Source organism: uncultured Pseudoteredinibacter sp., from assembly GCF_947502065.1.
Lineage (GTDB): Bacteria > Pseudomonadota > Gammaproteobacteria > Pseudomonadales > Cellvibrionaceae > Pseudoteredinibacter.
Map to the genome: position 1 here is coordinate 1 of NZ_CANMYE010000011.1, position 57671 is coordinate 57671.

Annotated in this window: 48 protein-coding genes (1 of these 48 running past the window's edge); 21 read left to right on the plus strand and 27 right to left on the minus strand. The window is 47.0% G+C overall.

Annotated features, from left to right (window positions below):
- The first annotated feature begins 623 nt into the window (after window positions 1–623).
- From Q1A41_RS18065 to Q1A41_RS18080, 4 genes are all read left to right on the plus strand, one after another.
- Window positions 624–1124, plus strand: a complete 501-nt coding sequence (locus tag Q1A41_RS18065; protein ID WP_299981864.1) for a hypothetical protein — start codon at window positions 624–626, stop codon at window positions 1122–1124.
- Between the two features lie 38 nt (window positions 1125–1162).
- On the plus strand, window positions 1163–1504 hold the full coding sequence (locus tag Q1A41_RS18070) for a ribonuclease E inhibitor RraB (protein ID WP_299981866.1): 342 nt from the start codon (window positions 1163–1165) through the stop codon (window positions 1502–1504).
- Window positions 1505–2056: 552 nt separating this feature from the next.
- Window positions 2057–2518, plus strand: a complete 462-nt coding sequence (locus Q1A41_RS18075; protein WP_299981867.1) for a GNAT family N-acetyltransferase — start codon at window positions 2057–2059, stop codon at window positions 2516–2518.
- 61 nt (window positions 2519–2579) lie between these two features.
- Window positions 2580–3056, plus strand: coding sequence for a hypothetical protein (locus Q1A41_RS18080; protein ID WP_299981870.1), 477 nt, complete (start codon window positions 2580–2582; stop codon window positions 3054–3056).
- A gap of 148 nt (window positions 3057–3204) precedes the next feature.
- Here Q1A41_RS18080 and Q1A41_RS18085 read toward each other — a convergent pair whose 3' ends face one another.
- Window positions 3205–6537, minus strand: a complete 3333-nt coding sequence (locus Q1A41_RS18085) for a TonB-dependent receptor (protein WP_299981872.1) — start codon at window positions 6535–6537, stop codon at window positions 3205–3207.
- A 1468-nt stretch (window positions 6538–8005) separates the two neighbouring features.
- Between Q1A41_RS18085 and Q1A41_RS18090 the strand changes: the two genes are divergently transcribed.
- On the plus strand, window positions 8006–8458 hold the full coding sequence (locus Q1A41_RS18090; protein WP_299981874.1) for an Sbal_3080 family lipoprotein: 453 nt from the start codon (window positions 8006–8008) through the stop codon (window positions 8456–8458).
- A gap of 137 nt (window positions 8459–8595) precedes the next feature.
- On the opposite strand, the gene parC is transcribed toward Q1A41_RS18090, so the two are convergent.
- From parC to Q1A41_RS18105, 3 genes are all read right to left on the minus strand, one after another.
- On the minus strand, window positions 8596–10848 hold the full coding sequence (gene parC / locus Q1A41_RS18095; protein WP_299981876.1) for a DNA topoisomerase IV subunit A: 2253 nt from the start codon (window positions 10846–10848) through the stop codon (window positions 8596–8598).
- Window positions 10849–10946: 98 nt separating this feature from the next.
- The gene (locus Q1A41_RS18100; RefSeq protein WP_299981878.1) at window positions 10947–11660 is read right to left on the minus strand and encodes a DUF3592 domain-containing protein; all 714 of its coding nucleotides are present in this window, start codon (window positions 11658–11660) and stop codon (window positions 10947–10949) included.
- A 4-nt stretch (window positions 11661–11664) separates the two neighbouring features.
- Window positions 11665–14325 carry a CehA/McbA family metallohydrolase gene (locus Q1A41_RS18105; RefSeq protein WP_299981880.1) on the minus strand — a complete coding sequence of 887 codons (2661 nt, stop codon included), beginning with the start codon at window positions 14323–14325 and terminating at the stop codon, window positions 11665–11667.
- Window positions 14326–14670: 345 nt separating this feature from the next.
- Between Q1A41_RS18105 and Q1A41_RS18110 the strand changes: the two genes are divergently transcribed.
- Entirely contained in the window at window positions 14671–16329 is a 1659-nt protein-coding gene (locus Q1A41_RS18110) for an acetolactate synthase large subunit (RefSeq protein WP_299981882.1), read from the plus strand.
- Window positions 16330–16448: 119 nt separating this feature from the next.
- Here Q1A41_RS18110 and Q1A41_RS18115 read toward each other — a convergent pair whose 3' ends face one another.
- The 3 genes from Q1A41_RS18115 to Q1A41_RS18125 are packed head-to-tail and all read right to left on the minus strand — an operon-like array spanning window position 16449 to window position 20546.
- Window positions 16449–17369: an AraC family transcriptional regulator gene (locus Q1A41_RS18115; RefSeq protein ID WP_299981885.1), complete on the minus strand. Its 921-nt coding sequence runs from the start codon at window positions 17367–17369 to the stop codon at window positions 16449–16451.
- The gene (locus Q1A41_RS18120; protein WP_299981888.1) at window positions 17366–18775 is read right to left on the minus strand and encodes a DUF1501 domain-containing protein; all 1410 of its coding nucleotides are present in this window, start codon (window positions 18773–18775) and stop codon (window positions 17366–17368) included. Before Q1A41_RS18120 ends, Q1A41_RS18115 begins: the two co-directional genes overlap by 4 nt.
- Before the next feature lies 1 nt (window position 18776).
- A complete protein-coding gene (locus Q1A41_RS18125; protein ID WP_299981892.1) occupies window positions 18777–20546 on the minus strand; it encodes a DUF1800 family protein in 1770 nt (589 codons plus the stop codon).
- Window positions 20547–20852: 306 nt separating this feature from the next.
- Between Q1A41_RS18125 and Q1A41_RS18130 the strand changes: the two genes are divergently transcribed.
- On the plus strand, window positions 20853–21629 hold the full coding sequence (locus tag Q1A41_RS18130; protein WP_299981895.1) for a hypothetical protein: 777 nt from the start codon (window positions 20853–20855) through the stop codon (window positions 21627–21629).
- Between the two features lie 7 nt (window positions 21630–21636).
- Here the strand turns inward: Q1A41_RS18130 and Q1A41_RS18135 are convergent, their stop codons facing one another.
- The 14 genes from Q1A41_RS18135 to yrfG all read right to left on the minus strand — a co-directional run bounded on the left by Q1A41_RS18135 (window position 21637) and on the right by yrfG (window position 33386).
- The gene (locus Q1A41_RS18135) at window positions 21637–21951 is read right to left on the minus strand and encodes a DUF2007 domain-containing protein (RefSeq protein ID WP_299981897.1); all 315 of its coding nucleotides are present in this window, start codon (window positions 21949–21951) and stop codon (window positions 21637–21639) included.
- 171 nt (window positions 21952–22122) lie between these two features.
- A complete protein-coding gene (locus Q1A41_RS18140; RefSeq protein WP_299981900.1) occupies window positions 22123–22872 on the minus strand; it encodes a PhnD/SsuA/transferrin family substrate-binding protein in 750 nt (249 codons plus the stop codon).
- Window positions 22869–23360, minus strand: a complete 492-nt coding sequence (locus Q1A41_RS18145) for a PAS domain-containing protein (RefSeq protein ID WP_299769973.1) — start codon at window positions 23358–23360, stop codon at window positions 22869–22871. The genes Q1A41_RS18140 and Q1A41_RS18145 overlap by 4 nt, the downstream gene beginning before the upstream one ends.
- 15 nt (window positions 23361–23375) lie before the next feature.
- Window positions 23376–23738, minus strand: a complete 363-nt coding sequence (locus tag Q1A41_RS18150; RefSeq protein ID WP_299769975.1) for a roadblock/LC7 domain-containing protein — start codon at window positions 23736–23738, stop codon at window positions 23376–23378.
- Between the two features lie 29 nt (window positions 23739–23767).
- Window positions 23768–24400: a hypothetical protein gene (locus Q1A41_RS18155; protein WP_299981903.1), complete on the minus strand. Its 633-nt coding sequence runs from the start codon at window positions 24398–24400 to the stop codon at window positions 23768–23770.
- Window positions 24393–24956: an ATP/GTP-binding protein gene (locus Q1A41_RS18160; protein ID WP_299981906.1), complete on the minus strand. Its 564-nt coding sequence runs from the start codon at window positions 24954–24956 to the stop codon at window positions 24393–24395. The genes Q1A41_RS18155 and Q1A41_RS18160 overlap by 8 nt, the downstream gene beginning before the upstream one ends.
- 6 nt (window positions 24957–24962) lie before the next feature.
- Window positions 24963–26234: a hypothetical protein gene (locus tag Q1A41_RS18165; protein ID WP_299981909.1), complete on the minus strand. Its 1272-nt coding sequence runs from the start codon at window positions 26232–26234 to the stop codon at window positions 24963–24965.
- A gap of 3 nt (window positions 26235–26237) precedes the next feature.
- Entirely contained in the window at window positions 26238–27002 is a 765-nt protein-coding gene (locus tag Q1A41_RS18170; RefSeq protein WP_299981912.1) for a hypothetical protein, read from the minus strand.
- Window positions 27003–27461: 459 nt separating this feature from the next.
- Window positions 27462–29021, minus strand: coding sequence for a phosphoenolpyruvate carboxykinase (locus tag Q1A41_RS18175; protein WP_299981914.1), 1560 nt, complete (start codon window positions 29019–29021; stop codon window positions 27462–27464).
- A 313-nt stretch (window positions 29022–29334) separates the two neighbouring features.
- A complete protein-coding gene (gene hslO / locus Q1A41_RS18180) occupies window positions 29335–30234 on the minus strand; it encodes an Hsp33 family molecular chaperone HslO (RefSeq protein ID WP_299981917.1) in 900 nt (299 codons plus the stop codon).
- A 74-nt stretch (window positions 30235–30308) separates the two neighbouring features.
- Window positions 30309–30731, minus strand: coding sequence for a DUF4124 domain-containing protein (locus Q1A41_RS18185; protein ID WP_299981920.1), 423 nt, complete (start codon window positions 30729–30731; stop codon window positions 30309–30311).
- 33 nt (window positions 30732–30764) lie between these two features.
- Window positions 30765–32270: a serine protease gene (locus tag Q1A41_RS18190; RefSeq protein WP_299981923.1), complete on the minus strand. Its 1506-nt coding sequence runs from the start codon at window positions 32268–32270 to the stop codon at window positions 30765–30767.
- Between the two features lie 43 nt (window positions 32271–32313).
- Entirely contained in the window at window positions 32314–32700 is a 387-nt protein-coding gene (locus Q1A41_RS18195; RefSeq protein WP_299981926.1) for a S4 domain-containing protein, read from the minus strand.
- Between the two features lie 8 nt (window positions 32701–32708).
- Window positions 32709–33386, minus strand: a complete 678-nt coding sequence (gene yrfG, locus Q1A41_RS18200; RefSeq protein WP_299981929.1) for a GMP/IMP nucleotidase — start codon at window positions 33384–33386, stop codon at window positions 32709–32711.
- A 96-nt stretch (window positions 33387–33482) separates the two neighbouring features.
- On the opposite strand from yrfG, the gene cysQ reads away from it, so the two are divergent.
- From cysQ to Q1A41_RS18215, 3 genes are all read left to right on the plus strand, one after another.
- On the plus strand, window positions 33483–34346 hold the full coding sequence (gene cysQ, locus Q1A41_RS18205; RefSeq protein WP_299981932.1) for a 3'(2'),5'-bisphosphate nucleotidase CysQ: 864 nt from the start codon (window positions 33483–33485) through the stop codon (window positions 34344–34346).
- A gap of 86 nt (window positions 34347–34432) precedes the next feature.
- Window positions 34433–36319 (plus strand): DUF885 domain-containing protein, encoded by a 1887-nt coding sequence (locus Q1A41_RS18210; protein ID WP_299981935.1) that lies wholly within the window; start codon window positions 34433–34435, stop codon window positions 36317–36319.
- Between the two features lie 223 nt (window positions 36320–36542).
- Complete coding sequence (locus tag Q1A41_RS18215) at window positions 36543–36842, plus strand: hypothetical protein (RefSeq protein WP_299981937.1); 300 nt, start codon at window positions 36543–36545, stop codon at window positions 36840–36842.
- Between the two features lie 82 nt (window positions 36843–36924).
- On the opposite strand, the gene Q1A41_RS18220 is transcribed toward Q1A41_RS18215, so the two are convergent.
- The 3 genes from Q1A41_RS18220 to Q1A41_RS20420 form a co-directional block, all read right to left on the minus strand.
- Window positions 36925–37977, minus strand: a complete 1053-nt coding sequence (locus Q1A41_RS18220; protein WP_299981940.1) for a DUF3137 domain-containing protein — start codon at window positions 37975–37977, stop codon at window positions 36925–36927.
- An 87-nt stretch (window positions 37978–38064) separates the two neighbouring features.
- Entirely contained in the window at window positions 38065–38787 is a 723-nt protein-coding gene (locus tag Q1A41_RS18225) for a CPBP family glutamic-type intramembrane protease (protein ID WP_299981943.1), read from the minus strand.
- Window positions 38788–38981: 194 nt separating this feature from the next.
- Window positions 38982–39722: a glutathione peroxidase gene (locus tag Q1A41_RS20420; RefSeq protein WP_363322469.1), complete on the minus strand. Its 741-nt coding sequence runs from the start codon at window positions 39720–39722 to the stop codon at window positions 38982–38984.
- Between the two features lie 290 nt (window positions 39723–40012).
- On the opposite strand from Q1A41_RS20420, the gene Q1A41_RS18240 reads away from it, so the two are divergent.
- The 3 genes from Q1A41_RS18240 to Q1A41_RS18250 all read left to right on the plus strand — a co-directional run bounded on the left by Q1A41_RS18240 (window position 40013) and on the right by Q1A41_RS18250 (window position 45275).
- The gene (locus Q1A41_RS18240) at window positions 40013–41602 is read left to right on the plus strand and encodes a cation:proton antiporter family protein (RefSeq protein ID WP_299981946.1); all 1590 of its coding nucleotides are present in this window, start codon (window positions 40013–40015) and stop codon (window positions 41600–41602) included.
- Between the two features lie 429 nt (window positions 41603–42031).
- A complete protein-coding gene (locus tag Q1A41_RS18245; protein ID WP_299981949.1) occupies window positions 42032–44098 on the plus strand; it encodes a TonB-dependent siderophore receptor in 2067 nt (688 codons plus the stop codon).
- Between the two features lie 58 nt (window positions 44099–44156).
- The gene (locus Q1A41_RS18250; RefSeq protein ID WP_299981952.1) at window positions 44157–45275 is read left to right on the plus strand and encodes a PepSY-associated TM helix domain-containing protein; all 1119 of its coding nucleotides are present in this window, start codon (window positions 44157–44159) and stop codon (window positions 45273–45275) included.
- A gap of 61 nt (window positions 45276–45336) precedes the next feature.
- Here the strand turns inward: Q1A41_RS18250 and Q1A41_RS18255 are convergent, their stop codons facing one another.
- The gene (locus Q1A41_RS18255; RefSeq protein WP_299981955.1) at window positions 45337–46269 is read right to left on the minus strand and encodes a helix-turn-helix domain-containing protein; all 933 of its coding nucleotides are present in this window, start codon (window positions 46267–46269) and stop codon (window positions 45337–45339) included.
- A 128-nt stretch (window positions 46270–46397) separates the two neighbouring features.
- Window positions 46398–47354, minus strand: a complete 957-nt coding sequence (locus Q1A41_RS18260; RefSeq protein WP_299981958.1) for a helix-turn-helix domain-containing protein — start codon at window positions 47352–47354, stop codon at window positions 46398–46400.
- Window positions 47355–47734: 380 nt separating this feature from the next.
- Here Q1A41_RS18260 and Q1A41_RS18265 point away from each other — a divergent pair, with 380 nt between their 5' ends.
- The 8 genes from Q1A41_RS18265 to Q1A41_RS18300 all read left to right on the plus strand — a co-directional run bounded on the left by Q1A41_RS18265 (window position 47735) and on the right by Q1A41_RS18300 (window position 56626).
- Window positions 47735–48136, plus strand: a complete 402-nt coding sequence (locus Q1A41_RS18265) for a rhodanese-like domain-containing protein (RefSeq protein WP_299981962.1) — start codon at window positions 47735–47737, stop codon at window positions 48134–48136.
- Window positions 48137–48300: 164 nt separating this feature from the next.
- Window positions 48301–49977 (plus strand): phenylacetic acid degradation protein PaaN, encoded by a 1677-nt coding sequence (gene paaN / locus Q1A41_RS18270; protein WP_299981965.1) that lies wholly within the window; start codon window positions 48301–48303, stop codon window positions 49975–49977.
- A 199-nt stretch (window positions 49978–50176) separates the two neighbouring features.
- The gene (locus Q1A41_RS18275) at window positions 50177–51436 is read left to right on the plus strand and encodes a thiolase family protein (RefSeq protein WP_299981968.1); all 1260 of its coding nucleotides are present in this window, start codon (window positions 50177–50179) and stop codon (window positions 51434–51436) included.
- Window positions 51433–52968 (plus strand): AMP-binding protein, encoded by a 1536-nt coding sequence (locus Q1A41_RS18280; protein ID WP_299981971.1) that lies wholly within the window; start codon window positions 51433–51435, stop codon window positions 52966–52968. The genes Q1A41_RS18275 and Q1A41_RS18280 overlap by 4 nt, the downstream gene beginning before the upstream one ends.
- A gap of 13 nt (window positions 52969–52981) precedes the next feature.
- Entirely contained in the window at window positions 52982–53431 is a 450-nt protein-coding gene (locus tag Q1A41_RS18285; protein WP_299981974.1) for a PaaI family thioesterase, read from the plus strand.
- A gap of 11 nt (window positions 53432–53442) precedes the next feature.
- Complete coding sequence (locus Q1A41_RS18290; RefSeq protein WP_299981977.1) at window positions 53443–54354, plus strand: nitronate monooxygenase; 912 nt, start codon at window positions 53443–53445, stop codon at window positions 54352–54354.
- 1 nt (window position 54355) lies between these two features.
- On the plus strand, window positions 54356–55561 hold the full coding sequence (locus Q1A41_RS18295; RefSeq protein WP_299981980.1) for an acetyl-CoA C-acyltransferase: 1206 nt from the start codon (window positions 54356–54358) through the stop codon (window positions 55559–55561).
- A 291-nt stretch (window positions 55562–55852) separates the two neighbouring features.
- Window positions 55853–56626, plus strand: a complete 774-nt coding sequence (locus tag Q1A41_RS18300) for a transporter substrate-binding domain-containing protein (RefSeq protein ID WP_299981983.1) — start codon at window positions 55853–55855, stop codon at window positions 56624–56626.
- A 5-nt stretch (window positions 56627–56631) separates the two neighbouring features.
- Here Q1A41_RS18300 and Q1A41_RS18305 read toward each other — a convergent pair whose 3' ends face one another.
- Window positions 56632–57671, minus strand: the 3' portion of a protein-coding gene (locus tag Q1A41_RS18305; RefSeq protein ID WP_299981986.1) for a methyl-accepting chemotaxis protein. Its footprint extends 580 nt past the window's final position; 1040 of the gene's 1620 nt are visible here — the last part of the coding sequence; the start codon falls outside the window, past its right edge; the stop codon is at window positions 56632–56634.

The window sequence follows — 57671 nt, forward strand, 5'->3', positions numbered from 1 at the left end:
CTTCTCCAAGTTGGTTCGCGCCTCAAGCTTACCGCTTTGGTGGTAAGCTGGAGAAGGCTCAATAAGTATCAAGGCCATTAACTACGCGCCTAAAGGCGCCGGAGAAGGCTCCCCCAATAAAGTGAAGCGTTAGAAACACAAATAATGAATAAACATCGACTAACATTTATAGCCCTAATCGGATTACCTCTTTTGCTATTGGCATGCTCCAATTACTTAGTGGGCTCGCCAGAGGAACAGGTAGCACAGGACATTGAATCGAATACTTATTCATTTTTAACATGGTATGACGGCTGGGGAAGCCATACGGTTTGGGGTGTTGGTAAGGTTGGCGCTTGCTTCACTTGTGGTAGCGTAATGTGTGGTAGTACTAAGGTCGAATTCACAGTTAGCTATGACACTCATACGAGAACTGCCGACAGCGTGTATCCTCAGGAGAAAGAATTTGCAACAACATACAATTCAATGTTGCTTGCGCACTTTAAGCAAACAGGGCAAAGGTGTATTTTTGAACTTATGCCCACAACTGGCAGTTCGGCTTCTATCAAGTAGCTGCGCCGGAAAACTACTCGCTGCGCTTGCATTTTTCCGGTGGGCAAGGCGCTAGCTCTCTAGGAGTAAAGATGAAATTACTAGTTACTGCTATATTTTTGATGTTTTTCTCGGCGGCAGCTTTATCTGCCCCACCAGAAATGTTGAACGTGAAGATTGGTGCAGTGTTTCCAGTTAAAGCTAAAAATCACGAAACTCATAAAAATGGCAGGCCTACAATCCAGTTTCGAGTGCCTAACTCTGGCGTCACAAAAGAGGTGTTCCCTGAATATGAAGTGACGATCCTCAGAGACGGCTATGAGGTCGCGATTATTACGGCGAGAAAGTCTTTTTTTGACATCAAATCCTGTGGCGATTCTCAAACCAAGGCATTGGCTTGGTTAAAAAAAGTTATTCCTAACCCAAAGTTAGATTCTGATGGACATACCTATATAGACTCAAATGTTAACACCTTTGCAACTCTTAGTTGTTCTTATAAGGGTGCAAGTCCTTTTCCAGAGCTACAACTTCAGTTTCGAGGTGTGGCGCAAGATGAAAAACTTAATAAAGCTTGGGCACATGCATTCAAATAGAGCACTAACAAGACCATGCAAGCGCGGCCGGGACAGACATGAAACGAGATTATTCTAAGTTCCCAAACGATGCCTGTGGAGATTCTCTTTGGCGCATGGTTGTTGAAGGTGATGATCTAACCGAAGAAAGGGATTTGGAATTCATAGTGATATTTGAAACTGAAGATGAAGCGATGAAGTTTGGAGAGCACCTTCTCTTCAATCGTCAAAAGGTGTTGCTTTGCGATGATGATTCCGAAGACTACCCATATTTCATAGCCTCCACAGTATCGATGATACCAAGATATGAGACCATTTTAGAGTACGAGAGGTTATTGGAAAAATATGCCTCACCGTTGAATGGTAAGAATGATGGCTGGAGTTGTTATGTCTGCAAGTAAGCTCCCCAAAAGTGGCTGTTATTTGTCCACACCAAAAAACGCACTAGTTGCAGTGATTAAATATGCCAACACCAAACATCTACCGAAAAATTCAGAAGAATCTTGAAAGGTATCGACCGGCATCACTTGTCGGCAGCGTGGTAAGTTATTCAGTATTCGCTTGGTTTCTTATTTCGACCAAAGAAACCATAGAAAACATGTCCGCATCGAGCCTCTACCTAGCTCTAGCAATATGTAGCATAGGCATGATCCTATCGTTATTTAATTTAATGGCAGGGTATCAGCAGAAATCATGGATAGACAACTACCCTATCACTGCTAAGCTAGGCAAACTATTACCCCCAAAGCCCAAACCTTGGAGCGAGGCTATCGCTATAAACTGTTTTGCCCTAGGACTGATAGTACTTATTACAGTATTATTCCTTAACGCATCAGTTTTTTAGGGCGTTTACCCAATAATTTAAAGTTATATGTTACTGTTTACGACAAAATAAAACGCCAAGAGGCTATCACATCATCCACACACAACCCTTGTAACATGTGGAAAATACAATGAACACTGTCAAATACCTAAAATTCGAGGACAGCAGTCCAAAAGATTTGATAAACATTTTGAACGAAGAGTCTTTGCGAAAACACCTTATAGAACACCCCCACTTTGACTCTTACAATATCAATGAATGGATAAGCGGCAAGATCGAGACGAATGCAGCTAAAGGCTGTCGTGTTCGTGTCATATCCATCGATGGTGAAATAGCAGGGTGGTGTGGCATACAAGAAGACGACGAAGGCTTTGAGATTGCCATTGTCATTTCTCAAAAATTCTGGGGTTATGGCATCCGTATTTTTAAAACCATAATGAGCTGGGCTAAGGAACTAGGTCACAAAGAGGTCTTGTTTCACCTTCTAGAAACAAGGCGCAGCTATAAATCCCTAGCCAGAATGGCTAGAAAAATCAGTCACCGCCAATTACTCGGTCGAAATTTCAGCACCTACTACCTTTTAGTGCCTTAAAGCTGCTATCGTTGAACAAACTCATTTTAAGCCTCTACTTGATTTCATTTTAGGTATCACCGTGCGCATTACTACCTTACTTATATTTCTAACCTTAAGCCTCACCCTCAACAAAGCCCTAGCCACCGAACACTTCGAGCTTTACCCAAAGCACTCTGAGCCTGCACACAACCCCAGCCAAGCAGTATCCGACAAGCACTTCGAGATTGCCGATAAATTAATCGCTGATTTTAATCAAAAGCCCAACGGGCTCTATTCGAAGGTGGATGATATTACGATATGGCAATCTTATAGCGGCCAATACAACCGGATGTGGATGGAAACTGCGCTTACGAATGAGGATGTAGAAAAGCAGCTGAAACAAGGCATTTGGAAAGCTGTGCCTATCCCTAAGGTGGCTTATAAAACTATGCACTTGCCGCGCAATATTCCAGCTGAGTTAATGTCTTGCTTTTTGGGTCAGCTGGATGGTAAGCCAACGTATTTGTTTTGGAGCAAAGCCCGCGAGCGTGCGGCGTTTGTGGTAAAGCTGGATTAGGGCTTATATTCTGGATATTAAAAAGGCGAGCCTAAATAGACTCGCCTTCTACTGCTAAGCTCAAACCTAGTAATCAAACCCCCTATTCTATCTATGTGGCACCCCTGCCACTCAGAGAAATTTAATTACTGCAGGCTTCAGCAAAGCATCACATAATCTTATAATTCACACCCAAGAAGAAATAGCGCCCCCTAGGACTGGTCGGGAAGGCGCGATTGGTGATGAACTGCTCTTCATTGGATACGTTGTTTACGCCACCATATACGCGCCATGCATCGTCGATGTTGTAGCTGGCATTTAAATTATGCACCCACACTTCATCCATTAATACGCTTTCACCGTATTGCGAAACCGCGCTTTCAATCTCTAGGAACTTAAGTAGCTGCTCGCCTTGGTAATTGCTTTGCCAGTTCACATCGATATCCGCATAAGACCAGGAAAGATTGATACTGCCGGCAAAGCGCGGGCGGCTGTATTCTTTTAGCTCTGGGTTTTTAAAGCTTGGATCTAGCGGGTTGGTATAGTCATCTAACTTTTCGGTTTCGGTGCCCTGTAGGCGTAGGCCAAAGCTATGCGCACCTAAATCAAAATCGTAGGCGGCGGTAAAATCGATACCTGCGGCCTCTTGGCGTACATAATTGATACTGGTAGAGCGAATAAAGTTTAAACCGCCATGTTGCTGCGAGCCTACGGTACCGTTACGGCTTAGCAGGCCACAAAAACTATCGTTAAGGCCAGCGCCGGTGGCGTAGCAACCATTGACGATATCCTGGGCGCCAACAAGATCGATAGCATCGTCAATTTCGATCTCCCAACGATCGATGGAAAACCTTAGGCCATCTACAAAGCTTGGGGTAAAGACAAAACCGAATGTTGTTGTTTTGGCCGTTTCTTCATCCAGCTCGGCATTACCACCTTCGGTGCCTCCAAAGGATGCCGACAGTGGATCAGAGAACACATAATTACCATCGGCATCAAATACATTAACACTTAAGCCTTGCAAAGCGGCCACACAGTTTGCCTGGGTTTGATCAGCCAGTACAGGATTATCGGCTCTAACCGCGCTAATCTGGCTTGCATCACAAGGATCAGTCGGGCGATAGGTCACTCCGATTTGCGGGCCAAATAGCTCATTAATATTGGGCGCCCTTACGGTTTCTGATACTGTTGCGCGCAGCAATAGATCCTCGATAGGACGATAAGATAAACTCACCCGCCATGAGGTGGCCTCGCCTATGGTGCTGTAATCGCTATAGCGGGTAGCCAGATCCAAATACATATTCTCGATCACCGGAACGGAGGCCTCGATAAAGACATCGGCGGCATCGTAGCTGCCCACCTCATTGCGATTACTAAGATTTGGACGAAATACTAAGTTACTATTTTCTGAGTGATCGGCAATATTCGAGCCCGCAGGAAACGGCGCGTTTGCTGGAATAATACCAAGCTGAAAGTTGTCGAAAGTCGCCTCGGATTTTTCTTCGCGGTACTCTAAGCCAGCAGCAAATGAAACTGGGCCCGCTGGTAATTCAAAAAACGGGCGGCTGCTCGCGGTGATAAAGCCAGAGATTACAAATTGCTCTAACTTAAGCTGATCCCTTGCGGTAGTCGTCACAAAGGCTAGGGCCTCATCAGTAATGCCGGTAGCACCGTTCCAGATATCTAATGGCACACATTGGCCACTGCCAGGGGTGAAGCTGTAGTAGCCAGGATCGTATACTGGGATATTAAACGGTGTGGTTGTTGCCGGTGCCGATGGATCAACATCGGCTCGGCAAGCCGGGGCACCGCTTGCAGGATCTGTCACCGCATCTATCGCTGCAAGAAAACGATCATTGATCAACTGATCATACTGGCGGAACTCGCGATCTACTTGCCCGTAGTTAAGCGATAACTCGTATTGTAAATCTTCGGAGTATTCGCCGCGCAGACCAAAGACAAAACGCGCTGTCTCTCGATCTACCGTTGTTCTGCCTGAGCCAATACCGATTGGATCTAAGGTGATAGATACCCCACCATGCTCTTGAGCGATAGGCACAAGAAAATCTGGCAAGAATGGATTATCTGGCGCGCCTAAAAGTAGATCCCAGAAGCTGGTGGGCTGACCTTCGTTTTCGGTAGATTGCTTAACGTATTTTGCTTCTAGAAACAGCTCTTTGCTGCCACTTAGCTCGTAAGTTGCCAAAATATCCAAAGAGGTTTTATCTTCCGGCCTAAGAATATAGCCGAAGTCTTGTTGAATCGTATTGAAGGAATCGCCACCAAAGCCCTGAAAGCTACTGGCAACTAAACCATCATTAACCGGGCTATAGCTGCCATCGGCACTAACATTCCAGCAGCCACCTAGCGCACCAAAAGCACCATTGCCATCGAGTGAAGAGTTGAAGCCGGTAAAAGAATCTAAGCAATCGGGCCGACCATTATTGTTAAGATCGACAGGAGTTTCGGCATTGAAGCCAGTAAAGCTAAAGGCATTACCCGGTGCCACATAACCATAACCCGATGTAAACGGAAAGGTTCGACCAAGCAGCACAGCTCGCTCTGGGGCTGCGGCGGCATTGGCAATAAAGGCCCGCTCTGCATCACTTAGGCTTGGGTTACTATTAAATTGCTCATTGTACTGGGCAATAAAGCCTGCCTCATCTGGCACCTCGAAGCCGTAATGTAATCGCCCGGTATTTTCATAGTTATAGAAGCGCGCGAAATTCGGCATGGTTGCAGGATCAATATCCCCTTGTTGAAAACGCTTGGCAGGGTTTAGCCAATCTCGACCAGAACCTAATAACGCGCCGTTACTGCGCTCGGATACCCGCAAACCTTCGTCATTTTCCCAGCTGAAGTTAACCGTGATATTGCCGCGATTATCCGCAAAGCTGCTGCCCCATAATGCGTTAAGCATGGTTTGATCAGCATCGCTTTCATGGGAAAGGCCTTGTCGCACATCCAACTCGAAACCTTCAAAGCGATTTTTAAGTATAAAATTAACAACACCCGTAACGGAATCCGCACCATATACAGCCGAAGCACCACCGGTTAACACCTCTACACGCTCAACCAAGCTTGGCGAAATACTGCCAATATCCACTGCGGCCGAACCTTGCACCCCACCGATATGACGCCGGCCATTTACCAACACCAATGTTCTTGTTGCACCAAGCCCCCTAAGATCCAAGACATTGGAGCCATCGATAAAATCGGCATCGTCAGAATCAATAGAGGACTCCGAAGAAGTAGACGACAATAAAGAAGGAACATCGTTAAGAACATCGACCAAAGAATACTGCCCAGAATCACGGATGGCATCACCTGATATGGTTTCCACCGGAGCTGAACTTTCCATATTGGCATCTAGGCTAATCCTTGAGCCTGTGACCGTCACCTCTTCGATTTCTTCGTCTTCTTGGGCAAGAAGATCAGTCGTGTATCCACCTAGCAGTAATGCGAGAAAAAGATAGGGCGATTTAGTAAATTGAGATTTCATTATTGCTCCAAATGGCGACACTCTGTCGGTAAAAATAAACGGCCTCTATTCGGTATAGTTCATATTTATTGACTAAAGCAAATTATTCAGACTAATAGATTGAGTCGCCATGTGAGCGCTAAAAAAACAGTAAATTCTATTTAACATGACAGCGGTGGCTTAATCACAAATTCTGCGCCCTCTTTGTAATCTGTGCTGTATGGAATACTGCCACTCATTTTCTGAACTAAGACGTTTTTGCAAAAACCTTAACTCCAAACCTATTTCGCCCAGCGCACACAAGGTGTGTAAAAGTGGCTCGAATAATTCCCAGGGATTCTCTTCAGCAATGCCGGGCCGCTATCGCTGATTCGAGGCTCGAGATCTTTACTGCAATCCAGACACCAATCGATATGCTGTGTTTGATCTAGCAGTCGATTAAGCATTAAACAGTTGCTTAGTAGTTTATTGAGTAAGCTTTAAAAATCGCTGGGTTATTTTTAAGAACTAACTTTAAAAACCAAAGTTTCAAGGAATGGATTACATAACTGCCGTTTATCTTGCCATTGCCCCCTGGGTTCTCACATAACCTTATCTGGTAGCAGCGACTCGACCGATAGGGTTTTTGACATTTAAATTATTATCAAACCCTGCAAAATAAAAAGGCGAGCCTAAAAGACTCGCCTTTGACGCTAGTATTTTTAACTATCACTGGAATGCAATTAAATATGCTTAACAAGGCACTGCCACTTGGAAGCATTCCAAACTTACCTCTGAGCAGATCGGCACATTTCCAATGTTGGCCAAAAAAATCGAGATAAAGTGCCCAGATTGCTCTACTAAGGCGGACTTTTTGATAAAAAAGCGTATTCAAAAAAATATACCACCAGGGCCCGCGACCAAAAACAATATTCATCGGCATGGTTAACGGCAAGAGAAGCTGCCTTCTTGTGCATTGGTAAAGCAGATTGAAATTGAATGGCCAAGTGATGCCGTTTATATCACTCCGACTTAGGGTAGAGTTTTATGGGCTTGAAATAAACAACATGCTGTTGATATGAGTGACTATCTCGCGTCTAGATCTAGGATTAAGCATAATTATCAGCATGTGACTTCACTCTGTCATATACCCGAGTTATTCAAACTTGCAAAGAACTGCCCCAAATGCGTGTGCGAGCTCTAACATTGTGAAACTTGTGATCTACTACAACCACCACATCAACGTTCAAAAACATTAGATGTGCGACTTAGTTTGTATCTCATCAGCACAGCATAGAGAGTTATATTGGCAGCCTTCTCCATTGAGATACTGTAATTTCAGCAAACAAAAATTAATGCGGATTTTGCATTCGTCATTATTTTGTATGACAACGTGAACTCTCTCTTTTGACACCGTAAAAAACAAGGTAATATTGGCCCTAGATTTTGAAGCCTCAACTAATTAGCTGTATCTGCTAGGATTTACAATATACACAACAAAGGAATAAGTATGTTACGCAAACTGTCTTTATTAGCTTGCATGGGATTAGTATCAGCCTGTTCAATCACTCAAAATATCGAACCCGCAGAAATTTCTCAGGGAGCTGAGCTGTGCATCATCGAAAACCCAGATGTTAGAGAAGGCTTTCTGAAGGAATATAAGTCTGTGCTATCAAGCAGAGGCATTCCTTTTAAAGTCGTAAGTGAGACTTCTGTACCAGAAACGTGCGAATGGACTTCAACTTACGTTGCTCGCTGGACATGGGATCTATCGTTATATATGTCGTACGCGGAGATTAAAATTTTCAACAAAGGGAGCCTTGATGGCGAGGCCATTTATGATTCCACAAGAGGCGGCGCAAATATGAGCAAATTTATTGATGCGGAACCGAAGATTCGTGAGTTAGTAAACCAGCTTTTGCAGTTCAAATCGGCTTCTCTGTTCTACAGAGATTTTGGTTAAAAATTAAAGAAAGTCAGTTGTGCTTTCATTTACTGACTGCTGGGTTTAAGCCTAAACACTAAAAGCACATAATTCACGTAAAAAGGCGAGCCTAAAAGACTCGCCTTTTTACGTTAGACTCGCTGAACAGCAATGCCTTATTCAATCACCTCAACGGAATCCACCTTTTGGAAACCTCTCGGCAATTTATTACCACGGCGGCCGCGTTCGCCTTTGTAATGCTCTAGATCGGCGACTTTCATGCCTAGATGGCGTTTGCCGGAATAGATTTTTAGTTGCTGGCCTTTGCTGATAACCTGCACTGAAATTACAAACTCTTCGCGGGCTTGTACGCGCGCAGAAGGAATATTCATAATTTTATTGCCTTTACCACGAGCTAGTTCTGGCAGCTCGCTTAGCGGGAAGACTAGCATGCGGCCTTCGTTACTGATGGCGACAATTAACTGCTCATCATCACTGGCTTGAATAGGCGTAGCCGATAATACGCGGCCACCTTTTGGCAAAGTGAGTGCGGCTTTACCGGCTTTGTTTTTGGTAAACAAATCGCCCATATTGCCTACAAAGCCATAACCCGCATCGGATGCTAACAAAACTTTTTGCTTTGGATCACCGGTCATGGTGGAAACAAAAGTAGCGCCGCTCGGCGGGTTTAGGCGGCCAGAGATAGGCTCGCCCTGCCCTCGTGCTGATGGCAGAGTATGGGCTTGTAGTGCATAGCTTCGGCCCGTGCTATCAAGCAAGATAACGTTTTGATTGGTTTTACCTTTGCAGGCCACTTTAAATTTGTCGCCGGCTTTGTAGTTCAAAGCAGCTGGATCGATATCGTGACCTTTGGCGGCGCGAATCCAGCCTTTTTCTGAAATCACGATTGTTACCGGATCGCTGCCTAGTAGATCGGTTTCGCTAAAGGCGGCCGCTTCGTCGCGAGCAACGATAGGCGAGCGACGATCATCACCGAATTCTTTAGCAGCCGCTTGCAGCTCTTTTTTCACCAAAGTTTTTAAACGGCGCGCACTGTCTAGAGTTTTATTAAGGTCGTCGCGCTCTTTCTCTAACGCTTCTTGCTCTTCCTTAATTTTCATTTCTTCCAAGCGGGCCAACTGGCGTAACTTGGTATCTAGAATGTATTCGGCTTGGGCTTCTACTAAATTGAAGCGCTCCATTAAGATGGGCTTGGGCTCATCTTCGGTGCGAATAATATGGATAACTTCATCCACATTTAAAAACACAATCATTAAAGCGGCCAAGCGTAGCAAACGCTCTTCCACTTTAGACAGGCGATACTGTAGACGGCGGCGAATGGTTACGGTACGGAAGCTCAACCACTCCGACAAAATCGTCTCGAGAGATTTAACACCCGGGCGGCCATCGATACCGATCATGTTCATATTTACACGATAGGTGCGCTCTAAATCGGTAGAGGCAAAAAGATGGCTCATCATGGCATCGATATCGACGCGGTTTGAGCGCGGCACAATCACTAAGCGGGTTGGATTTTCGTGATCGGATTCATCACGTAAATCTGCCACCATGGGTAACTTTTTAGCCTGCATTTGTGCGGCGATTTGCTCTAGCACTTTGGCGCCACTCACTTGATGCGGCAGTGCGGTTACTACGATATCGCCATCTTGTTGTACCCATACGGCGCGCATGCGCAAGCTGCCACGGCCGGTTTCGTACATTTTTTGCAGATCGGCCTTTGGGGTAATCAGCTCCGCTTCGGTAGGCATATCTGGGCCTTGCACAAATTCGCAAAGCTCGGCGGTGTTGGCGTTGGGGTTTTCCAGCTTGTGGATAGTGGCCTCTACTACCTCGCGCAGATTGTGCGGCGGAATATCGGTTGCCATACCTACGGCGATACCGGTGGTGCCGTTTAGTAGCACATTAGGTACCTGGGCTGGCATTACCGCCGGCTCGTCCATACTGCCATCGAAGTTAGGCACCCAATCAACCGTACCTTGGCCTAGTTCGCTAAGCAGCACTTCTGAATATTTGGTGAGCTTCGATTCGGTGTATCGCATGGCCGCGAAGGATTTCGGGTCATCTTGTGAGCCCCAGTTACCCTGGCCATCAACCAACGGGTAGCGATAACTAAATGGCTGGGCCATTAGCACCATGGCTTCATAAGCGGCCGAATCACCGTGCGGGTGAAACTTACCGATAACATCACCCACGGTACGGGCTGATTTTTTGTACTTAGCGCTGGCCTTTAGGCCCAGCTCGCTCATGGCGTAAACAATTCGGCGCTGCACCGGCTTTAAGCCGTCACCCACATTGGGTAGGGCGCGATCGAGAATTACGTACATGGAGTAATCCAGGTAGGCCTTCTCGGTATATTCCTTTAGGGAGATGCGTTCATCCGCATCTTGAACTCCAACTAAATCTGACATGCCATTTCCTACAGTCTTCTTGGCGTAAAACGGGCTTTGTATCAAATGCCGAGGGCGGCGGCAAATAAGCCTATTAAATCGTGCTAATTTTGATCAATTTATACCCGCTGCTGGGGTAAAAAGCTGGTATCCATAAAATAGACATCAGGCTTTTGCTTGTTTACCAATACAGTGATCAGCTGCTTGGGACTTATGAACCCTGTTGGATCGAAACCCAGGGCATCGCTGCGATAGACATGTAACTGATTACTTTCACGCTCATGCCAGCGGGCGATAATAAAGAACTCCCTTTTGCCATTATCATCAATCTCGGCGGATTCTACGCGCTGGTATTCGGCCATTACCGGCATTCCTTGGCGCATTAAGTGCTCGACATTATGGCGACGGCGCCACACTAAAAATAGCGGGATCACCCCCACCAGTAAAAATATCGAGCCCATCACCGAGATTAAGGTCGGGCCAAACCATAAGCCCATAAAGCTATCGATGCGGGCATCTAAAGGGTTCGCCGGATCGAACAATACCTGCACCTTTTCACCAACACTATAAGCCGGTGGATTGGAACTGGTGCTGCTGATCACATTGTAGCGCTGGCCATCTGCTATAAAGCTGTACTTGGGCGCATAGGTGGTGGAATCGGAGCCGCGATTGGCCACCATCTCTACCACTTCACCTTCAACAGCTTGGGCACGCTCTTTAAAGCTAAAGGTTTTTTGCGCCCAAAGGCCAGCACCCATCAGCATTAAAAAGCCGATCATTGAAAAAACAACGCCGACTATGCCTAGCCCTTTCGAGTTAGATTTATTGGACATACTGCTATAATCCTGGAGCCTGCCACTTGCCATCGTTATCTGCATCTACATAAATTGGGTTAGTAAATGCAAATGGCGGCATAACCGGAACAATATCAGCGAATAAGCCTTTACGATCACCTTCCACTTCTACTGTAACAAAGCTATCTTTATCAAAACTTAATGGCAGCATATTTTCCTGCCCCTTAACGATGGGCATTTGCTGATAGAGCTCACCATTGATATACACCCGCAAGGTGTGCACATCGATCCACTGCGCCGCGTTTACCGTTAAGTTTAATACCGCCTCTTTTGCGGTTAGGGTTTGTCCCATTAAGGCTTGCTTGTCGCCCTGCTTTAAGGCGATATCAATTAATGGGCCCGTGGTGCCGTAAATATTGCCACCTTTAATGCCCGCCACAAAATCGTCTTGATCAAAAGCCTTAACATCATCGTTCTGCATATAGATGAGCGTGCGCGGCTCTAATACCACCTCACCAAAAGCCTGGCCATGGGAATCACTGGTGGCCGTGCCTACCAATTTTATGCCCTGCTTTAAGAACGCAAACCAATCTTTGCGCAGCTGCTCATAGGAATGCAGCCCAGCACCGGTACCATTAATAAGTTCGATGGCATCGAAGTCGATATCGCGCACGCCCGTCTCAGGATCTTTTTCGATCAGGCTGCTATTTTGCTCGGCCGTTAATGGCTGGCTTGGATCATGGCCACGGCCATCTAGCAGGTGCACTAAATAACTTTCGTTATAACGCTGGCTGCCCGGCTCGGCTTTTTCTTCGGGGTTGTAGATTACCCTTGGGTGATTAAGCTGCATGACGGCTTTAGGATCACTCTTTCTTACCGCTGCGATCACATCACGCCAGCGCTTATTTTCATGGGCTGGGGCACCGCTGCGGTACTGGCCAAGCTGAGGCTTTAACGGGAAGGCATTGGCATGACCCAGGGTATGAGGTGCCGCTTCGCTTTGTACTAGGCCGGTAATTTCTGTACCGGTAACTGTCGCTAAACGCTCAGTTAAACCTAACTCGGCAATATCGCGGTTGTAGTCATAAATGGTTTCATGCTCGGTAGCTACCAATACCTCACCACCTTGGGCGATATAGCTTCGAATACGCTGCTCTTGCGGGTAGCTATTATCGAAGCTTGGTGCAGCATGGGTATGTAAATCCGCATGCACGTAATTGGGCGTGCTCACCTCTAAGCTAGGCGTTTGAATCGTTAGCTTATTGTCTTTGCCAGCTTCTACATTTAGCTTGACTGCATGAGCTGAATACTCTGGCCCACGACTGGCAATCACTCGATAGCGGCCGGGCTCTAAGCTCACCGTTTTGGGATCGGATTCCGTACCGGCCAACATAATATCGATAACTTTTTCTTCATGCTTGCCGCTAGCTACAAAACCAAATACCTGACGCGAAAAATCTATCGCCTGACCGTCTTCGGCAAAAAAGCTTAGGCGCATGGTTTGGCCTTGGGGCAGTTGTAGATCCGCACGGGCCGCTAATTCTGGCTTAATAATTTTTTGATCACTAGGCAAGCTTATGGCGCTTTCGGCCAACACTCGATTACGCTCTTGTACGCGCAATAGATACTGGCCTTTAGGGGCGTGCACCGCAGCAATGCCGTTACTATCGCTCATGGCGTGATTGATTACCGCGCCGTCTTCAGCGCGTTGTAAAAATACCGATAAGCCAGGCCCTGGCAACTGCACTTTAATGGCGGGCTCGCTCGCCCAGTATTGATTAAGGATGGAAGCGGCATCGCGGCCCGAGGCCAAGCTGATCTCGTTTTCCACTACCAAGGTTTCGCCCACATCCAAATCGGCAATTTGGGTTTCTAATAATTTAAGCGGATCTAAAAAAGCGCCTTCACTATCGAAGAAAAAGGTATCAGTAAAAGTAAGCGCCGCCGAGTAAGAATCGGTTACGCCCACAAAGCTTGGCATGGGGGTTTTCTGATTATCTTCAGATAGCAGGTAGGCGTTCTTAATATGCTGGCCATATACCATTGGATTCTTGCCAGCATCGGGCAAGCTCAGAACCATATCGACACCTAATAGGCCATCTAAATCATCCAGCAGGCCGCTAGGTAGTGATTTGTGCTGGTAACCCGGTGATGGCCCGGTGCCGTTTAAAGAAGTACTAAAAACTTTATTGCCGCGATTTAAATTCACCACACCAAAGGCTGCAGCATCAGAGCCATCGACTTCTTGTTTGTGGGTGAGCTCGGTAGTGAGCTGCAACTTATCGCCATTGGCTTCGTTAAACTCATAACTAACCTTAAGCTCAAAACCGCCATGTGTTGCCCAACCCAATACGCGGGCGTAGCCGTCGCCCTGCTCGGCTTTCATGGTGTGAAAGACCGGTGAGCTGGTGCCGCTTAGATTGATAGCAAAATACAATTGCCCAAAACCTTCGCCCGCTTTGTCGCAAAAGCCGAAATCGGTAAGGTAGCCACCTGTTGCGGCCAGCTCGCCCTCGTGATCGACATTGGAAACTACCGCACAGACCTGGCCATTACTTAACTGCCAATCGCCCAAGCCGCCCCAGGCCATATCGCCCGAAACACGTATTTGCTTGGCATCGCTGATCTGCTGCGCCTGATACTCCCCCCAACACATAGGTGTTATTAACAGTAATGGCAGTAATTTGCCCAGTCGTGATCTCATGTTTTGTCTCTTGTTCTTGTAGTGTGCTTGTTGTGCTTCTTATTAGTATTTCGCGATCTTTGGCTAAGTTCGCCGATCTTGGTCCAATCCCCTATTGTGACAGCTAGATCGCAGCAACTCTATAGCCAAGGCTGCCTTATAGGGCACGGCCTTATAAGTAGTTTCAGGCGCCAATATTACGGACAGATGAGGGTCAGCGCTATAACAGTCATAAATTTTGGCAAATGTGCAGAACAGCTCACATAGTCTATGCTTGAACAGTAAACAAATCGTCTTAAGCTGAGCCCTAGTAGCAAGATAACTTACTTTTAAGAAGCTCGCTCAATCCAATAGGAGAATCGCGCCATGAAAGCATCAGATCTGATGGTCCAATGCCTGGAAGAAGAAGGAATCGAGTATATCTTTGGTGTTCCCGGTGAAGAGAATGCCGATTTTATGATGTCTTTGGAGAAATCCGAGAAGATCAAATTTATTCTAACCCGGCACGAGCAGGGCGCGGCCTTTATGGCAGAGATCTACGGGCGATTAACCGGTAACCCAGCCGGCTGTTTGGGCACCCTAGGCCCAGGCGCCACCAATTTAATTACCGGCGTAGCGGATTCCAATATGGACCGCGCGCCAATGCTAGTACTTACCGGCCAGGGCGCCTCAACCCGCCTACACAAAGAATCCCATCAGGTAATGGATGTAGTGGGCATGTTTGAGCCCGTGACCAAGTGGGCCACTACCGTATGGCACCCAGAGAATATTCCTGAGATTGTACGTAAGGCGGTACGTCTGGCCCGCACTGAAAAACCGGGCGCCGTGCATATCGAGCTACCCGAAGATATCGCCAAGCTACCCGTCGATAAGGCGCCGCTTACCGTACGCAAGGCTCGCCGCCCAGTGCCTGCCGATAAGATTATGGATCAGGCCTTTGAGCAAATTAAAAACGCCAAGCGCCCCATCATTATTGCGGGTAATGGTTGTATACGCACCCGCGCTTCCAAGCAGTTGCGTCTTTTATGTGAGAAAACCGGCATCGGTGTAGTGAGCACCTTTATGGCCAAAGGCTGTGTGGATATGGATGCCGATTACTGTCTATATACTATTGGCCTCGGCGCCAAAGATATTCCAGCCTGCGCTGTTGATGCGGCCGACCTGGTGATCACTCTAGGTTACGATATGGTGGAATACCATCCAAAACTTTGGAATGGCGATCAAAGCAAAAACATTTTGCATATCGATTTCCTACCGGCTGAAATCGACGAGCACTATCATCCAGAAACTGAAGTAGTGGGCGACTTGGCCCACGCCCTATGGATGCTAAACGAGCGCATTGATGCTCACGGCGGCGACAAGCTCGATTTCGATTTAAGCCAACAAGCTGCTGTACGCCGCGATATGAGCGAAGAGCTTGCTAAACATAAGGACGATGACACCGAAGGTTCGATTCGCCCGCAAAAAGCGCTATGGGATGCTCGCGCGGTAATGGGCCCTAATGATATTGCACTGAGTGATGTGGGCGCCCACAAAATGTGGATTGCTCGTCATTTCCAGTGTAACGAGCCCAACACCTGTTTAATCCCCAATGGCTTCTGCTCTATGGGCTTTGCTTTACCTGGCGCTATTGCGGCCAGCATTGTGCACCCAGATCGCAATATCTTAGCCATCTCGGGTGACGCTGGCTTTATGATGAACATGCAGGAAATGGAAACCGCTCGCCGATTAAATTTAAACCTTACCGTAATGGTATGGGACGATGGCGGCTACGGTTTAATTAAGTGGAAGCAAGAAAACGAATTTGGTAAACACACCGACTTGGATTTCGGCAACCCACACTGGGTACCACTGGCAGAATCTTTTGGCTGGCATGCACAGCGCGTGGATAACTCTCGCGATTTGCAAGGCGCCATTAAAAATGCCTTTGAAACCGATGGCCCAAGCTTAATCGTAATCCCTATTGATTACAGCGAAAATAAAAAGCTTACCGAGCGCTTGGGTGAGCTGACCTGTTCGATATAAGCTTATCAGTTTTATAGCCGCCTAAGGGCTGATAAAACAAGAAGGCCTGCTCATTTTTATGGGCAGGCTTTTTAGTATTCACAGCCTAAATTTCTTTATCACTTAGATTTCCTTATTGGCTAGCTTTCTTTATTGCTCAACACTACGGGCAAGCATATAGTCACCAACATGCCACCCTCCACCGGCTGCTGAACCGCTATCTCATCGCAAAGATAAGCTTCTTGATCTATTGCAAATTCGTTAAGCGATAGATAACGATAAATCGCTTCCCAAACCATTAGGTAACAAGCTTCTGATTCAACCACGACCATTGCCTGCAAGTAACTCCGCTCAGGCACACAGTAGTTCGCCAAATCTTTATCGGCTTCATATCCCCAATAGTAATATACCGAGCTAGGGTCTGTGCAAGCATCCCAGGGCGAAAATACAAAAACCTTATCGCAACTCATCGGCAGATACTCTTTGCAGGCCGTGTAGATTTGAGATACCGATTGAATACTCGCCTCATGCAAGTAGAAGTGGCGCTCAGTTTTTTGCTCAACAGTAATCTTGATGCTGTCCAACAAAGAGTTATCCAGGCTTTCGGGAAAGTCTGGATGAGGTTGCCCGAGCTTTGGCAACAAGGAATGCCAAACATTCGCGCTCTGCTCGCTACACAACTGCCTAACATCGGAGGCACTTAAGCCCAACACTCTACGTAGAGCTTTTGCCAAAGCTTGCGAGGAGGAAAAACCAGATTCTAAAGCCACCTCGGTTACGCTCTTAGCGCTGAGCTGTAATTGACTGAGAGCGTATTGCAATCGAATTCTTCGCTGAAAGCTTCCAGGCCCCTCATTAAAAGCATTTTTAAATACATAATGAAAATGACTTGGTGATACCGCGCACTGCTGGGCCAGCCAGTTCCAGTCGATAGATTCGTTAAAGTTTTCACGAATCAAACGGGTCGCGGTGGCCATACGGCTTTGCCACTGGGGCTTTAAACCACCCAATAGGTGGTTCTCAGCCCCAAGCTGTAGCGGTTTAACGCTTAATGTATTCATAGATTATTTAAAAGGTCTAGGCGCGGCCAATCTTCACCGCTCGAACTATCCGCTGCAAAATTTTTCAGATTAGGGAACAACTTAGGAATGTCACTTTCCTGCACCCCAAACCACATAGACAGCTGGGCGAACAGTACATCGGTAGGCAAAGTCGGTATTAGCACACCGCCACCTACATCAAGCGGGTTTTTATCACCTAGGGAGAGTGCCGGGTAATCTCCCAGCACCTGCCCACCTTTAACGGCATCACCCATTACCATACAGTGACCGCCCCAGCCGTGATCGCTACCATTACCATTTGATGTCAATGTACGACCAAAATCAGAGCCCGTGAAACATAAAACGTTTTCTGACAAGCCAAGCAAGTCTATAGCCTGCTGAAATTCACCCATAGCTTTACTCAACACGCGCAGCATGCGGGCCTGACTATTAAGCAGATCATCGTGATGATCCCAGCCAATATAGCGCAGGAAGTAAGTCTGTTGAGGCAGGCCTAGCTCTTCAGTCGCCGCTATACTCTGTGCGACTTTCGCTAATTGCTTAGAAAGATCGCTATCGCTAAATTCAATAGGTAGGCTAATCTTTTCTACGGCATCTCGATATTTACGGTGCTGAAGCTGCGCCTCGCGGGTAATCGAAAGGTAGCTTTGCTTAAAAGGATCGCCAGCATAAGAAGTATTCAATACCGTTTCAAAACTGCGCAAGATGGCGCGATTTAGATCACTTTCTTCTTCATTAACGACTAAACCGACACTGCCAGAACCCGTAATAGAATAGTGGGTGCTACGGCGGCCGTTTTGCATGATATTGGAACCCGCCAATGAGATATTCATTGGAATCTGATCGGCTTTTTTATCTGGCTGTAAGGCATCTGCAAAATAGCCAAACCAACCTTGCTGTACACGCAGATCGGGCCTTGATGTTTGCCAGTGTTTAAACTGATCAGCGTGGGACAGCAAACCTAACGGCACACGAGCACTGCGATCTAAAAATGCTTGCTTGTTCACAGGCTCGATAAGAGGCGCGATATTGGCCACGAACGATAATTTTTCTTGGCCAAATAATTCTGCCACTTCTGGCATCGAGGGGTGCAAAGCGAATTCTCGCCCTTCTTTATCGGCAAAGCCTTGCAAGGGCAATAAACTGTCTTTTGCAAGTGCAAGATTTGCGCGAGTCTTGGCATACTCACTGTAGTGCTTAGCAGAGTGTGGCACCAACATATTAAAACTGTCATTGCCGCCATCAAGCATAATGCACACGAGAGCACGCTTTTGCTTGTCAATATTTAGCGGTGGAACGCTTTGCGTGCTCACTTTAGGCAGTGAAAAGCTTGGCGCACTGGCCGCGGCCAAACTGGCAGCCATACTGCCCTGAACAAACTTGCGGCGCGTTAGATTCTTTAACATCTTACACCTCCAACACGGTGAATTCTGGTGAAATGGTCAGCATAAAGGCAATCGTCTGCACTACCCATTTGGGGTTGTTACGGTAGGCTTGGAAGGCTCTTTTAATCGCTGGCTTAATTTCTGAATCGGTTCTACCCAAGAGCAACTGACTCATATCATCAATGAGCTGATCATGATTGCGAGGGTTTCTCGCGAGCCTAATTTGCTCGCTAAAATCTAGCCTTAACTTATTAAAGGCATCTGCATTCAGAACATCGGTATTAAACTCCGGTGCATTCTGGATACCATCGCTCTCATTGATGCGTGTACTCACCGCTGGCATGTATTCGCCAAAGAACCAGTAATACATTAAATTCACATAGGCAATAGACGTGGCCGATGTGTGAATCTCAAATTCAGGGGAAACTTCGCCAATCTCTTTTAACATGCCTTGGGGCACAAAGTCGGGCTTATAGAAATTAAAAACCGTAGGCGCCGATACCGGATGCTGCTGTACGGCTTCTTGAATATCATCACCAATCAACCACATATAGCCACTGCGGTTCTGGGCATTAAAAGCACGCAAAATTTGAGTGATGCGCATTAGCGGTGACTTTAATTTTTGCGACTGTAACTTACGCCCGCCTTCTTCGCGCTGCGCAGGATACTCGGTATCATTTACAGCGTTATATAGCGGGTATCGCAACACCTCATGCACAGTGGCTGCCAAATCACCGCGTGGGCCAAACTTATCGGCAACTGCGGCAATATATTCCGCTGATGGATTGGAAGTTACCATTTGCTGAATCAGATGCTTAGCCACAAACGGAGCCGTATTTGGATGTGCCACCAAACGATCAACAACTTGGCGAACTTCTTCCTCGACAGTTTGCCCACCAGGCAGCTTAATAAAACCATCTAGCAGCTCTTTGGGCTTTCTATCGTGATGACTCTCATGGCCAACCATGGGCTCACGCATATTTACAAATGGCACCGTCTTGTAGGTGGTTTCTACGCCATCATTAAAACCCACAGGGTAGCCATTGTAGTCTTTCGACCAATAGCTTGTGGTCCACTCATGCTGATAAGTGCTGGCTGTTAAGCCAGTAAACACCCTAGCCAGCTCTCGAATATCGCGGTTGTGATAGCTAGGAATGCTTTCGCCATTTTCATTCAGCTGCAGGCTACCGTCTTGGTTCAACATAAATAAACCAATCGAAAACAGCTGCATGATTTCACGAGCATAGTTTTCATCGGGGTGAATATTCTTCGCCGGAACCGCCTTCTGATTGTTCATATGGGAGAGATACACGCCCATACATGGGTGCATCGATACCTGATATAAAAGATCGGCATAGCTACCAAAGGCATTGTCGTAAATCAGATCGTAGAAGCTCGCCATACCAATGGAGTCGAGCTCAAGTGAAGAGTTATCGGAAATAACCAAAACTTCACTTAGGGCTTGGGCAACACGCTGACGCAAAAGGTGTTTTTTCTCGCTTAGCGCGTCTTGCCACCACGCCATATGAAAATACCATTTGTAGGGCAAAGCGGGGTTATTACCCTCGCCATTGATGGCTGCCTTACCGTGGGCCTTAAGCAGCTCGCGGCGGAAGTAGCGCCAGATTTTTTTGGTACTGCGCTGAAACTTACCTTTCTTGGGGGCCTTAATACTCAACTGCCATTCCAACCAGGCCTCTGGCCCCATGCTGGCGAGCTGTTCAATCGAGGACTTATTACCCCCCAAGCTGGCCTGCATCATAAATCGGCTGGCTTGATTCACTGTGCCCATAAAGCTTACCTCACTGGCTAATTTGTGTTCTTTCTAATAACTCTTAGCCGCAAAGCTAGCTAAGAGTAGAAATTGTAGAAACACTGTAAACAGCAACGACAAGCTACACGTGTCTGGAATTACGGAAGATCAAGCAGCGGCGCTTTGATACGGACAAGCAGCAAAAGACGTTCAAAAAACATCCAACTGTGAGATATGGCTGAGATCAGCAAGGGAATGGCAGCTTTTCATAAGCAACAATAAAACCATCTGACGCCTAAATTGCTAGACTCGCAGCATCTAAAGTATATATGTATGGAGATACACATGAGTTATCGTTTTCTATTAATTGCATTAATAGGGTCCTGTCAGCTGTTTGACAGCGCCCCTGCAGTTGCTAGCGAGGAGTACTATGGCCTTAGCCTTCAATGGAAACTGGATTCAGACATAAGCTTTTTGCCAGATGCCCTAAAATTAGAGGCCGCTAGATACGAATATCGAGATATAGAATCTAGCCAGCAACTTACTGAAACGCGTCAAATCAACGGTGAACTGACAAGCAATACGGATGTAGTAATCATTAGCGAGAACGATATATCTCGGCTTGGCTTAGGCGGCGGCCTTGCTCCTGGAGACGAAGTCCTTTTCTCTTTTTATGCAGCCGGTGCCAGCGAAGAAACCACTAAAACTACTACCAGTCACTTTAGCAGCGAGCGCTTCAGCTCATATGGCCTAGCCTTTTACATCCCCCTTAACAAGCATTGGAAACAGCCCACTCTTGCATTATTCGGCGGCTACGGTGAGGTGGATATCTATGGGAAGCTCGGGCTGTCATATGACTTTCATCAACAGAGCTTTGGGATACCTGCGAGTCTAGTAGCAAAAGAGCACCTAGAGATCGAAATACAGGACCTTAAGAATTGGCAAGATAAACTATTTGTTGGATTCGGCCATAACAATAAACTAGAGGCTCTAGATACGACAACGGTACAGACCAGTAAAAGTACGCGAGCATTATGTGATGACTCAACTCATAATTACTTTATGGTGCAAGGGGTTAACAATAACAGCAAAAGCTTTAGCTTTTGTTATCCCCAACCGTAGTAGTGAGTTAAGGCGCGGCGTGGCCACACTGCCAGCACAGCTCGAAGCTGGCATCATTTTCCTCGCCGCACTCATGGCAAATCCAAGTCTGCCCATCATCGGCCGCCTGTTGGGCAAGAATAGAATCCACGATGGCTTTGGCCTTAGGGTAGTCACCGGGATTTTTAACCCAAAGCTCTGGCCAGGTTTCAAAATGCGGCACCTCACCACTACCGGCGCCAAGGTGCTCGTTTTTCATAACAGTAGGGATACCTTCAGCCTCGACAAGGTTGCGGATATTATTGAGCACAAAGCCGTTTTCTTGGGTGTGAAGTAGTTTCATTGCAATGCCCTACCATTGAAGCAGCCTAAAGCTGCGGCGAATCACATACACACAGTAACAGGCTATGCCGGCACTGCCAATCCAACCATAGCCTTAAGCCTTTCAATTAGAAGCCTTAAGCTCCTCTGATAGCGCTTCTAGCGATCGCCTTACGCGTTTTTGCTACGGGCTTTAATCACTAACCAGTGTGCTCATCAGATCGATCATAAACTCTACCTCCTCCTGATCAGGAATACGCCAGCCTTTGCTATCAAGATCATCAAGCACTCTTGGGCCATTCTCTTTCTCTGCCATATTCCTAAGCAGCTCTTGCAGAGTATCTTTGTGAGCGATTGCGCGAGGGCTTAGCAAAAAACTATGGGAGATCAATTGAATATGGCTGCGTACCAACGGGCGCAATTGACTTTGAATCAACTTACTCAGCCTGTCATAGGCATCAGCTAAGAAAAAACCCGCTTGGGATTCTTTCTTCATCAAAGACTTAGCAACTAAAGGATAAGAACCAAAGCTCTGTAACTGGCTATTCGCCGAATCGATATTGGCAGGTTCCAACATAATCATGCCAATGGTTCTAACATCAGGATCAGCTGTGGTGGCGATATTAATACCTGGGGCCAGATCTTCAATTTTTTCTACGTTGCTTTCTATCGAAGTGGCAATCACCACCTCATCAGCTTGCTGCGCGGGGCGTGCCAGCGGAATAAATCCTTTATCGCGCACAAGATTGGCGCTGTCGTAGGCGTTGGCATAGATCAGATCGACACTCTCTGCATCGATAGCACTGTGCAACTCTTCATAGCTTTCATAGACATCGAAGTGACTAGCCAGGCCAGTCTGGCGCTGCAGCCAAGTATTAAAGATATGCCAGCCAGCTAGCTTTTCTGGTGGGAAATCTGGGCTTACGGTGAGCTTTAGCTTCATGAATTCACCTCCGCTTTTTTCATTTCTACATACAAGGCCTGCGCTTCATTGACTCTATCGCGTGAGGGTTTACGACGCACAGAGGTGAAACCTTTTATTACACCGGCGCGCTTATTGGGCACCACTGTGGCATAGACCCAATAGTAGCGACCATCTTTGCGCAAGTTTTTAATATAGCCCGCCCACTTTTCACCACCTTGTACGGTGTTCCACATATCTGCAAAAGCGGCCTTGGGGATATCTGGGTGGCGTAGGATGCTATGGGGCTGACCAATTAATTCGGCTTCGCTATAGCCCGACATATCCACGAAGGAATCATTGCAATGGGTAATTACACCTTCAGTGTCAGTACTTGAAACAATTAATTTTCCATCGGGGTAAGGCACTTCTTCATCACAAAGAAAAATGCGACGTTCACTGCCATCATATAGGCGGATGCGTTGCTCAGTGCAATTGGGCGCGACATCATTTGGCTGCATATCATTCATAGCAAAGACCTCTGATTAAAGCAGTTGTGCAATGCTGTCGGCAGCACGCTTCACATCCAAGAAGATTAAGCCTAACTTTGCATGTGGCTTGGCAATAACTGTTACCACCGCCTCACTACCAGCCGCAATCATTAGAACATAGCCGTTATTACCTTTAACCAAAACCTGCTCTAAATCACCACGACCCAGTTCTTTGGCGGTACGATCACCTAGCGAAAGCATGGCAGCACTCATTGCACCTACTCGGTCTTCATCCATGTCAGCCGTTAGTTTTGAGGCCATCATCAAACCATCGGTAGAAACAATACCAGACGCTTCAATGTCAGCCGAAGTACCATTTAGATCACTTAAAATGGAATCAATCATGTCAGATCGCATAAGACATCACCTTTAAAAATTACAAAAAGTTAGGAGTAGCGAATGCTGAGCAAAGTCAGCAGTCGAACAAAATCAGGATGGTTCAAGCGCGGATGCTCACTAATACACAGTGCGAATCGCTCACTGCCGATATAAAGCGGCCAAAAGCCTAGACGGCTACTGCCCAGGCTATCCATTAGGCCCCAGCTGCTTAAATCTAAATTAAGGTTGCCGCTAATTAGGCCGTGATGGCGCTCGTGCAAATTGGCGATATCGGCACTTAAGGCCGCCAACTCGGCGGCTGTTTCATGGGCGTAGCCAGCACTGGCGATATACAAACCTTCGCTATTCGATAAAATAACTTTGCCTTCGCTACTGAGATTCGGAAGGATTTCATTTAAGGCCTGTTCTAAATTTTGAAACTCAATATCGCCGGCTTCTTCGCTACCCTCTAGCCAGCCTAACTGCTGGGCTTGATAGAGCAGATCAAAACACGATTCTGGATTATCCTGCTCGCACCACTGCAACAACTTCGCTTCATCAACTACTTCTCGCGCCGAGTTTTTCAATAGTGCTCGCAGTAAAATTCTCGAAGGATTTTCATCCGGACTTGATACTGCATAGTATGCACCGCTATTGGTCACTCTAGGATAAAGGCCTTCGTGAAGTTCAAATTCAGACATGTTGTTTACTCAACTCTGTATCTAGACTAAATAACAGCGCCTCTAGCAACATGGCGATATCCTCTTTTAGGCGTGCATCGGTTTCAAATATCGGCACTACAGGGCTCAAATCATGTTTTTTCGCCAACGCGGCATAGCGCTCATGGTATTTATTCAAGTTAGGCTCTGCGTTTTGATCTAGTTTGCTCACACCAATGACCAAACCTGTCTTGGCGATAAAGTCCCTGAACTTCGCGATAAAGAAATCTAAATCAGCCAGAGGCTGCTTTGCAGAATTGTTGATCAACAACACCAAGCCAATCCCCCCCTGCGCCAAAATATCCCACATGAAGTCGAAGCGCTCTTGGCCCGGCGTTCCGTATAGATGAATCTTCTGCCCACCATCAAGCTTGATCACACCGTAATCCATCGCCACAGTGGTACTGCTCTTAGTGCTATTGGTCATATCACTGGCGCTTTCATCAGTGCTGACATGCATGACATCACTGACAGCTTTAATAGCCGTTGTTTTACCAGCCGCTACCGGCCCGGTAATAATAATTTTATGATCGATCATATCCGTTTAAATCTGCTCACTTTTATATGACTGAGGCCGCAGGCGATCGAGTAGCTTTAGAAATATTCCACGCCCTTCCCTAGCTGGCTCAGCATTTGACTTAGGGCCGTCGAAACGGGTGATATAGCCCAGGCTTGCAGCTGCGCTATAAAAACTAAATACATAGTAGGCTGGGAGCTTATAGTTCTGAATCAGCTCTAATAGACTAATCGGTCTAGATGCCAAGATCGCAGCAATTTTACTGGCATGCGGAAACAATAAAACACGCGTTAGGTTGGGCCAGCGAGTTAGGCGTAGGTTTTGATTTAGACTCACATCATCCAGTAATCGCCCGCGAGATGCCCAGGCGGAGCTGCGCCACAGAAAATCATCTAAGGATTCTTCGATAAGATAATCAACACCTGCGACATTAGTTTGCCCCAAAGCGCTTAACTCTGTATTGGTTTCCAAAATTGGACTAGATGATATAGAGCGCAGAGTATTGTATTTAATCTTATGCCAGATCTTTCTTTTTATCGCACAAATCGTAAAAGACTCTTTGGCGATAGTAACTTTTACCGGCTGGCCTTCATCTCTGGAGCGGTCAATGGCGGTATTAATAATACCTTGAAGATAATTTTCGCTTTGATAACGGGCCTGCTCTAACTCACCTAGATCATCATTAACCTGACGAGGCAAGCTCTGGCTCTTTCTAAGTCTTAGTGCCGCTCCCGCAGTGTTTTTTGCCTCACCCACTTTTTGAAATTTGGGCGTGGGCTCTTCCGTGGATACGACAGCTGCAACAGAGCCTTTATTAACTTCTGTTTTTTTAGAAACCACACTTTCTTGCAAGTCTGCGTGAAAACGTGACTTCTTCTCTTCAGTATATTTTTGCTCTGGCTCAGTGGCCTGATTGCTTTGGCCAGTGACTTTTTCAACACCGGCCGGACTTCTAGCCTCTGCAAGCTGAACCTTACTCAAGGCCTGCAGCAGGGCATCTTTTTGAACAGGCTTTTTTATACAAAGAGCCTGCCCTGGAGCCGGCCTTTCAAAGCTTATACAAAGAACTTTTAATTCTGGCTGCGTCTCTAATAGCTCTTCGGCGTAATCAAAGCCCTCTCTACTATCAATGTCGACAATATGAATATCGGCTTTATGAAGATCAGAATCAGCGCTTGATGACAGCTCATACTGCCCAATCGTGCGCGACTGAAAAAAGTAGCGCAGGGGCTTGACCTGCCTATCCGAGCAATGATGAATGGCTATTGTTATGGGCTTGTCTATTTTTTTATCACTCATAATTTAATCCACCTTTTTCGTGGTGGCTTGTAGATTTAATTGCTGTCGCCATAGATAGGCGATGGCATCGTGCTCTGGCTGTAGAGCAATAATCTTATTGGCTAGGGACTCTATTTCTGCCTCTGCGGACAGTGCTTGCAACAATTCGATCAATTCTTTGTGCAGCTCGATATCTTTTGCGCCATTCAAGCAAGCTTGCTGTAAAACTTTTTGCGCATCTTCTAGCTCACCACATTCCATGTGACCACGATAAATCAACATCGGATCGGCTTCGCTGTTTTGCTCACGGCGCTGAATTAAAACTCTGCGGCCATAACTGGCTTTGGCAAACAATGAGTACTCGCTAAATGGCAACTTATCTATAGCAGCCACATCGTCTAGGCAGGCCGATAAAGCTAAATAATCGATGCTATCTAGCAATGGCTTGGCACGCTTTAGCATACGCTGGCGAAGCTCTAAGCCATGACGATTTAATATGATAAAAAGATCTTGCAGAGCGCCATAGCATGCCGGCTCATCACGATTTGCTATGCATAGATTGATACGCTGCACATGGCTACGTAGATTTTGCGGAGCCCGGCGCTGCTGCCTTAGGCATCGGCTTAGAAAAACAGGTGTGGTATAAGAAGGCGCCCCTCGATTTACGCTTAGATTTTTAAGCTCATGCAGACCGCTATCATTTTGCTCGGCGAGCAAAGGCAAGTTTTCTCGCTCCGCTTGCGGATCACGCTTACTGATTAATGGCGATGTGGAGTAACGCGAATTCATAGGGTTCTCTGCCACTTAAGCTAAGCAGCTTGTCACGAGAATAATCAGCTAAAGCTCAACAAAGCTTCTAAGCTCCTATAACCAGCAATAAACCGGCCCACATCCTGTTGTTTGATTTTTATCCATTCGAGCAAATTCAGCGTAGATACAGCCGTTGATCAAAATGGCCGTAGATTCTAGTTAGATTACATATCACTCTTTTTGATCAGGATCATGTTTTTAATCCTTATTGATAGGTTTTATCATCTTCGCCCAGTACTTAATAAGCAGAAATGACAAATTGTGGCTTTGTGTGCCGGGGCGGTAGAAAAGTCTTGAAGGAGGCGAAAGCGATCAAGCTGAGGCAGGAGGGCTAATTAATAGCTCGAAGAAGTCAGACCGACCCTTACTAGGCCGCAAAAACAAAAAAGCCAAGCTCCTAAAAGCTTGGCTTTTTAAACAACAAGATTTAAAGCGGGTTTAGCTAGCTTTTGGGCCAGCTGCTTCAATCTCTGCACTTACTTCAAACTTCTGAATGTTCTCAGCGAACAAACCAGCAAGCTTGCTAGCCGAAGCATCGTAAGCGTCTTTATCAGCCCAAGCTTCGCGAGGGTTCAAGTAAGACTTATCAACACCTGGAACTTCTACAGGAATTTCCATGTTCATGATGTCCATGTGCTCGGTGGCAACGCCTTCCAAAGAACCGTTCTGGATAGCGGCAACAACAGCGCGAGTCACAGGGATCGGGAAGCGAGAGCCAGTGCCATTCGCACCACCTGCACCACCAGTCCAACCAGTATTAACTAAGTACACTTTAGAATCGAAATCTTCGATGCGCTTCATTAATAGCTCAGCGTATTCGCGAGCTGGGCGAGGCATAAAAGGAGCACCAAAACAGGTAGAGAATGCTGGGTGAATACCGGCTTCTGCACCTAGCTCAGTAGAACCTACACGAGCCGTGTAACCCGATAGGAAATGGTATGCGGCAGCTTCTTTACTCAAGATAGAAACTGGAGGAATCACACCAGAAACATCACAAGTTAGGAAGATAACATTCTTTGGCTCACCAGCACGGTTTTCTTCAACACGCATTTCAACGTGCTCAAGTGGGTATGAGCAACGACCGTTTTCAGTCAAGCTGGTGTCACAGTAATCAGCAACACGCTTATCATCATGAACAACGTTTTCAACGATGGCACCGAAACGGATAGCATCCCAAATAACTGGCTCGTTTTTCTGGCTTAGATCGATGGTCTTCGCGTAGCAACCACCTTCCATATTAAATACAGCGCCTTTCGCCCAACCGTGCTCGTCATCACCAATCAAGTAACGCTCAGGGTCTGCAGATAGGGTCGTTTTACCAGTACCAGAAAGGCCGAAGAACAAACAAGTATCGCCATCTTTACCAACGTTGGCCGAGCAGTGCATTGGCATTACGTCTTTTTCAGGCAACAAGAAGTTTTGTACAGCGAACATAGACTTCTTCATTTCACCGGCGTACTTAGCGCCAGCTAAAAGAACTTTGCGCTGAGCGAAATTTACGATTACCGCAACTTCAGAGTTGGTGCCATCGCGCTCAGGATCACATGCAAAGTTGGCCGCATGTAGAATGCGCCACTCTTCTTTGCCCTTAGGGTTGTAGTTGTCGGTGCGGATGAACATATTGCGACCGAACAAATTGTGCCAAGCAGTCTCAGTAGTCACTTTAACCGCTAGGTAGTGATCTGGATCTTCAGCCACATGTAGGTGTGATACAAAAGAATCAACGCCGGCCACATGCTCTTCAACGCGATCCCATAGGGCGTCGAACTTATCAGAATCGAAAGGACGGTTTACCGCACCCCAATCGATGCTATCAGCTGTAGAAGGCTCTTCTACTGTGTAGCGGTCAGCGGGTGAACGGCCAGTACGCTCACCGGTTTCGGCAGTAAATGCGCCATTGGCAGCCAGCTTACCTTCACCGCGGGCCAAAGCCTGCTCAATCAGCTCTACTGAGCTTAGATCTGTGTAGACGGTTGGGGAATCGTCAATTTGTGTCATGGATGTGTCCTGTCAGCTATGGGCCTGCACCGCCGCACCTCAGCAAACACCGCCGAAGCACCAGAGGTATAGACATTTTTAATTAAAAATCTGTCTGCCCTGGATTACAAAAATTCAGGGTTCGGTAAATTTGGGGGCGCCATTATGCCAGAAAACCTATTGAGATTCGATCTTATCCTGGTACTTTTTTAGGTAGTATTTTTACAAGCTTTTTTAGACAACATTTTGCGCCAAAAGCCCGCCGGGCCTGCCCTTGCAGCAAGCCCTGCAATACATAGAAACCCCTAATACACGGCTCGGAGTCGAGCGTTAATTAGTGAGCCTGATTGCCCTGCTCAGCGAAGATTTTGTCGACTTGCTGAGGGCCAAATTGATACTTCTTGCCACAGAAATGGCAATCCATAGTGATTAAGTCCTGCTCACTGAGAATCTCAGCAGCTTCGGCTTGCCCGATAGAGATAATGGTACTTACACAACGCTCTTCGGAGCAGCTGCACTGGAAGCGCACCTCTAGGGGGTCAAATAAGCGGACCTCCTCTTCATTGAAGAGACGGTAGAGAATGGTGTGCTGATCCAAGCTAAGCAACTCTTCATCCTTGATGGTTTCCGCCAAAGCCGTAATGGTTTGCCAGTGTTCAGCATTGCTTTGGGCATCGGCCAATTGCTGGGGAAGCTCTTGAATCATCAAGCCTGTCGCCCGCTGCTCATCGGCCGCCAACCAAAAACGCGTACCTAGCTGCTCAGATTGGGCGAAGTAATCTTCTAAACAAGCCGCGAGATTACTCTTTGATAGGGGCACAATACCTTGATAGCGCTCACCTTTATCGGGCTGAATCAAGATGGCCAGCAAGCCATTATTGCCCAATAGCTGGGCTAGGCTGATTTCTTCCAGCGCCTCAATCGCAGCAGCATCATTTACTTGAACAGCCGCACGCAGCCCCTTTTGATAGCTGGCTTCAGCCATAATCATCGGCATCGTACCTTCGCCACGAGCCTGCAAGGTTAGCAAACCTTCAAACTTTAGGGTGCCCGAAAGCAGTGCTACAGCCGCCATAAACTCACCGAGCAAACGCAAAACGGCCTCTGGAACCGCCTCTTCAGCAGCGGCATTATTAGCGCGCACCTGCTGGTAGGCCTCTTCCAAAGTAATAATCTCACCGCGGATATCGGTATTTTCAAAGATAAAGTGCTGAATAATGTCGCTGTTAGCCATGACGCTGTAATCTCAAAATCTAGAATGCCCTATTATGGGGACTAAATTTCCAGCATCAAGGGCTACTAATCAGGCTATTTGCACAGGCGATCAACTCGCGCCTGAGCCTGGGCTTGCATCTTCTTACGATCGGCCTCGGAAGTTTTTTGACCGCCATCGCCATAGCGAAAGTAAGACCGTCCACGTACACGAGATAGATAGCGACGAGCTTGGGAGCAAGCCTGCTGGCGCTGTTTTACTTGGTTCTGCAACTGTTGCTGCTTTTTCTGTTGATCTTGTAGACGTTGCTGGCGAATAACATCAAGCGCCTGCAATTTTTCGTGGCTGCTATCGACATTAGTACTGGGCAGTTTTGCACTGATATCTTCAGCAGATTGCCCTTTCGGTTTAACATCGCTGTAGTGAGTATTACCCTCACTATCTACCCACTTGTAGAGCTGGGCATTGCTTTCAAGCGCAGCCAACGACAAACACAAGGCAACAATAATTCGAAGCATAGTTAATCCCTAAGCACAAAAACAGCAGAGCAATTATTGCTCTGCTGTTTTTGGCTCAAGATCCATTGAAAAAGCCATAGGCACCCGATAACGAGCCAAGATATCGTCCAAGCTAGCTTCAGAGTTCTGCTTATTCAAAACAATTTGATAACCATCGCTATCTGCTAGGGTTAAATACTCTTGCTGATTGCCGCGCACCTGCTCAACAAAGCTGGCAAAGTCTTTAATTGGCTGACCATTGACTGATTCGATAATCCAGTTTTTCCAATCATGAAAACCAAGATTAACATCGGCAGGCAAAACTTTAAGGGCAACGACTAGTTCGGTTTTTTCAGGTGAGCGCCACTGACCGCGAGCACTTAAGAAATCGATAGGTGCCTTGCTGTGCCAGCTACTGCCCCAGCGCTTAATCAAATTCATATTCAGCGGTACAAATACCACGCCACCGTAAATAAAGTAAGAAGGTTGCGCACCAAAGCGTTCAGCCAGCACTAAGCTATAGTTTCTTCTCGAAGGCGCGGCTTTCAATTTGACAGTTTGAGTTTTGCCATCGCGACTGATTTTAAGCTTGATGGTATCGCCAACATGGTGCTGATCTAAAGCATACTTAAAATTGGTGCGCTGATTTTTACGAAACTCGATGGAGCGATCTTCTGCTACGTCATAACCATCAATAGCCAAAATCACATCGCCAGGAAATAACTTGCCTTCAGAGACACTGCCCTCAAATACTTTAACAATCAGAGCACCATTTTGCCCTTCTGTTAGCTTATGGGCGCCGCGCAGAGCCGGGCTTTCTAGGCTCTGAGTGCGCAAACCTAGATTTACAAAACCATTATGCTCCGAATCATCAGCATCTTTTAAAATATGACGAATCACTGATGGTGGCACGAAATAGCCTAGATTTTCTGCACGGGCGCCAGTATTAGCCTGCATTACCACCCCCACAATTTTATCGCCAGCGATAACCGGGCCACCAGAGTTACCCGGGTTGATGGCCGCATCGATTTGGCCGGCCAATAGATAACCGCCAGCGTGGGCATAAAACTGATGCTCAACACGTGATAAGACACCCTGGGTAATACTTAATGTATTACCGCCAAAGGGATAACCAAAAACAGATACTGTTTCTAAAGGCTCAGGTAACTTGCCAACTTTTAATGGTGTAATGCCATCAAAAAAGCTTTCATCTTCCACCTTAAGTATCGCCAAGTCAGCCGCATGAGATACAAAATCAACACGAGCCAAATATTTTTTTGGCTGGCCATTTTTTTGCACCTGAAGATAGCTGGCATCGGCGATCACATGGGCGTTGGTTAAAATTCGCTTGCCCGCAATAACCGCACCAGAACCACTGCTTTGTTGAGAATTGAGTAGGCGCCAAGGCGTAAAATAATCAGGGGGTGTTAAAGTGCTATAAATTTTTATAACCGCGTTTTTTACCTTTTGAGAATCTTTGCTAAGAGCAGCTTGCGCATTAGCGGCAAGGCCCAGCACACAAAAAGAAACGATCACCATTAATACACGGCGAGAAAACATAAGTATCATCCAATTTACCTATTTTAATAATTCGCTTGCTACCCTAAGAATAATCTTGTTCGCGAAAGCGATGAATTTGACGGCGTTGCTTTTTCGTTGGTCGGTTTTCGGGGCTAAGATCTATACCTCGCAGGGCTTTACGCTTAGCGGCTTCTGCTTCACGCTTTGCAATGCTCTCGGCGGTCTCTTGATATAACTGCTGAGCTACTGGCGCCGGCCCTCTTTTATCTGACAAGGCCAAAACCTCTACATCTTTTTCATCCCAGCCCTTACGAATCGTTAGAATTTGCCCAACTAGAATTTCTTTGCTGGCTTTAACCCGCTGCCCATCCGCGTGGATCTTGCCACCGTCGATCGCAGTTTTAGCTAAGCTTCGGGTTTTAAAAAATCGTGCCGCCCAAAGCCATTTATCTACTCGTACTTTTTCCAAAATATCCTCTACAGCTTTGGCATAATTTCATCGAAGTGATCGATAGCTGGATAGGCATCAATACGACGCTCTTGTTGGCTATCGGGCTGATGAATACACAGCAAGTGTTTTATGCCATAGGTCGCCGCCGACTCTAGGATACTCACAGTATCGTCAATAAATAGAGTGCGTTTGGGGTCAAATTGTTCCTGCTCTTGCAAACAATGCCAAAAGGCCTGCTGCTCTTTTGGCTGGCGATACTCATGGGATGAGATCACCACATCCAACCATTGATCAATGGCGGTAATATCCAATTTGAGCGATAAACTCTGTGGGTGCGCATTGGTAATCAACACCAGCTTTTTATTTAAAGCACGCAAACGCTGCAAAAATTCAATGGCATAAGGGCGCATGGCAATACGCTCTTGCACCTCTTCTTTTAGGGCGCGAATATCAAGATCTAGCGCCTCTGACCAATGCTCTAAGCAGTACCATTCCAGCTTGCCACGGTAGGTTTCAAACATACCGTGTAGCTTTTCTTGGGCGGCCTCCATAGTTACACCATGGGTGTCCACATAGCGTCGCGGCAAATGCTGCAGCCAGAAATAATTATCGAAATGCAGATCTAACAAGGTACCATCCATATCCAATAGCACGGTATCGATCTGCTCCCAGTCCACTTGGGCTTGGGGTGAATTAGACGTCATAATTTGTTTTACTCAATATCACAGCGGCAAGGCGCCAGCAGGAATAAGAATCCCTGGGCGCAAGGCGGCTAAGATTAACACAAAATAAGGAAGGCCATGAGCTCCCTCCCCCCCAGTTTGCAGCGAGCAGATCTAAATCAACGACTAGTCGATATCGGCCTCGAAGCCGGCCAAGCGATTTTGGAAATTTACTACCAACAGGGCGAAATTGAGATAAACCACAAAGGTGATGATTCTCCTGTTACCCAAGCTGACCTAGCTGCCCATAAAGTAATTTGTGCCGCTTTGGCTGAATTTAGCCCCGAAATACCGGTTTTATCGGAAGAATCGTCCATGCCCAGCTTTACCGAGCGACAATCCTGGGAATATTACTGGCTAATTGACCCTTTGGACGGCACCAAGGAATTTATCAACAGAAATGACGAATTCACGGTTAATATCGCCCTAATCTATGAAAATAAGCCTATTTTCGGCCTAGTTCACAGCCCAGTTTTAAAACTAAGCTATATCGGCAACCTGCTAGAAGATCGCAGCGAGGCCATTAAATACAGCAACGATGGCAGCACAATTACCGAACAAACGACCATAAGCACTAAAGCGCAGGCCTTGCAGCAGGACTTAATTATCGTGGGTAGCCGCCGACACGGAGCCGCTGAAATTGATGCATTAATAGGCCAATTGGAAAACAGCTTTAGCCAATGCCATTTAGAACCCATGGGTAGCTCTTTAAAACTGTGCTTGATCGCCGAGGGCAAAGCCCAGTTATACCCGCGCCTAGCACCTACCTGCGAGTGGGATACAGCAGCGGCCCACGCTGTAGTTTCAGCAGCAGGCGGCAAGGTACTTAACCCAGAATTTAGCGATTTGCGCTACAACCATAAAGAATCCCTGTTGAACCCAAACTTTTATGTGGTTGGGGATCCAAGCTTGGATTGGGCCGAGTTATTAGATCCTAGTTAGCCTACAAGAATACCGCCGTAATTGAGCCTCATCGAGGCTCGTCCGTTAATTTACTACAAAACACACAAACCACAGCGAGTAGAAGCATGAAACGCACCCCTATCGCCCTAGCCCTAACAGCCGCTATTGCCCTTAGCGCCTGCGGCAACAAAGAAGAAGCCAAAGCCCCATCATCCGCGCCTGCTGCCGCAACAGTAGAACAAGCAGCCGCTGAAGTCGCAGCCCCCAAAGGCCTAGGCAGCCAGCTGAATGAAGCCACTACGGCATTGTTTAAAGCTCGTCCACAGTTTGCGACACAAGTCGGTCTAGACGAAAAGACGGCTGGTGGTGCTTACTTAAGCCGCATGGAAGACTACTCTTTGGAATCTGAAAGTGCGCTTCGCTCTACCATGGCCGCTGCCGCCAAAGCCATTAGCGAATTGAATGTTGCCAATGAAGGCCTAAACCTAGACAACCAGCGTGTTGGTGCAAACCTTTTAAACTACTTCGCTGGCGTTGAAGGCTTCGAGCAAGGTTATATTGATACTTGGATGGGCCACACTCCATTTATCGTTAATCAGATTAATGGCCCCTTAATTGATGGCCCTGCCACTTTGCAAAACGCGCAGCAAATAAAAAGCAAAGAAGATGCTGAACTTTATTTGCAACGCCTAGTAGCCTTTGAAGCCTACATCGACAACATCAACAAAAAACTAATCAGCGATTCTGAAACTGATTGGGTAATGCCAAAAGCTTTGGTTAAAAGTACGCTAAATTTTGTAGACGGCTATAGCGCAATTCCTGCGGCTGAGCACACCTTGGTAACCAGCCTAAAGAGCAAGCTAGATAAAATTGAAGGCTTTGCTGATGAAGACAAACAGGCCGTACTTGCACAGGCCGCCGCCAATGTAGAAAAACACGTTTACCCAGGCTATCGCAAAGTTGCGGAAACTCTACGCAAATATGAAAGCAAAGCGCGTGATGCCTCAGGTATCTGGGCACAACCAAATGGCGATAAATTTTATCTAGCGATGGTGCAGCGTTTAGGCGATACCAGCATGACTCCAGCCGAAGTACATGAAGTTGGCTTGGCGGAAGTCGCTCGCATTACCGCAGAGATGGATGAAATTTTAAAGGCGCAGGGTTATAGCGAAGGTTCTGTTGGTGAGCGCATGATTGGCCTAACCGATGAAGCGCGCTTCCTTTATGAAGATTCCGATGCAGGTCGCCAGGAATTATTGAACGACCTTAATGGCATGATCGAGCACATTAACAAACGCATGCCCGAGCAGTTTGCCACCAAGCCTCCTTATGAGGTAGAAGTTCGCCGCATTCCAGAAGCCGTTGAAGACGGTGAAGCTGGCGGCCGTTACACGGCACCAACTTTAGACGGCAGCGTTCCAGGAATTTACTGGATCAATTTACGCGACATGAAAGCGGTACCTAAGTTTGATCTTCGCACCCTAACTTATCATGAAGCCAACCCAGGCCATCACTGGCAGATTGCATTGAACTTGGCACAAGACAGCTTGCCGCTATTGCGCCGTGTTGCCGCCTACAATGCCTATTCTGAAGGTTGGGCTTTGTACTCCGAGCGTGTAGTTTGGGAAATGGGTGAATATAAAGATGATCCATTTGGTGATCTTGGTCGCTTAAAAGCAGAGATCTTCCGCGCCGTTCGTTTGGTAGTTGATACCGGCATGCACTTTAAAAAGTGGAGCCGTGAAGAAGCTATCGAATATATGATGGCCAATACCGGCATGGGCGAAACCGAAACCACCGCAGAAATTGAGCGCTACATGGCATGGCCAGGTCAGGCTCTTGGTTACAAGCTTGGTATGTTGAAGTTCCTAGAGTTACGTGAGATGGCTCAGGCAGAGTTAGGCGAGAAATTCGACATTAAAGAATTTCACGATGTAGCTTTGCTAAGTGGCGCAATGCCAATGCAGGTTGTTGAGATGAAAGTTAAAGATTGGGTCGCTTCTAAGAAGTAAGCAGCTAAAGGTTGGAAAGGGGTCAGAACCTATGGGTTCTGACCCCAGGTGCCTGCACAATCTTGAATTAATTTGCCTCACTCTAGCGAAGCCCTTTCGCCCCCCTTAAAGCCAGTCGATTTTATTTATTATCTCGGCTCCGATATAGGGGTCAGAACCCACGGGTTCTGACCCCGCTTTCTTTTTGCTATTCTAGAAATGCTAGTCAAACAAGGACGGAGTCATGGGTGAAAAATCATATTTAAAAGCCTATTTAGACCTTGGCGAAAACGGCAAGAAATCATATTATTTCTACCTGCTAAAGACCTGGGCTTGGCATTTTTTAATCTTCTTGGGCTTTGTGGTTTTAGTAAAAACTATAGAGTCTGGATTAGATTCGAACTTCCAAATAAACATAAGCTTAATAGCCGGCATATTTATAGGATCTGCCACACGGGCCAGCATAAGCGCTGAAAGACTGTGTCACCTACTGCCTTTTGTCGATAGAGAGGCGATAAAAGAAAAAGTTAAGCAAACTCCTTAACCCTGACTATTTTGAAAAGTAAGCGGCTAAAGGTTGGAAAGGGGTCAGAACCTATGGGTTCTGACCCCGGTTAGCATTCTGTTTATATTGGCCAAACTTCGAGCGCTAGGGATTCAAATTCATTCATCATCTGAATTTCTTGCAGCAGCTCTGTTAACAATTTCTGCTGATCCAAAGGCTCATTGAGAGCGGGAGCCGACAGAAAGTTTTGCGGGCGGTGGAGTAGTAGCAAAGCGTAATTTTCGTAAAAACTAAATTCTGGTGCAGCTACATCAAGCTTATCTATAAAATCGGCCAGCTTTGCTTGGAACGCTGTACTAATTGTACTTTCAAGATAAGTCTTATCTTCACAGTAAAAATCATACTTCTTTGCCAGCCTGGGCTCATCTAACTTATAGCCAAAAGATTTATCCATCGGCTTTTTCTGAAGCAAAGACAGAAGCTTACCCCAATTGGCTTGCATCACGATGCGTTTGGAAATCCTATTTGGCATAGTTAAACGGCTAATGACGCCCTTAAACACTGGGCTTTCTTTAACGCCATTCTTGTCCCGACGGTATTCTTTGAATTCACACTCTACCAGCTCGCAATACACATCATCATGCCAACGATGCAAGTAATCCTCTTGGCGAGTTAAGCTATCGACATGATCTGGAATGATCCCACTCGACTTCAGCTCAGTAACAGGGATATAGCCATTACGCATATATTCATAGTTTGGAAGGCGGGCTAAAAGCGCTGGTAAGAACTGCTGATCAAAATACTTTCTATAGGGCAAGCTTGCAGAAACCATCCAACAGCCGCCCAACACAAATGCTATAAACATCAAGCTTATAGCACCCAAACCGATAAAGGGAAGGCCTAGAAGAAGCAAAGGTAGCGCAACAAGCAATATGCGCTTGCGCAGCACATACTGCTTACGACAGATCTCCCGCTGAGCTTTCAGCTCCTGCAATTCTTGTTGCGAGGCATCTAGCAGAGACTGAAGATCCGCCTGAGAGATATCGAAATGCAAACTGGGTCTTTTCTTACGGAATACCCCATGAACAATGACATCAGCAAGAACATCGATAAAACTATTTAATCGCCAAGCGTGCTCGGCCTTAGATTTATTATCCTGATAGGGAGACTGCACCACATACACCTAACTCTATAGAAGGTGCAGACTCTATCAACTAATTTACCGAAGTCAAAGAACTGTCACAAAAAGCTGTAAACAGCCTCATACACTTCCAGTTAGAAACTTCTTTTTGCAATAACTATGTAAGGCAATCAATAAAGCCAGCATTATGGCGGCCAACTTAATCCTCTCATCGCTGGGCAAATCGATTATCGGTGCCATCATTCCAATGTTTCCTACGCTATGAAAAGCAGCCATCATCAACCAAGATTGGCTTTCAGAAACAAGATAAGCAAAAAGAACAGCAATAGCTAAAAGTAAAGCTAAGCCTTGCATTTGCTTAATTAACTCAAACTCACCTTGCAAAAACCAAAGATGCCATAGCCACCAAACAATTCCCGTAATCAATCCACGTAGAAATATAGGATTCGACGCTAACGCATCATGAACAAAACCACGCCAACCAATTTCTTCACCAAGCGCATAAAATAAGAAACATAGGGCAACTATCGCCCCCATTAGATTCGCTTGAACACCTAGTTCATTGGGGTAACCCGCAAAGGCCAGGACCGCTACCGGAATCACAGCAGCCAAAATAGCTGCCCATTTAGGCCAGCAGCCAAATAGAGAACTAAGACCTCTAAGTTCTGGCCATAATCGCCATGAGATAAAGGCGGCAATCGCTGGTCCACTCGCAACAAGTAAGACCACCAGTAAGAGTTTTTCAAGAAACGAAAAATCTGGGCCAATGAATTCACGCCCCCAAAAGGAAATACCCGTTGCGATAAGAAGATAACACAGCAGTCCCGCTGCCACTCTGGCCATAAACTTACTCTCTTGTCGAAAATCTGAACGGCTTAGTGTAGTGAGCAAAGCGTTAAATATCTACAAATAGAGTCACAAGTGAACAGAGGGAAATACTTTTGCGTAAGAATTAAAAAAGGTCAGATCCCCATATCAAAACAGGAGGGCAAGCCCTCCTGTTTTGATATGGGGATCTGACCCCGCAGCAATTGTGTTTAAGAGAAGAATTTAACCAAATCGTCATTGCCACCAATGTGCTTACCACCGATAAACACTTGCGGTACGGTGTCACGACCGGTGATGGCACGCACCGCGACGGTACTGGCATCTTTACCTAGCACGATTTCTTCGTAGTTGTAGCCGCGCTCATTCAACAAAGCTTTAGCCGCTACACAATGCGGGCAGCCAGGCTTAGTGAAAACCGTACTGGATTCCGGCAACTGATAATCTGGGGACAAGTACTGCAACATGGTGTCAGCATCAGAAACCTTAAACGGGTCGCCTGGCTCTTGGGGCTCGATAAATTGCTTTTCTACCACGCCGTCTTTAACCAGCATGCTGTAACGCCAAGAGCGATCACCAAAACCTAACTCTTGCTTGCCAACCAACATACCCATACCACGAGTAAAGTCACCGTTGCCATCTGGAATGACAGTAATATTTTCGGCTTCCTGATCAGCCTTCCAAGCATTCATCACAAAGGTATCGTTTACCGACATACAAATGATGTCGTCCACACCCAGCTTATTAAATACTGCGGCCAACTCGTTGTAACGCGGCAAATGCGTAGATGAACAAGTCGGCGTGAAGGCGCCTGGCAAGCTGAACACAATTACTGTTTTACCCGCGAATAACTCATCGCTGTTGATTTGCTTCCAAGCATCACCTTCTCGCACAGGAAAGGTAACCGATGGAACACGTTGACCTTCATGGCTGTTCAATTGAACTTCACTCATAGCTTTATCCTCACAATTTAATACGGCTAGCACCCTGTTGATGCCCCTCAAAACTTGAAACCAGTATAGGACAACAGATATCGATAGATAAAATTAACAATAAAAATCATACTGATAGCTAGTCACTATCATGTGAATATTTAAGCGACAGAGAACGCAATCAAAAGTGTCAGTCCCTATTGGCGCCACGCAAGTTATTCCTAAAACATCTATAAAACAGAGACTTATCTCTAAAATACGCTAAACTACAGTCAGGCCAGATCAACTATTGTCATTTAAGCGAGACCTAAATGCTGGATCCAATCATCATCATTATTGCGCTCTTCGCTGGCCTGAGCTTTAAGCGAATAGGCTTCCCGCCTATGCTGGGCTATCTGCTAGCGGGCTTTATGATCCATGGCTTTGGCTTGGATACTGACTCTGGCACGGTGATTGACACCATGGCCAACGCTGGCGTGACGCTACTGCTGTTCACCATTGGCCTTAAACTCAATATTAAAGACCTTATCGCACCGCAGATTTGGGCCGTCGCCTCTAGCCATATGCTGATCACTACAGTGAGCTTTGGTGCGCTGTTTATGATGCTTGCGCCCTGGATTAGCAAGCTAAGCGGCCTAGATAGCACTGCCATTTGGACAGTGGCCTTTGCGCTATCTTTTTCCAGTACCGTATTCGCCGTTAAAGTGTTTGAGCAACACGGTGAAACCTCCTCGATTCACGCCACCGTTGCTATCGGTATTTTGATTATTCAGGATTTAGCGGCGGTGTTTTTCCTAGCCTTAAGCACAGGAAAATCTCCCGACTGGACAGCACTGTTTTTATTCCTCTTAATTCCTGCTCGCCCATTCTTACACCGCCTATTATCCGGCAGTGGCCACGGCGAGCTATTGGTTTTATTTGGTATCGGTATCGCCTTTGGCGGCGCCAAGCTATTTGAGCTTTGCAACGTTAAAGGTGATTTAGGCGCCCTAATATTTGGCGTCTTGCTCGCTGGCGGCATCAAATCCAACGAGCTTTCCAAGGCCTTAATGAGCTTTAAAGATATTTTCTTGGTGGGTTTCTTCTTAAGCATTGGCCTCAATGGTTTGCCGAATTTCGAAATGTTAGTCTTCGCGGCCGGACTTGCCCTTGTCAGCATATTTAAGCCGCTGCTTTATTATTGGCTCATGACCATCACTCACCTTAGAGCTCGTACCTCGTTTCTATCGTCGATGGCCCTGTTCAATTACAGCGAGTTCGGCTTAATCGTCGCCGCTTTGGCAGCAAGTAATGGTGTTTTGCCACAGGAGTGGGTGGTGACACTCGCTATCGCGGTTGCGCTATCTTTCTTTATCGCCGCACCTATTAACGACAGGGCTCATGCCATATACAACCGCCATCGTCATCTTTTTGCGCGCTACGAGCTGAAAAAACGGCTTCCCCAAGAGCGCGACCATGACTTAGATCACACCGAGGTTTTGGTGCTGGGCATGGGGCGTGTGGGCGTTGGTGCTTATCGTTATTTACGCCAAGCTTATCCGGGCAAAGTCGTAGGTGTTGAAGAAGCTGATAAAAAGTCCGAGCGCCAGTTACGGGAAGGCTATCGAGTAGTCCGCGCCGATGCCAGTGACCAAGACTTTTGGCAGCAAGTAGATTTAGCAAAGATCCGCATAATTCTTGTTAGCCTCGCCAACCATGGCGAGAATATCGAAGTTGTTCAACTTATTAAACGCCTGGGCTACAACGGCCAAATTGCCGTCATCGCTCGTTTCCCGGATGAGATCGGCCAGCTGAAACGCATGGGCTGTGTTACCTACAACCTTTACTACGAAGGCGGCCATGGTTTTGCTGAGCACGTCGTGGAAACTCTGGAAATGATTGAAGACGGACATTCTAGATAGCCCCTCCTCTAAAGGAGCCCCCATAGGGCAGCCGCTTACGGCAAGCATTACTGGAACACAAGCCACTTACGAGTTGGAGTGCTGGACATAACTTCCCTAAATCGAAAGTTGAGTGTAGATGCGGGGTTTTGAAAAATTCAAAAGCATGCCCGTTATAATACGCACCACATCGTGCAAATTTGTCACCACCCCCGCCGCCGAGAGCAGGCGACTTTTAAAGCTCTGAAATAAGCCAAATCATCAATCTAGACGACCTGGTTATCCTCAACAGTTTCAATTAAAGCCCCTAGAGCGAGCCTGCAGCTCGATTATCACGAGCAACAGCTAAGAATAATGAGCCCCATGACCATTGCTATATTAGACTCACACAAATACAATATTAATACTAATCATTATCATTTAGATGCTCACTTATATTAAGGAAACATAATGAAACACTTTGCACGCCATGCACTGGCTGCTGCCGTAGCCATCGCTGCTGCTGCGCCTAGCTGGGCACAATCAGTCAAAAACAATGAATCTCCAATTGAGGAGGTCTACGTGTATGGCGAGCCGGGTAAGACTGACGCGGCCACGAAATTGAACCTGACCGTTATGGAAACCCCCCAGACAGTCACCTCAATATCCGCCGCTCAGATCAAAGATTTTGGTTTGGATAGTCTAAGAGATGTACTTAACTACGCCCCGGGTATCACGGTTGAAGAAGTCGAAACAGACCGCACCTACTTCACCGCTCGCGGCTTTGATGTCGTTAACTTTCAGTACGACGGTGTTGGTATCCCCTTTATTTCGGGTAACGCCAGTGGCCTACAAGATACGGCACTTTATGAAAAAGTAGAGTTGATTAAGGGCGCGGCCGGTTTAGTGACTGGTTTGGCCAACCCTTCGGCGACGGTTAACTATGTGCGTAAACGCCCTACTGATGAATTCCAAGGTTCTACCTCTCTAAGCGTTAGTCGCTGGAGCGGTCGCCGTGCAGAAGTCGATGTATCTTCGCCAATAAGCGATCGAGTAAGTGGCCGTGTTGTAGCTGCCTATGATCAAGGCGAATCGCACCTAGACCGCCATGAAGCTAAAAACACTTTGGGCTACGGCATTCTGCGTTTCGATGTCACCGACAGCAGCCAGTTGCATGCAGGTTACAGCTATAACAACTCGGATTCGGATTCGGTACTTTGGGGCGCCTTACCTTTAGTGAACGCTCTTGGTCAGCAAGTGCACTATGACCGCTCTACCAGTACTGCCCCGGATTGGACTTTCTCCGAAAATACCCAAAAGCAATTTTTTGTTGAGTACAGCCAAGAGCTTAATGAAAACTGGAGCTTCGACGCTCAATTTGTACAAAACACTAGCGAGACCGAATCAGAGCTGTTTTATGTTTTTGGTCAGCCTGATCCAACAACCGGCCTAGGCCTTGCTGGCAGCCCTAGTCGATACCTTCGCGATGAAGATCAAAAGAACGGAGAGCTTTTCTTCACAGGTAATATCGACGCCTTTGGCCAAGAGCATCAAATCGTCATTGGTTACAGTCACTCTGATACCAATATTAAGCAAAAATCTATCAGTTCTGATGGCGGCATTGTTGTGCTTGGTAGTGATTGGGCAGCAGGCAACACTCCCCGCCCGAATTTCACTGTGCATAATCCTGCCACCCAAGTGGGCGATGTTGACTTAAAACAGAAAGCTTTTTATGCAGCCGCACGTATCAACGTTATGGATAATCTTTCGCTGCTATTGGGCGCCAGAAATACCGACTTGGAACAGTCTGGTTTAAGTTATGGCGGCCAATCGAATGCCAGCGCCAAAGAAACTGTGCCCTATTATGGTTTGACGTGGAACATTTTGGATGACTTGGTTTTCTACGCCAGTTATACCGAAGTGTTTAAGCAGCAAACTTGGCTAAACACAGATCTTCTGCCACTTGGCCCTACACTGGGCGAATCTACAGAGTTTGGTTTCAAGAAATCTTTTAACGACGAAAGAGCAACCTTAACCATAGCTCGCTTTAGTTCTGAGCAAAGTAACTTCGGCATGTTCATTGGTCGCAATGCACAGAATGTAGCAACATATCGAGGCGCCACACTTGAGAGTGAAGGTTATGAGATAGAGTTCTCTGGTGAGATTATTGATGGTTTGAATATCGGCGCCGGTTTTACGGTAGTAGACATTGAAGAAGAAGGACAAGATGCTCGTCCATTTATTCCTGAAAAACTACTAAAAGTATCAGCTAGCTATGACATTCCTGCTGTGGAAGGCTTGCGTATTGGCGCTGTCATCAAACATCAAGATGATACTACTACTCCACGTGGCTTCGTTAAGCAAGATGCATACAGCACTATTGATCTTGCCGCCCACTACAAGCTTAATCAGGACATTAGCTTTTCGCTTAACGTGACTAACGCCACAGATAAAACATACCTAAGCAGCTTGTACTGGGATCAAGCTTATTACGGCTCACCGCGTAATATCTCGGCCTCGGTAAACTACAAATTTTAAAAAACACTACAATAATAATGCGCTCTGATTCATCAGGGCGCTTTCGTGAGAAGCCAAGATGCGTAAAAAACTTTTAAAGTATCACAGCTATTTGGCACTGGTTGCATTACTCCCCATTATTATCATCTCAATTACTGGCAGTATTCTTGTCTTCAAAACTGAGATCGATCAATGGCTTATGCCACAAGTGGCCAGCCTAAGTTATAGCCCACAGCAAAGCTCTACGCTTGAGCGAGCCGGCCACAATAACTTACAAGACCATATAGAGAATTCCTTTCCAGGTTTCATTATCGGTTCTTGGGAAATCTTTAACGATGGCATAGAAGCCGACCGCGTTTTCCTAGTAAAAAAGGGTAGCCATGATTGGTACAAAGTCCATTTAGATCCATTTTCTGGGGAAATTCTAGATCAGCCAGCCGTAATGGAAAGTCAACTTACAGACTGGCTGGTAAGCTTACACTACACTTTTTTGTTAAACGGCATCGGCCATGAAGATTCTCAATGGGGAACATTTATCGGTTTAGTCGTCGCGCTAATTTTTACTTTTCTGGGTATCAGTGGCTTAATTATTCACCGTAAATTTTGGCAACAGCTTTTCTTATTACGCCGCGGTCGGTCGATTCGAGTTTTCAGTGGGGACCTTCACCGTCTAATCGGAACCTGGTCATCGCCGGTGTTATTAATTCTTGGAATTACGGGAATTTATTTCAATACCATTGCTTACTACCATGAGGTCTTCGAGCACGGAGATGAGCCCCACTTCGAACCACAAGAAAAGCTATATGGTAATAACGTTGATTTTCAGCAGATCTTGTTCGACAGCCAACAGCAACTGGATCAGTTCACCCCCACCTACTTGCTATACCCGTTTGAGCCCGAAGTGAACATCACGGTATTCGGCTTTCAGCCCAGTAATAACCCTTTTGCCAGCAACTATTCATCCACCGTTACTTACAAAGCGGAAAACGGGGATTTGGTTTTGGCATTTGATGGCCGAAAAGCGAGTGTAACAACTCAGGTTTTTGACAGCTTTCGGGAATTACACTTCGGATCATTTGCCGGGTTAGGAAGTAAAATTGCGTGGAGTTTTTTTGGACTCGCGCCCTTTCTTTTAGCGCTGTCCGGTTTTATTGTTTGGTTAAAGCGTCGCAGGAAGCCCGCTCGAGCCAAAGCTTAAACCTGCCTAATTTTTAAGAAAAAACCACACTGCTAGAAACAGTGTGGCTTTAACTTAAAAACTAAGCCTGATAACCAACATCCTTTGGATCTGGCACTGAAGAACAGCTTCCACAAATCACATCCACGGCCAGCTCGTGACCGCAGGGCTTGTGGATCAACTGGAAAGGCGCATCTTCCATACCACCCAGCCAATCGATCGACCACTGTCGCATCATCATGGTAAACGGGTACAAGGCTTTTCCTTTTTCCGTTAATTGATACTCACTGCGCGGCGGCTTGGTTTGATATTCAATGCGATCAAAGACACCCGCTTCACTTAAGCGCTTCAGACGGTCCGCCAAGATATTGGTTGCGATACCCAATTGGCGACGAAAATCATCATAGCGCTGCAGGCCCATAAAAGCGGCCGCTAGAATTAAACTGGCCCATCGATCACCGATAATGTCGGTGATATGCCCCAGGCTTGCATCTTCTTCAGCGCCACGTCCGCCACGCGAGCGTCGCTGACTGCCAATGGTTTTCAAAGCTTGCAGATCATTTTCTTCGGCATTTTCTAAAACCCGGCGCTCAACGTCCGCAATATGGAGCGCCTGTTTACAATGACGACATACCACCAAAGGTTGCAATTCATGCTCATCGGGCTGACGATGAATTAACTTCGGGGGTAATTGATGTTGATCATTACACCACTGGGATTCCCATTGCCAAATTAACAATGCCCAGGGGTACAAGGCCAAGCCTTTTTTCGTTAGGCGATACTCATGGCGTAGTGGGGTTGTTTGGTAGGGTTTTTTATACAGTACATCCTGAGTTACAAGATTTTCCAATCGCTTGGATAAAGTGCTGCGCGATGCGCCGGTGTGACTGCGAAACTCTTCAAAGCGATGACGCCCTAAAAAAGCATCGCGCAAGATTAAAATGGTCCAGCGATCCCCCAACAGCTCTAAGCTTTTTACTACGGGGTTAATCACAATTAAATTGGCGACGCTCATGCAAGTTTCCTTAGTATTTAAGCCGAAGCTAGGCGCTTTTCGCTCAGCGGCTTTGTGTCTCGTCTTTTACTTCCTGTCCAAGACGAATTGCAAACGGTAAAATTTTAACATTAGTGTAAAGAATTTCATCAATTGCCTTGAAACTGGCGACGATATTCACTGGGTGATAGGCCAAATTGGCCACGAAAGTGGTGGCGCAAGCTCGTTCCGTTGGCAAAACCGGCTTGCTGAGCCAAAGGCTCAATCGCTAAGCCCCCACTTTCCAGCAGACTTTTCGCCCGCTCTAGGCGCTGGGCCAGCAGCCATGCCTTGGGGCTCTGCCCCATAGCTTGGCTGAACTTTCGATCATAACTGCGCCGCGACATATTACTTTGCTGTGCCAAATCCGAGACGCTAATTGGCTCGGCCAAATGCTCTAGCGCCCAATCTAAGCTGCTTGCCAATAGATCAGGGTGGCGACTCACTGGACGATGCACAAACTGGGATTGCCCACCCTGCCTTATCGGGCTACTCACCAAACGCCGAGCCACCGAATTAGCCACCTCATGACCATAGTCCTGGCGAATAATCTCCAAACCAAGATCAAGGGCAGCGGCACTGCCCGCCGAGCAGGCGATTTGCCCATCGTAGCAATACAGGCAGTCCTCACGATAATTTAAGCTTGGAAAGTCAGCCATTAACTGCTGCTGATAACGCCAATGGGTAGTGACTTCTCGCCCTTCCAGCAGCCCCGTTTGCGCTAAAAGGAATGCACCAGAACAAAAACTCCACAACCGGCCACCACGTTCATAGAGCGCACGTAACTCAGCAATCAAAGGCTCACTAGCCTGCTGCTCAACACCCCAATAAGGGATTAATACATCATCAAACCGGCTCAGGCTTTCAAATACCGGCGCCTGCAACTGTAAACCACCAAGTGATGGCATGGCCTCTGCCTGCAAAGCCAACAATTGTGTTTGATACCAACTGTTTAGCTCTGGGCGTGGTAGTAAAAACAGCTCAACCGCGCAGCCCAGCTCAAATAAGGAAACAGGGGCCGGTAGCAAAATGGCGAGACGACGGAAAATAGGCTTTTTATGTAACATTGGCTGATTATTAACGAATAATGACTTTTAGGCCAGCAGTCGTTAAGCAGCAGGCGCTCTAAAATAAACCCTAGAATCAAGCTCTAGGGCACCTCTGAATAAAGGCGTTAGTGCTCAGCGGAGGTCTAAAGCGCCCAGATACTAGGCATGCTTTGCCGCTAATGGCCTTAGTCCTTAGCAAAAAGCATTACGACGTAGATGGGTGCTTTAGGCTCCGCCCTGCGGGGCCTTCAGACAAGCTCACAGTTGTTGTTACAGCCTCTTGACGTACGGCCAGTATGCCTTCGAGTCTGCGCCTAAACTGTGAGCTTGTCTGAAGGCCTGAGCACCAACGCCTTTATTCAGAGGCGCCCTAGCCTAAACAAATTAAGGAGAACGATATGTCTTCAGCCGTTACCCGAACCCCTGCCGCAGCAAGTAGCGATGCACTTGTGCACTTTGAAGCACTACTGGCTTTTGAAACCGATTGCTGGGATGTTCACCATGCAATAAGCACTAAACGCAAAGATTTCATTTTGCTTGATGTGCGAGGCGAAGAAGCCTTTAGAGCGGGCCATCTGCCCGAATCACAAAACCTTCCCCACCCCAGAATTAACGCCGAATCACTAAACAATTTTCTTCAAGAGCAACTTATAGTGGTGTATTGCGCCGGCCCGCACTGCAACGCCACCGAAAAAGCCGCCATTCGCTTGGCTAAGCTGGGGCGCCCCGTTAAGAAAATGATTGGCGGTGTATGTGGTTGGCTGGACGAGGGCTTTAGCCTTGTAAATAGCGGCTCGTAGGGGAGCTAAGGCTGGCGCAGGAAACACCATTTGGCCTTTTCCAGCGCCAGAGTTTTTACTCTGCACTTTACTCCACGACCATGTAACTTGTATTATTGGACTGACAAAACAAGCTCTACTAAAAGAGCATGATGATCTCTGAGCAACTAGCCGAGGAAGAAGCCATGTCAGTCTGGTTCGAGAAACACCAAGCCACCCTGGAAAAAGCGATGGACGCCTGCGCCAAGCGCTACGCCTGGACCGGCTATCAAGAAAGTCCAAGCAGCAAGATCCACGGCAGCGAGCGCCCCGCCGCTGGCAAGGCCAATTTCGAAGCTATGCTAGGCAAGCCTTACCCACTCGAGCAGCCTGCCACCGTAGGACAAACCGGCGCCGAAGTGAGCCCCTATACCAAAGAGGCCTTAGGTATTACTTACCCAAAGGCCGATGTTGCCGAGTTATATCAACATATCGATAAAGCCAAAGCCCAGTGGCGCAATACCAGCACTGAAGAGCGCGTGGGCCTTTGCCTGGAAATGCTGCATCGCTGTAGCGAGCAGTTATTTGAAAACGCTCATTCCACCATGCATACCTCTGGACAAAGTTACATCATGGCCTTTGCAGGTTCCGGCGCCAATGCACTAGATCGCGGCTTGGAAGCCTTGGCCTATGCCTATAAAGCCATGAAAGATGTTCCAGAAACGGCCGACTGGGAGCGCAAATTTGGTGCCGACGGTGCCGCCAAATTGGATAAACGCTACCGCCTAATGCCGCGCGGTGTTGGCGTGGTTATTTGCTGCGCGACCTTCCCTTTGTGGAATGGCTACCCAGCATTATGCGCCAGCCTAGCTACTGGCAACCCAGTTGTTATGAAGCCACACCCAGCAGCCATTCTACCTGTCGCATTGATGGTAAGTCGTTGCCGCGAAATTCTTGTCGAAGCAGGCTACGATCCAAACCTCGTTACCATGGTGGCCGATACCCGCGAAGAGCCAGCAACCATGGAGCTATTGGAGCATCCAGATACCGCCATTATCGATTTCACTGGCAGCCCGCAATTTGGTAGCTGGATCGAGCAAAACTGTAACGACAAATTGGTCTACACCGAAACCGCTGGTTGTAATTCCGTAGTGGTTGAATCCACCGACGATCTTGCCGCGATGGCCAAGGCGATTGCACACTCCTTATGCCAAGCCTCGGCACAAATGTGCACCAGCGTACAAAATGTTCATATTCCAGCCGACGGCATTTTGGTGAACGGCGAGCGAGTTAGCTATGACAATGTTTGCCAGGCGATTGTCGATGCGGTTGAAGCCCATGTGGAAAACCCCAAAAATGCGGCCTTTTTATGTGGCACCTTGGTGGACGATAATATTTACCGCACCATCGATCGCCTAAGCGAACTCGGTGAGCAGCGCGGTAAAATTTTGCGTCAGTCCGGCCCATACGAAAACCCAGGCTTCCCAAATGCTCGCACGGCAACGCCACTGATTATTGATGTTAGCAATGAAGACAGCGATATGTATCGTGAGGAGCTGTTCGGCCCTATTTCTTTTATGATCAAAGGTAAAAACGCGGACGATTGTTTAGCGGCTGCCACACGCGATGCCAAAGAGCGCGGTGCCATCACCTCTCATGTTTACAGTATCGATGAAGACTTTTTAGAAAAAGCACAAGATGCCTACAATGTAGCGGGTGCTTCGGTAGCCTGTAATTTAATGGGCATGCCCATTAACTTTGCTGCAGCCTATAGTGATTTTCATGTTACCGGTCTTAACCCAGCGGGCAATGCCTGCTTAGCTGATCTTGCATTTGTAACGAGTCGCTTCCGTATCGTACAAAGCAAAGTTATGCGTCGATAAACTTACCAGCTAATAACAGGAACCACTAACAGGCCGTTGAAAAACGTTATCGAGGCGGTCAGAGCAAGGCAAAAACATATGAAAGAGCAGAATTTATATTAATAAATGAGCATTTTGAGTATGTTTTTAACGCAGCAATGGCAACGCAGATAGTTTTTCAACAGTCTGCTAGGCTCCTGCTTTCAAAAAAGACACTACTATGAAAGATATTGTAATTGCTGGCATCGGTATGACCGGGCTTGGCAAAATGCCCGAGCGCAGCGTAAAAGACTTGAGTGCAGAAGCCGTTAAACTTGCGCTTAGCGACGCTTGTGCCACCGTTGGTGATATCGAAGCCGCCTGGTTTTCTAATACTCGCCAACAAATGTTAGAAGGGCAAAATACCATTCGTGGACAAATTGCTTTGCGACCGCTGGGCTTTGAATCCATTCCCATTTGCAATGTGGAAAATGCCTGCGCCTCTGGCTCTTCTGCACTTTATCAAGCGGTCACCCACATTCGTGCAGGAATGGCCGAAATAGTTTTAGTGCTTGGCGCTGAGAAAATGTTTTTTCCTGAAAAACGTGACGCCATGTTTCAAGCTTTTATGGGTGGCACGGATATATACCGCCTAGAAGAGTTCACCAAAAACATTGAGCAAACAGCGATAGACATGATTCCCGCTGAGCTACGGAACGTCGATACCGGCCAACGTAGCTTTTTTATGGATAGCTATGCAGCCCAAGCCAGGCTGCATATGCAAACTTTCGGTACGACACAAGCTCAACTGGCCATGGCGGCTGCTAAAAACCATTGGCATTCCACCATGAACCCTTTGGCGCAGTATCAAAATGATATGAGTACCGAGGAAGTTTTAAATGGCCGCCTGATTAGTTGGCCATTTACCTTACCCATGTGCGCTCCAATATCCGATGGCGCAGCCTGTGCGGTGGTTTGTTCTAGCAGCGCATTAAAAAAACTTCAGAAAAATGGCTACGACCCCAAGCGCGCTATCAAGATACGCGGCATCCATTTAGCCAGCGGTAAAAATCGCGCTGCCGATGATTTCGCCAACCATATTGGTCGCATTGCCGCTCTGGGCGCTTACGAACAAGCCGGCATTGATGGGCAAGATGTCGACGTCGCTGAAGTACACGATGCAACCGCCTACGCAGAGATTCAACAGATTGAAAACCTCGGCCTATGTGAAATCGGTGCAGGCGGCGCTTTCACCGAAAACGGTGACAGCAAGCTAGGTGGTAAGACACCCGTGAATCCATCGGGCGGCTTAGTTTCAAAAGGCCACCCAGTAGGAGCTACTGGCATTATGCAACTCCATGAACTATGCACGCAGTTACGTGGGGAAGCGGAAAAACGCCAAGTAGAAAATGCAAAAATTGCTGTGGCCGAAAACGGCGGAGGCTTTTATGAGAATGAAGAAGCCGCTACCGTTGTCACGGTATTGGAGCGACAGTCATGAGCGCAGCACAATCACAGCCCCTACCATTACCGATAGAGTACGTTTATCGCGGCTTTAAATTAAACCCTGAAGCCATTGCCGCCACTGATGATAGAGAGACGATCAATTACCGCGAACTGCAACTACGCTCCGAGGCATTAGCGGCTGCTTTAACTGAGCTTGCCACAGAACCTAGCCGGGTTGCGCTATGTGCTCAAAACCATATTGATCACCTTGTAGGCTTCTTGGCAATTCTATTAGCCGGCCACTGTTGGGTACCAATCAATCCAAAAAACGGCGCCCAGTTAAACCGTCAGCTATTACAAAAAAGCCAACCTCGCCTAGTCTTAGTCGATACAGAAAGCGAGGCAACCTTAGCCGACTACCCTGCACAGCGATTATATTTACGCCAATCAGGTGCCGGCAGCAGCCAAGAACTCAGCGCACCTTATCGCGATAAAGAATTCAGTCCTGCCCGTGTAAAACAAGATGATATCTTCGGTATTAAGTTTACCGGCGGCACCACCGGCGAACCCAAAGGCGTTATGCAAAGTCATCGCAATGTGGCGGCAGTGGTTGAAAACATGCAAGCGCTGTTTGAATTTAATAATAGCGATGGCAACCTTGCAGTAGCGCCTTTAACTCACGGTGGTTCGCACTATATTTTACCTTTGCTGGCGGTTGGCGGCAGGCAGGTGCTGTTACCGCAGCCAGATACAGATTTGATTCGCCAGGCATTTCGTGACCGTGGCGCCACAGTCAGCTTTATGCCGCCGACTTTGATTTACAAAATTATGGACTGTGGCGAAGAGGCTAAAAGCGATTTCGCTAACTTACGTCATTTAACCTATAGTGCCGCGCCCATGCCACCAGAAAGAATAAGCCAGGCAATTGATTTCTTTGGCCCTAAGCTTTCTACCGTATACGGTCAAACCGAGGCACCAATGACCATCACGGCTATGACAGCCAGTGATATGAGCCAAGCCCAGTTACAAAGCTCTGTTGGCAAAGCTTGTTTATACAGCGAAATAGCGACAGTAGACCAAAACGGCAAACATTTATCGGCAGGAGAAACGGGCGAAATTATCAGCCGTGGCGATATTGTTATGGCGGGATACTTTGAAGAAGCCGAAAAGACCGCAGATACCATCAAAGATGACTGGCTATATACCGGCGATCTTGGTTACATCGACGATAAAGGCTATCTGTTCCTACAGGGCCGCGCCAAAGAGCTTATCATCAGTGGCGGTTTTAATGTTTATCCTGCCGAAGTAGAAAATATACTGAGTGAAATTCCAGGTATTAATGAAGCCGCCGTTTTTTCTGTTGCCGATGACTATTGGGGCGAACGTGTGGAAGCGGCCATCTGTGTCGACGACAGCTTCGTCCTCAATGACGGCGACCTGAGCCAACAGCTTAAAGCGGAACTTGGCGCCGTTAAAACACCAAAAAGCTTCCACCGCTTAGCACAGCTACCTCGCAACCCGGTTGGTAAAGTTGTGAAGCGTGAAGTAAAAGCACTGATTTACCCAGGCACTTATTCAAACACTTAAGCAGGTTCCAAATATGAGTGATTTAATTAATTTTAATCAGCTGGAAAACTTAAGCGGTAAAGAGAAAATCGAAAAGTTTGAAGCCATGGCCAGCCGTGGCGGCATGGCCGAAAACCTAGGCTATACCGTCAAAGAATACGGCGAAGGCTATGTCATCTACGAGTACACCTTGAAAGATCGCCATGTAAATCTAATTGGCACCTTACACGGCGGCATTATGGCCACCCTATTAGATACCGCGATGGGAGCAGCAGTGATGACCTTGCTGGATGTCGGCGAGCGCCACACCATGACCGACATCACCACCAAATTTATTCGCCCGGTAACAAGCGCTGAAGATGTACTCACCATTAGAGCCGAAGTTGAAAATGCCGGCCGCCGCACCTTAGCGACCGCTGGCACCATTCACAACCAAGCCGGAAAACTGGTCGCTCGAGCCATTGGCTCGGCCATGAAAATTTAGGAGGCATAACGATGAATCGTGAAGAGCTATTAAGTAAATTAAAACTGCCCGCCATGTGTGCACCGATGTTTTTAATCAGTGGGCCAGAAATGGTTATTGCCGCTTCTAAAGCTGGCCTATTGGGCTGCTTCCCCACCCCAAACGCCAGAAGTACAGAGATACTTGATGAGTGGATGACACAAATTAAAACTGAACTCGGTGATACCCCCTGGGCAGTCAATATTGTTGTTCACCCGTCTTACCCACGTCGCGATGCTGACTTGGAAATGATTAAGAAGCATCAACCACCTATCGTGGTAACCGCCTTAGGTAGCCCGGCACATATCATTGAAGAAGTGCATGCTTACGGCGGCATTGTGGTTGCCGATGTTATATCGCCAAGCTTTGCTAAAAAAGCCGTCGCCGCAGGTGTTGATGGCCTAGTACTGGTTGCAGCAGGAGCTGGCGGCCACACCGGATATCTTTCTCCCTTTGTGTTTGTGCGTGAAGTACGAGAGTTTTGGGACGGCTTATTGATTCTCGGGGGCGGCCTTTCTAGTGGCGCCGACATTCATGCTGTGGAAATCATGGGCGCCGATATGGCCAACCTAGGTACGCGTTTTATTCCAACGGAAGAAAGCATGGCCCAAGATGGCTACAAACAAATGGTAGTGGATTGCGGCGCTGACGACATTATGATTTCTGATGCGATCACTGGCGTAAAAGCCAATTGGATGATCCCTTCATTGATTCAAGCTGGCTATGATCCACGCAATATGCCAAGTGCTGCCGGCATTAATTTCGCCGAAGCCGGCGCCGATGCGAAAAAATGGAAAGATATTTGGGCCGCAGGCCAAGGTGTTGGCGCCAGCCAATCAGTACAGAGTATCGCCGAACTCGGCGCCGAACTCATCAGCGAATACCAACAAGCTCGAGGAATATAAAATGAATGCCTTAGACAATGTATATATTTATGAAACCCTGCGCAGCCCAAGAACAAAAGCGAAAGCAGGCACAGGTTTGTCGGGACTTTCTTCAATTGAAATCATGTTGCCTCTGCTAAACGAGCTTAGCAATCGCGCACCTGGTGCCAAGAAAATTTCTGGCGATATGATTCTAGGTAGCGCCACCCAAACGGGTGAACAAGGTGCCAATGTGGCAAAGCTAGCCGCCAACACTGCAGGCTGGACTCATTTGCCCGCCATGTCTATAAACCGCTACTGCACCTCGGCACTTGATGCCATGGCGATTGCGGCAGGCAAGATCAGCATGGGTGTCGACCAAGCGGTATTGGCTGGCGGCGTGGAAATGATGTCACGCACCCCTATGATGAGCGACAAAGCTCCCGGCTTTATGGATCCGCAAATTGCCACGGCCGCTCATAATTTACCCCTAGGCATTGGCGCTGATTTAATTGCCAGCCTGCAAGGTATTAGTCGCGAAGAAGCGGACAGCTTTGCATTGCGAAGCCAAGAACGTGCCTGCACAGCAATTGCCGAAGGCCGCTTTAAGCGTTCCATTGTTGCTATCGAAACCGAACACGGTACGATCGATAGCGATAATGCGCCACGTGCTGGTGGCACACTAGAAAAACTGGCCGAGTTACAGCCTTCATTTGCAAAAATGGGTGCTATGGGAATTGATAAAGCCTTACTTGCTCAGTACAAAGAACTTGATGAAATCAAGCATATTCACCACGCCGGTAATTCACCGGGTATGGTTGATGGTGCTTCCTTGAACTTACTCGGCAATAAAGAAAGTGCCGATGCACTAGGCTTGAAACCACGCGGCAAAGTTTTAGGCTTCGCCAATGCTAGTGGCGACCCACGCCTTGTGTTAACAGGCGGTATCGATGCCGCTGAAAAGCTCCTAGCCACTCACAATATGACCGCAAAAGATATTGACCTAATGGAGTTTAATGAATCTTTTGCCGCAACCAGCATCCATTGTCAGCGTCACTTTGATTTACAAGATGACCAATACAATGTGAACGGCGGCGCCTTATCCCTTGGTCACCCAATGGGCGCAACCGGTGCCATGTTGGTTGGTATGGCTTTGGACGAGCTAGAACGCCAGGATAAAACGCTGGCCTTAGTTGCCGTAAGTGGCGCTATTGGTATTGGCACCGCAATGCTTGTTGAGCGCGTCTAGAAACCTAAACCATAAAAAATAACGTTTAAATTTATAACGCTACGACCAATAGTTTTATTTTACAAAATCAACTAATTATATTGGCGTAGCGTTCACTTATTTTCGTCTCAATCATTTAGTTTTTGTGACAGGAATGCAAAAACTAAAAATTGTCTACCCTGTTTGAAACTTGTTCGGCTTGAGTTCAGTCTTTCTCATTATTATCGCCGACTGAACTTCAGCCCCTCCACTAGCTTGCGATTTTTCCGTGGTGGCGCAATAATCATTTATCACCCGTAAACGGCCAAAGCGATGTGGATTAAAACCCTAGCTGTTTGTTTTCTCATTTTCAGTGCAGCTGCTACAACGAGTGCAAAAGAGCACTATCGCATTGGCACCCAAGATTTTGATTATTCTCCGCAATACAATTTTACAGGTAGAAAAGACAAGGGTTATGCCTGGGCTGTATTCGAAACTTTTGCCGAGCAAAACAATATAAGCTTTGAGTATGTCCCCCTGCCATTGAAGCGCCTACAGTCAGAGTTGCGCAAGGGCACTGTCGACTTTGTTTATCCTGATAATGCCCGCTGGCACGAAAACGAAGAGCACCATCTACATGGAATGAAGTTTAGCCGAGCACTCACCATGGCCGTCTATGGCACAATGGTTCACCACCAGCGGCAGGATATCGGTTTAAGCAACTTTCGTTCTGTCGCATTCCCCCAAGGCTTTGTTCCCACCAAGTGGCATAAACTGCATCAACAGCAAAAGTTACAGTTGATAGAAACTAGCACCGCAGAGATTGCCATCAAAATGGTGTTACGCGGGCGAGCGGACGGAGCTGATATTGAATACAGCGTGACACAGTATATCTTGGACAAAATCGGTCATGCAGGGGAATTACAAATGGACGAAGCCCTGCCATTAACCATCGTTGGCTTTCGTCTGTCGAGCATTAAACACAAAGAATTACTGGAGAAATTCGATCTCTTTCTTCAGGAAAATAAAGAGCTAGTCAATGATTTAAAGGCGGCCTATGGATTACAAGAGAGTGTTCTTGCAGACCGCCATCACCAAGGTAGTTAGCGCTTTTACTTTTTCCCTAAATTAAACTGGCGCAATAATTGGTTCAAGTTGTAAGCCAGCTCCAATAAGCTTTCGCTGATTTGCTTTCCGCGCACGGCGTCTTCGCTAGATTGCTCTGCCACTTCAGCAATATTTACCACATTGCTATTAATTTCATCAGCGGCTTGGTTTTGCTGCTCCGCCGCTGTAGCAATTTGAACATTCAAACCATCTAAAACTTTAATTTGCTCAGTAATGCTGCTCAGCAAATTGGCAACAGCCTCTACATCATCGGCTTTTTCGTTGGCTTGCTGCCTTACCTCATGCATCGACTCTACGGCCAATTTTGCATCACCTTGCAAAGCTTCGATGGTACCCTGAATTTGATCGATAGACTCACGAGTACGAGTAGCAAGCTGACGAACCTCATCAGCTACCACCGCAAAGCCTCGACCTTGGTGGCCAGCACGGGCAGCCTCAATAGCCGCATTTAAAGCTAGCAGGTTTGTTTGCTCAGCAATGCCGGTAATCACATCCAACACGCCACCGACTTCTTGGGTTTTAGTGCCCAGCTCTTCAATTTTGGAGGCATTGCTTTCAACCTCATCGCGCAGCTGAAAAATTCCTAGGCGAGTTTTTTCGGCCAGCTGCAAGCCTTCACTGGCACTGCTATTGGCCACTTCGGATTTTTCGGCTGCATCTCGCGTATTGCTACGTACAGCATGTGCCGAAGCATCCAGTTCATTGATGGCAGAGGCCACAGAATCAGTCCCGCGTTTTTGACTGAGTACTGCTTCTTTGGTTAACGAAGAGATTTTATCTAAGCTAGTGGCCGAATCGACGAGACGATCGCTGGCCTCAGAAACTTCCAAGAAACTGCCTTTAAACTTGGCCATCATTGAATTCAAAGCTTTACTGACCGCACCAAGCTCATCATTATGATGCACAGTAATCTCTTGGCTTAAATCCATCTCGCTTTCTACCTTGCCAATGGTGCCCTGCAAACGAATAAGGCGGCGTAATACCAAGCGATGCAAGGTTAAGCTCAACAGAGCAAAACAAATAA

Coding starts and splice junctions, on each gene's coding strand:
- Q1A41_RS18065 (WP_299981864.1), top strand. CDS start 624: ATGAAATTACTAGTTACTGCTATATTTTTGATGTTTTTCTCGGCGGCA.
- Q1A41_RS18070 (WP_299981866.1), top strand. CDS start 1,163: ATGAAACGAGATTATTCTAAGTTCCCAAACGATGCCTGTGGAGATTCT.
- Q1A41_RS18075 (WP_299981867.1), top strand. CDS start 2,057: ATGAACACTGTCAAATACCTAAAATTCGAGGACAGCAGTCCAAAAGAT.
- Q1A41_RS18085 (WP_299981872.1), bottom strand. CDS start 6,537: ATGAAATCTCAATTTACTAAATCGCCCTATCTTTTTCTCGCATTACTG.
- Q1A41_RS18090 (WP_299981874.1), top strand. CDS start 8,006: ATGTTACGCAAACTGTCTTTATTAGCTTGCATGGGATTAGTATCAGCC.
- parC (WP_299981876.1), bottom strand. CDS start 10,848: ATGTCAGATTTAGTTGGAGTTCAAGATGCGGATGAACGCATCTCCCTA.
- Q1A41_RS18100 (WP_299981878.1), bottom strand. CDS start 11,660: ATGTCCAATAAATCTAACTCGAAAGGGCTAGGCATAGTCGGCGTTGTT.
- Q1A41_RS18105 (WP_299981880.1), bottom strand. CDS start 14,325: ATGAGATCACGACTGGGCAAATTACTGCCATTACTGTTAATAACACCT.
- Q1A41_RS18110 (WP_299981882.1), top strand. CDS start 14,671: ATGAAAGCATCAGATCTGATGGTCCAATGCCTGGAAGAAGAAGGAATC.
- Q1A41_RS18115 (WP_299981885.1), bottom strand. CDS start 17,369: ATGAATACATTAAGCGTTAAACCGCTACAGCTTGGGGCTGAGAACCAC.
- Q1A41_RS18120 (WP_299981888.1), bottom strand. CDS start 18,775: ATGTTAAAGAATCTAACGCGCCGCAAGTTTGTTCAGGGCAGTATGGCT.
- Q1A41_RS18125 (WP_299981892.1), bottom strand. CDS start 20,546: ATGGGCACAGTGAATCAAGCCAGCCGATTTATGATGCAGGCCAGCTTG.
- Q1A41_RS18130 (WP_299981895.1), top strand. CDS start 20,853: ATGAGTTATCGTTTTCTATTAATTGCATTAATAGGGTCCTGTCAGCTG.
- Q1A41_RS18135 (WP_299981897.1), bottom strand. CDS start 21,951: ATGAAACTACTTCACACCCAAGAAAACGGCTTTGTGCTCAATAATATC.
- Q1A41_RS18140 (WP_299981900.1), bottom strand. CDS start 22,872: ATGAAGCTAAAGCTCACCGTAAGCCCAGATTTCCCACCAGAAAAGCTA.
- Q1A41_RS18145 (WP_299769973.1), bottom strand. CDS start 23,360: ATGAATGATATGCAGCCAAATGATGTCGCGCCCAATTGCACTGAGCAA.
- Q1A41_RS18150 (WP_299769975.1), bottom strand. CDS start 23,738: ATGCGATCTGACATGATTGATTCCATTTTAAGTGATCTAAATGGTACT.
- Q1A41_RS18155 (WP_299981903.1), bottom strand. CDS start 24,400: ATGTCTGAATTTGAACTTCACGAAGGCCTTTATCCTAGAGTGACCAAT.
- Q1A41_RS18160 (WP_299981906.1), bottom strand. CDS start 24,956: ATGATCGATCATAAAATTATTATTACCGGGCCGGTAGCGGCTGGTAAA.
- Q1A41_RS18165 (WP_299981909.1), bottom strand. CDS start 26,234: ATGAGTGATAAAAAAATAGACAAGCCCATAACAATAGCCATTCATCAT.
- Q1A41_RS18170 (WP_299981912.1), bottom strand. CDS start 27,002: ATGAATTCGCGTTACTCCACATCGCCATTAATCAGTAAGCGTGATCCG.
- Q1A41_RS18175 (WP_299981914.1), bottom strand. CDS start 29,021: ATGACACAAATTGACGATTCCCCAACCGTCTACACAGATCTAAGCTCA.
- hslO (WP_299981917.1), bottom strand. CDS start 30,234: ATGGCTAACAGCGACATTATTCAGCACTTTATCTTTGAAAATACCGAT.
- Q1A41_RS18185 (WP_299981920.1), bottom strand. CDS start 30,731: ATGCTTCGAATTATTGTTGCCTTGTGTTTGTCGTTGGCTGCGCTTGAA.
- Q1A41_RS18190 (WP_299981923.1), bottom strand. CDS start 32,270: ATGTTTTCTCGCCGTGTATTAATGGTGATCGTTTCTTTTTGTGTGCTG.
- yrfG (WP_299981929.1), bottom strand. CDS start 33,386: ATGACGTCTAATTCACCCCAAGCCCAAGTGGACTGGGAGCAGATCGAT.
- cysQ (WP_299981932.1), top strand. CDS start 33,483: ATGAGCTCCCTCCCCCCCAGTTTGCAGCGAGCAGATCTAAATCAACGA.
- Q1A41_RS18210 (WP_299981935.1), top strand. CDS start 34,433: ATGAAACGCACCCCTATCGCCCTAGCCCTAACAGCCGCTATTGCCCTT.
- Q1A41_RS18215 (WP_299981937.1), top strand. CDS start 36,543: ATGGGTGAAAAATCATATTTAAAAGCCTATTTAGACCTTGGCGAAAAC.
- Q1A41_RS18225 (WP_299981943.1), bottom strand. CDS start 38,787: ATGGCCAGAGTGGCAGCGGGACTGCTGTGTTATCTTCTTATCGCAACG.
- Q1A41_RS20420 (WP_363322469.1), bottom strand. CDS start 39,722: ATGAGTGAAGTTCAATTGAACAGCCATGAAGGTCAACGTGTTCCATCG.
- Q1A41_RS18240 (WP_299981946.1), top strand. CDS start 40,013: ATGCTGGATCCAATCATCATCATTATTGCGCTCTTCGCTGGCCTGAGC.
- Q1A41_RS18245 (WP_299981949.1), top strand. CDS start 42,032: ATGAAACACTTTGCACGCCATGCACTGGCTGCTGCCGTAGCCATCGCT.
- Q1A41_RS18250 (WP_299981952.1), top strand. CDS start 44,157: ATGCGTAAAAAACTTTTAAAGTATCACAGCTATTTGGCACTGGTTGCA.
- Q1A41_RS18255 (WP_299981955.1), bottom strand. CDS start 46,269: ATGAGCGTCGCCAATTTAATTGTGATTAACCCCGTAGTAAAAAGCTTA.
- Q1A41_RS18260 (WP_299981958.1), bottom strand. CDS start 47,354: ATGTTACATAAAAAGCCTATTTTCCGTCGTCTCGCCATTTTGCTACCG.
- Q1A41_RS18265 (WP_299981962.1), top strand. CDS start 47,735: ATGTCTTCAGCCGTTACCCGAACCCCTGCCGCAGCAAGTAGCGATGCA.
- paaN (WP_299981965.1), top strand. CDS start 48,301: ATGTCAGTCTGGTTCGAGAAACACCAAGCCACCCTGGAAAAAGCGATG.
- Q1A41_RS18275 (WP_299981968.1), top strand. CDS start 50,177: ATGAAAGATATTGTAATTGCTGGCATCGGTATGACCGGGCTTGGCAAA.
- Q1A41_RS18280 (WP_299981971.1), top strand. CDS start 51,433: ATGAGCGCAGCACAATCACAGCCCCTACCATTACCGATAGAGTACGTT.
- Q1A41_RS18285 (WP_299981974.1), top strand. CDS start 52,982: ATGAGTGATTTAATTAATTTTAATCAGCTGGAAAACTTAAGCGGTAAA.
- Q1A41_RS18290 (WP_299981977.1), top strand. CDS start 53,443: ATGAATCGTGAAGAGCTATTAAGTAAATTAAAACTGCCCGCCATGTGT.
- Q1A41_RS18295 (WP_299981980.1), top strand. CDS start 54,356: ATGAATGCCTTAGACAATGTATATATTTATGAAACCCTGCGCAGCCCA.
- Q1A41_RS18300 (WP_299981983.1), top strand. CDS start 55,853: ATGTGGATTAAAACCCTAGCTGTTTGTTTTCTCATTTTCAGTGCAGCT.